Origin of the sequence: Streptomyces sp. SID5643 (assembly GCF_009872555.1) — a bacterium.
Classification (GTDB): Bacteria; Actinomycetota; Actinomycetes; order Streptomycetales; family Streptomycetaceae; genus Streptomyces; species Streptomyces iakyrus.
Map to the genome: position 1 here is coordinate 57,672 of NZ_WWIC01000106.1, position 53,941 is coordinate 111,612.

Annotated in this window: 43 protein-coding genes and 1 pseudogene (1 of these 44 running past the window's edge); 19 read left to right on the forward strand and 25 right to left on the reverse strand. The window is 70.3% G+C overall.

Annotated features, from left to right (window positions below; translation table 11 throughout):
- The 3 genes in view from GTY56_RS13495 to GTY56_RS13505 are tightly spaced (at most 15 nt apart) and all read right to left on the reverse strand, a layout consistent with a single transcriptional unit that may run on beyond the window.
- Window positions 1-862, reverse strand: the 5' portion of a protein-coding gene (locus tag GTY56_RS13495) for a multicopper oxidase domain-containing protein (protein ID WP_161365533.1). It extends 635 nt beyond the left edge of the window; 862 of the gene's 1,497 nt are visible here — the first part of the coding sequence; the start codon lies at window positions 860-862; the stop codon falls past the left edge of the window.
- Window positions 859-1,623 carry a flavodoxin domain-containing protein gene (locus GTY56_RS41310; protein WP_161365535.1) on the reverse strand — a complete coding sequence of 255 codons (765 nt, stop codon included), beginning with the start codon at window positions 1,621-1,623 and terminating at the stop codon, window positions 859-861. Before GTY56_RS41310 ends, GTY56_RS13495 begins: the two co-directional genes overlap by 4 nt.
- A gap of 15 nt (window positions 1,624-1,638) precedes the next feature.
- Window positions 1,639-2,370 (reverse strand): CBS domain-containing protein, encoded by a 732-nt coding sequence (locus GTY56_RS13505; RefSeq protein WP_161365537.1) that lies wholly within the window; start codon window positions 2,368-2,370, stop codon window positions 1,639-1,641.
- A 1,166-nt stretch (window positions 2,371-3,536) separates the two neighbouring features.
- On the opposite strand from GTY56_RS13505, the gene GTY56_RS13510 reads away from it, so the two are divergent.
- Entirely contained in the window at window positions 3,537-4,562 is a 1,026-nt protein-coding gene (locus tag GTY56_RS13510) for a 6-phosphofructokinase (RefSeq protein WP_161365539.1), read from the forward strand.
- A gap of 4 nt (window positions 4,563-4,566) precedes the next feature.
- On the opposite strand, the gene GTY56_RS13515 is transcribed toward GTY56_RS13510, so the two are convergent.
- The 5 genes and pseudogenes from GTY56_RS13515 to GTY56_RS41575 all read right to left on the reverse strand — a co-directional run.
- A complete protein-coding gene (locus GTY56_RS13515; protein WP_161365541.1) occupies window positions 4,567-5,451 on the reverse strand; it encodes a universal stress protein in 885 nt (294 codons plus the stop codon).
- Window positions 5,452-6,208: 757 nt separating this feature from the next.
- Complete coding sequence (locus GTY56_RS13520; protein ID WP_161365543.1) at window positions 6,209-7,789, reverse strand: oleate hydratase; 1,581 nt, start codon at window positions 7,787-7,789, stop codon at window positions 6,209-6,211.
- A gap of 42 nt (window positions 7,790-7,831) precedes the next feature.
- Complete coding sequence (locus GTY56_RS13525; protein WP_161365544.1) at window positions 7,832-8,419, reverse strand: hypothetical protein; 588 nt, start codon at window positions 8,417-8,419, stop codon at window positions 7,832-7,834.
- Between the two features lie 43 nt (window positions 8,420-8,462).
- Window positions 8,463-9,677 carry a globin domain-containing protein gene (locus tag GTY56_RS13530; RefSeq protein ID WP_161365546.1) on the reverse strand — a complete coding sequence of 405 codons (1,215 nt, stop codon included), beginning with the start codon at window positions 9,675-9,677 and terminating at the stop codon, window positions 8,463-8,465.
- Window positions 9,678-9,976: 299 nt separating this feature from the next.
- Window positions 9,977-10,210, reverse strand: a pseudogene (locus GTY56_RS41575) (STAS domain-containing protein); the annotation flags it as partial.
- Window positions 10,211-10,494: 284 nt separating this feature from the next.
- Between GTY56_RS41575 and GTY56_RS13540 the strand changes: the two are divergent.
- Complete coding sequence (locus GTY56_RS13540) at window positions 10,495-10,800, forward strand: barstar family protein (RefSeq protein WP_161365550.1); 306 nt, start codon at window positions 10,495-10,497, stop codon at window positions 10,798-10,800.
- Window positions 10,801-10,971: 171 nt separating this feature from the next.
- Here the strand turns inward: GTY56_RS13540 and GTY56_RS13545 are convergent, their stop codons facing one another.
- Together GTY56_RS13545 and GTY56_RS13550 are read right to left on the reverse strand one after the other, a co-directional pair.
- Entirely contained in the window at window positions 10,972-11,622 is a 651-nt protein-coding gene (locus GTY56_RS13545; RefSeq protein WP_161365552.1) for a TetR/AcrR family transcriptional regulator, read from the reverse strand.
- Window positions 11,623-11,781: 159 nt separating this feature from the next.
- Window positions 11,782-12,138, reverse strand: a complete 357-nt coding sequence (locus tag GTY56_RS13550) for an EthD domain-containing protein (protein ID WP_346345479.1) — start codon at window positions 12,136-12,138, stop codon at window positions 11,782-11,784.
- Between the two features lie 971 nt (window positions 12,139-13,109).
- Here GTY56_RS13550 and GTY56_RS13555 point away from each other — a divergent pair.
- Complete coding sequence (locus GTY56_RS13555) at window positions 13,110-15,407, forward strand: ricin-type beta-trefoil lectin domain protein (protein WP_202510115.1); 2,298 nt, start codon at window positions 13,110-13,112, stop codon at window positions 15,405-15,407.
- 219 nt (window positions 15,408-15,626) lie between these two features.
- Complete coding sequence (locus tag GTY56_RS13560) at window positions 15,627-17,258, forward strand: RICIN domain-containing protein (RefSeq protein WP_161365554.1); 1,632 nt, start codon at window positions 15,627-15,629, stop codon at window positions 17,256-17,258.
- Window positions 17,259-17,381: 123 nt separating this feature from the next.
- Here GTY56_RS13560 and GTY56_RS13565 read toward each other — a convergent pair whose 3' ends face one another.
- Both GTY56_RS13565 and GTY56_RS13570 read right to left on the reverse strand, forming a co-directional pair.
- A complete protein-coding gene (locus GTY56_RS13565; RefSeq protein ID WP_161365556.1) occupies window positions 17,382-18,890 on the reverse strand; it encodes an MFS transporter in 1,509 nt (502 codons plus the stop codon).
- Window positions 18,891-18,999: 109 nt separating this feature from the next.
- Window positions 19,000-20,214, reverse strand: a complete 1,215-nt coding sequence (locus GTY56_RS13570; RefSeq protein WP_161365558.1) for an oxygenase MpaB family protein — start codon at window positions 20,212-20,214, stop codon at window positions 19,000-19,002.
- 287 nt (window positions 20,215-20,501) lie between these two features.
- On the opposite strand from GTY56_RS13570, the gene GTY56_RS13575 reads away from it, so the two are divergent.
- Window positions 20,502-21,167 (forward strand): TetR/AcrR family transcriptional regulator, encoded by a 666-nt coding sequence (locus GTY56_RS13575; RefSeq protein ID WP_346345480.1) that lies wholly within the window; start codon window positions 20,502-20,504, stop codon window positions 21,165-21,167.
- 427 nt (window positions 21,168-21,594) lie between these two features.
- Here the strand turns inward: GTY56_RS13575 and GTY56_RS13580 are convergent, their stop codons facing one another.
- The 4 genes from GTY56_RS13580 to GTY56_RS13595 are packed head-to-tail and all read right to left on the reverse strand — an operon-like array spanning window position 21,595 to window position 25,363.
- Complete coding sequence (locus GTY56_RS13580) at window positions 21,595-22,263, reverse strand: response regulator (protein ID WP_033307962.1); 669 nt, start codon at window positions 22,261-22,263, stop codon at window positions 21,595-21,597.
- Complete coding sequence (locus GTY56_RS13585) at window positions 22,260-23,576, reverse strand: sensor histidine kinase (protein WP_161365562.1); 1,317 nt, start codon at window positions 23,574-23,576, stop codon at window positions 22,260-22,262. Before GTY56_RS13585 ends, GTY56_RS13580 begins: the two co-directional genes overlap by 4 nt.
- A 24-nt stretch (window positions 23,577-23,600) precedes the next feature.
- Window positions 23,601-24,434, reverse strand: a complete 834-nt coding sequence (locus GTY56_RS13590) for a phosphatidylglycerol lysyltransferase domain-containing protein (RefSeq protein WP_161365564.1) — start codon at window positions 24,432-24,434, stop codon at window positions 23,601-23,603.
- Window positions 24,434-25,363 carry an ABC transporter ATP-binding protein gene (locus GTY56_RS13595; RefSeq protein ID WP_161365566.1) on the reverse strand — a complete coding sequence of 310 codons (930 nt, stop codon included), beginning with the start codon at window positions 25,361-25,363 and terminating at the stop codon, window positions 24,434-24,436. Before GTY56_RS13595 ends, GTY56_RS13590 begins: the two co-directional genes overlap by 1 nt.
- A 766-nt stretch (window positions 25,364-26,129) precedes the next feature.
- Between GTY56_RS13595 and GTY56_RS13600 the strand changes: the two genes are divergently transcribed.
- On the forward strand, window positions 26,130-28,355 hold the full coding sequence (locus GTY56_RS13600) for an MMPL family transporter (protein ID WP_161365568.1): 2,226 nt from the start codon (window positions 26,130-26,132) through the stop codon (window positions 28,353-28,355).
- A 175-nt stretch (window positions 28,356-28,530) separates the two neighbouring features.
- Here the strand turns inward: GTY56_RS13600 and GTY56_RS13605 are convergent, their stop codons facing one another.
- Complete coding sequence (locus GTY56_RS13605; RefSeq protein WP_161365570.1) at window positions 28,531-29,478, reverse strand: expansin EXLX1 family cellulose-binding protein; 948 nt, start codon at window positions 29,476-29,478, stop codon at window positions 28,531-28,533.
- A 483-nt stretch (window positions 29,479-29,961) separates the two neighbouring features.
- Here GTY56_RS13605 and GTY56_RS13610 point away from each other — a divergent pair, with 483 nt between their 5' ends.
- Complete coding sequence (locus GTY56_RS13610) at window positions 29,962-31,728, forward strand: alpha-L-fucosidase (RefSeq protein ID WP_161365572.1); 1,767 nt, start codon at window positions 29,962-29,964, stop codon at window positions 31,726-31,728.
- Window positions 31,729-32,023: 295 nt separating this feature from the next.
- Here the strand turns inward: GTY56_RS13610 and GTY56_RS13615 are convergent, their stop codons facing one another.
- From GTY56_RS13615 to GTY56_RS13630, 4 genes are all read right to left on the reverse strand, one after another.
- Entirely contained in the window at window positions 32,024-32,725 is a 702-nt protein-coding gene (locus GTY56_RS13615) for an FCD domain-containing protein (RefSeq protein WP_161365574.1), read from the reverse strand.
- Window positions 32,726-32,808: 83 nt separating this feature from the next.
- Entirely contained in the window at window positions 32,809-33,852 is a 1,044-nt protein-coding gene (locus GTY56_RS13620; protein ID WP_161365576.1) for an ABC transporter permease, read from the reverse strand.
- Window positions 33,853-33,854: 2 nt separating this feature from the next.
- A complete protein-coding gene (locus GTY56_RS13625) occupies window positions 33,855-35,447 on the reverse strand; it encodes a sugar ABC transporter ATP-binding protein (protein ID WP_161365578.1) in 1,593 nt (530 codons plus the stop codon).
- Window positions 35,448-35,591: 144 nt separating this feature from the next.
- Window positions 35,592-36,641, reverse strand: a complete 1,050-nt coding sequence (locus GTY56_RS13630) for a sugar ABC transporter substrate-binding protein (protein WP_161365580.1) — start codon at window positions 36,639-36,641, stop codon at window positions 35,592-35,594.
- Window positions 36,642-37,505: 864 nt separating this feature from the next.
- Here GTY56_RS13630 and GTY56_RS13635 point away from each other — a divergent pair.
- Genes GTY56_RS13635 through GTY56_RS13650 form a run of 4 tightly spaced genes read left to right on the forward strand, consistent with a single transcriptional unit; the run spans window position 37,506 to window position 41,468 of the window.
- A complete protein-coding gene (locus tag GTY56_RS13635; protein ID WP_161365582.1) occupies window positions 37,506-38,357 on the forward strand; it encodes a fumarylacetoacetate hydrolase family protein in 852 nt (283 codons plus the stop codon).
- A gap of 11 nt (window positions 38,358-38,368) precedes the next feature.
- Window positions 38,369-39,706: an L-fuconate dehydratase gene (locus GTY56_RS13640; protein ID WP_161365584.1), complete on the forward strand. Its 1,338-nt coding sequence runs from the start codon at window positions 38,369-38,371 to the stop codon at window positions 39,704-39,706.
- Window positions 39,703-40,461 carry an SDR family NAD(P)-dependent oxidoreductase gene (locus tag GTY56_RS13645; protein WP_161365586.1) on the forward strand — a complete coding sequence of 253 codons (759 nt, stop codon included), beginning with the start codon at window positions 39,703-39,705 and terminating at the stop codon, window positions 40,459-40,461. The genes GTY56_RS13640 and GTY56_RS13645 overlap by 4 nt, the downstream gene beginning before the upstream one ends.
- Entirely contained in the window at window positions 40,458-41,468 is a 1,011-nt protein-coding gene (locus GTY56_RS13650) for an aldo/keto reductase (RefSeq protein WP_161365588.1), read from the forward strand. Before GTY56_RS13645 ends, GTY56_RS13650 begins: the two co-directional genes overlap by 4 nt.
- Before the next feature lie 243 nt (window positions 41,469-41,711).
- Here GTY56_RS13650 and GTY56_RS13655 read toward each other — a convergent pair whose 3' ends face one another.
- Both GTY56_RS13655 and GTY56_RS13660 read right to left on the reverse strand, forming a co-directional pair.
- Window positions 41,712-42,623: a TIGR01777 family oxidoreductase gene (locus GTY56_RS13655; RefSeq protein WP_161365590.1), complete on the reverse strand. Its 912-nt coding sequence runs from the start codon at window positions 42,621-42,623 to the stop codon at window positions 41,712-41,714.
- 77 nt (window positions 42,624-42,700) lie between these two features.
- Window positions 42,701-43,204, reverse strand: a complete 504-nt coding sequence (locus GTY56_RS13660) for a MarR family winged helix-turn-helix transcriptional regulator (protein ID WP_161365593.1) — start codon at window positions 43,202-43,204, stop codon at window positions 42,701-42,703.
- Window positions 43,205-43,335: 131 nt separating this feature from the next.
- On the opposite strand from GTY56_RS13660, the gene GTY56_RS13665 reads away from it, so the two are divergent.
- Entirely contained in the window at window positions 43,336-43,785 is a 450-nt protein-coding gene (locus GTY56_RS13665; RefSeq protein WP_161365595.1) for a DUF6069 family protein, read from the forward strand.
- Window positions 43,786-44,120: 335 nt separating this feature from the next.
- Window positions 44,121-45,389 (forward strand): MFS transporter, encoded by a 1,269-nt coding sequence (locus GTY56_RS13670; RefSeq protein WP_161365597.1) that lies wholly within the window; start codon window positions 44,121-44,123, stop codon window positions 45,387-45,389.
- A 77-nt stretch (window positions 45,390-45,466) separates the two neighbouring features.
- Here GTY56_RS13670 and GTY56_RS13675 read toward each other — a convergent pair whose 3' ends face one another.
- Window positions 45,467-46,429: a LysR family transcriptional regulator gene (locus tag GTY56_RS13675; RefSeq protein ID WP_161365599.1), complete on the reverse strand. Its 963-nt coding sequence runs from the start codon at window positions 46,427-46,429 to the stop codon at window positions 45,467-45,469.
- A gap of 120 nt (window positions 46,430-46,549) precedes the next feature.
- Here GTY56_RS13675 and GTY56_RS13680 point away from each other — a divergent pair, with 120 nt between their 5' ends.
- The 6 genes from GTY56_RS13680 to GTY56_RS13705 all read left to right on the forward strand — a co-directional run bounded on the left by GTY56_RS13680 (window position 46,550) and on the right by GTY56_RS13705 (window position 52,889).
- On the forward strand, window positions 46,550-47,533 hold the full coding sequence (locus GTY56_RS13680) for a fumarylacetoacetate hydrolase family protein (protein ID WP_202510117.1): 984 nt from the start codon (window positions 46,550-46,552) through the stop codon (window positions 47,531-47,533).
- Window positions 47,530-48,495: a cyclase family protein gene (locus GTY56_RS13685; protein WP_161365600.1), complete on the forward strand. Its 966-nt coding sequence runs from the start codon at window positions 47,530-47,532 to the stop codon at window positions 48,493-48,495. Before GTY56_RS13680 ends, GTY56_RS13685 begins: the two co-directional genes overlap by 4 nt.
- Window positions 48,496-48,668: 173 nt before the next feature.
- On the forward strand, window positions 48,669-49,844 hold the full coding sequence (locus GTY56_RS13690; RefSeq protein WP_161365602.1) for an FAD-dependent oxidoreductase: 1,176 nt from the start codon (window positions 48,669-48,671) through the stop codon (window positions 49,842-49,844).
- Entirely contained in the window at window positions 49,841-50,851 is a 1,011-nt protein-coding gene (locus GTY56_RS13695) for an amidohydrolase family protein (protein WP_161365604.1), read from the forward strand. Before GTY56_RS13690 ends, GTY56_RS13695 begins: the two co-directional genes overlap by 4 nt.
- A 12-nt stretch (window positions 50,852-50,863) precedes the next feature.
- Window positions 50,864-51,802 (forward strand): VOC family protein, encoded by a 939-nt coding sequence (locus GTY56_RS13700; protein ID WP_161365606.1) that lies wholly within the window; start codon window positions 50,864-50,866, stop codon window positions 51,800-51,802.
- A gap of 115 nt (window positions 51,803-51,917) precedes the next feature.
- Window positions 51,918-52,889 (forward strand): fumarylacetoacetate hydrolase family protein, encoded by a 972-nt coding sequence (locus GTY56_RS13705; protein ID WP_161365607.1) that lies wholly within the window; start codon window positions 51,918-51,920, stop codon window positions 52,887-52,889.
- Between the two features lie 73 nt (window positions 52,890-52,962).
- Here the strand turns inward: GTY56_RS13705 and GTY56_RS13710 are convergent, their stop codons facing one another.
- Window positions 52,963-53,901, reverse strand: a complete 939-nt coding sequence (locus tag GTY56_RS13710; protein ID WP_161365609.1) for an NAD(P)H-dependent oxidoreductase — start codon at window positions 53,899-53,901, stop codon at window positions 52,963-52,965.
- Window positions 53,902-53,941: the final 40 nt, after the last annotated feature.

Consider the following 53,941-nt stretch of genomic DNA (forward strand, 5'->3'; position numbering starts at 1 on the left):
TCATCTTGTGGCCGCTGAGGGCGACCCGGTAGGCGGTGTCGCTGCCCGCGTTGATGATCCGCAGTCGCAGCCTGCGGCCGGGCTTGCCCGTGCAGACCTCCGGGTCGTCCGGCACACGGCCGTTGACCAGGTGGTAGGGATATGCCACATCGCCGGCGTCGCCGCCCAGCAGGTCGCTCTCCGCGCCCATGAGCATGAATGTGTTGCCGCCCATGTCCATGCCGCCCATGCCCCGCTCGAGTTCGGCGAAGACCTCGTCGGGGGTGCCGGTGACACCGTCGATCCAGTCGTCCAGGACGACCACCCATTCGTCGTCGTAGGCCAGAGGCTCGCGCGGGTCCTCGACGATCAGCGGGGCGTACAGGCCGCGGTCGAGTTGGACGCCGACGTGCGGGTGGAAGAAATAGGTGCCCGGGGCGTCGGCGACGAACCGGTAGGTGAAGGTGGAGCCGGCGCGGACGGCGGTCTGGGTGGTCGGTGGCGCGCCGTCCATGTCGTTGCGCAGGGCAACGCCGTGCCAGTGGATCGAAGTGGTGGTCTTGCCCGGCAGCTGGTTCGCGAGTTCGGCGACCAGGGTGTCCCCGGCGGAGAGCCGGACCTCCTTGCCCGGGGTGCGGCCGTCGAAGGCCCAGGTCCTCGCCTTGACGCCGCCGCCCAAGTCCACCCTGGCGGGCGCGGCGGTCAGTGTGATCTTGTGTTGCCTGCCGGTGCCGCCCCGCCCCTTCTCTGAGGCGGCCGCGGCAGAGTGGGAGGGGCTGACCAGAGCAGGGGAGCTGCCGGAGTTGGTGCAGGCGGAGAGTGCGCCTGCACCGGCTGCGCCGAGTCCGGCGAGCAGGATGGAGCGGCGGTTGACGCTGTTCACGATGTGGGTCCTATTCTTCGAACTGGCATGAGGCGCGGCGAGGACGGCACACGGGTGCCGTTGCCGCGGCCTGAATGCGCAGGTGGGAGAGGACCGACAGGTCGGGTGGCGCGCGGCCAACCGTGCCGGCGGGCCGAGGGCCGGGCTGGGCCTGGTATGGGTCGGCCGTCTGCGCCGGAGTGCTCTGCGGCAGCACGGGGAGCTTGAGTACCTCGACGTTTCCGCTGGTGCAGTGCTGCATGCCCCAGATGGCGCAGGCGCTGCCGCCGTCCACGCCGTGCGGGGGTGCCGGTGCACCGAGCATGTCCGCGTGAGTGGGGCCGGAGACTTGCCGTACAACAGCAGCGGACGAGGACGTCATGCCAGGCATGGTGTGCCCGATGTGCGTGGCGTGTGGCGCCGGAGCGTTCGATGCAGCGGCCGTCTCGTGGTGCATTCACCCGCCGTACCCCGGGTGCCGGGGGGATGTCCCGCTCGGACGCCGAGGGGTCGAGGGGCCCGCTGCTGAACAGCCACACCGGCCGCTCGGCCAGGGTCTTGCGGTGCCGCCGTGCGAAACGTCGCGTGTCGCGATGCCAGCGGCCCCCGTAGAGTCCGCCGCCGAGGACGACCGCGCCGTACGACGCGGGGTCGGTGACGTCCGAGGCGGGCCGCACGTCCACGGCCAGCCCTTCCTCGGCCAGGACCTCACCGACGTGGTCGGCGATCTCGGCCGTCGATCCGTTGGTGGAACCGTAGACCACCAGAACCTTCTCTTTCATGATCGTCAGGCCTCCTCACGGCTTGCGCTGCCAGTAGTAGGGGAGCCCGTGCAGGGTCGGCTCCTCTGGCGACAGCCGGGAGTCGTCGAAACGGTAGGTGAGGTGGTCGACGACCGCGACCACACCGTCCACCCGGCGGCACATCTCCACCGCCGAGGTGGTTTCCACACGCCGCTCCAGCTGTCCGGTGAGCGTGACGACGCCCTCGCGGACGTCCACGTCGACGGCATCGGGCGGCAGCCACAAGGCCCGCCCCAGTACCTCGTTCCTGATCGCCTCCCGGATCTCCGCGTCGGGGCGCAGGAAGACCTCGAGCAGATCGCGGCGGGTGACGATGCCGACGAGCCGCTCCTCGTCGTCGACGACCGGCAGCCGTTCGACGCGGTGCTGCGCCATGACTCGGGCCGCCTCGGCGACGGTCGCGTCGCTGTGGACCGTGATGGCCGGACGGGACATGAGCTGTCCGGCCGTCCGGGCTTGCGCCTTGGTCCGGCGAGCGCGCGATCCCGGCGTCCAGCGCGGCCGGCGGAGCAGCCAGCGCGGCTCGGACGGATCGCGGGTCTCCGCCTGCCTGGCCATCACGTCCGTCTCGGAGATCACCCCGAGGACCTTTTCGTCGTCGTCCACCACCGGCAGACCGCTGATCCGGTGCTCGGCGAGCAGCCGGGCCACCTCCTTGAACGGCGTGCCGTACTCGGCGCGCACGACGTCGGCCGTCATCAGTGCGCCGACCTTGCTGTGCTTCATCGTGTTCCGCCTCCTTCGGCGGTGCGCGGACCCGCGGTTCAGCGGAGCCGGCCCGGACGGGGGGCCTGGCGCGGCGCGGCAGCAGACGGATCCGCGGGTCGAGAGCGGTGATGTGCTCGGGCCGGGTGAGGACCGGATCGAAGTCCGCCTCCGCCGGCTGCGGCAGATCGGTCGCCCTTCGGGACAGCCGCAGCAGCAACTGTCCAAGACCGGGGAGAACGACCGGACCGGTGGCGCCCAGTGGGATCACGCAGTGCACCGCAGGTGCGCATCCGGCCACCACGCTCGGCCACCAGCGCCCGATTGCCGGAGTCCTCCGGCGGGGCAACCCTCACGGCGGCCTGCTCGCCGGGGCGCCGGCTCACGGAGAAGAAGCGCAGCCGCAGGTTCGCGTCCGACATCTCCGAGTACAACCGGAAGACGGCCTTCTGGTCGTCCGGCCCCGCGGGCCGTACGCACACCGTCGTGCCGTCGGTGAGCAGGGCGTGCACCCGTTCGCCGGACGCCGGGGTGACGCTCATGGCACGCCTTTCGTCGCCGGGCCCCGCTTACAGTCTCGCTCTCGGAAGGCCGCGAGCCGATGGGCCGGACGGGCACGTGAAGCGTCCGACGGTCCCAGGCGGGTCGCGCACGGCAGCGGCTCGCCCGGTCTTCTCTCGACTGCGCCCCCCCATGGGTGGCAGAACGTCGACGGGGCGCAGCGCCGGCGCAGCGTCCACCACCACGGTCAGACGGGCGCCCTCCCACACACGGTCGCCTCCGACGTCCGTCTCACCCAAGCGGGTGCCCGCCTTGCCGGATGCGGGGGGGTGCCGTGGTGCTCGACTCGGACGCGGCCGTGCGCCGAGGCGGCATGACCACTCGGGCCACCAGTCGCCCGCAGCATGGGCAAGGTCGGCCCCTGCGGCATCGAAGCGTCTGCCATCGACTCCGGTGACCGGCGTCCCACGATGCCCGTGTGGGCGCAGTACGCGAGGGCGACCCCGTCAGAGGTGAGCGGGTGCCTGGAGACGGGCTGCGCGGCCCGGCATCCGTCGAGTGGCCACCCTGGACGGAACCGAGGGAGGCTGTAGGGAGACGGCGGTCCACAGGCCGCGGCGGCAGCGGTAGCCGGTCGCGTGCGAAGGCCGCGACCGAACGGGTGTGCAGCGGATGGGAGAAGACCCATGAAGGTCGGAGTGCTGACCGGAGGTGGTGACTGTCCGGGCCTCAACGCCGTGATCCGCAGCGTCGTCCGCAAAGGCGTCCAGGATTACTCGCTCGACTTCGTCGGTGTGCGGGACGGCTGGCTCGGTCTGCTCCGGAACGACGTCGTCCCACTGGACATCTCCAGCGTGCGGGGAATCCTCCCCCGCGGCGGCACCATCCTGGGGTCCTCCCGCACGAACCCGTTCAAGCACGACGACGGGCTGCGACGGGTACGGGACACGCTCGTCGCGCACGATGTGGACGCGCTCGTCGTGATCGGCGGAGAGGACACGCTGGGGGTGGCCACAGAACTCAGCCGCCAGGGGATCAACCTCGTCGGTGTGCCGAAGACCATCGACAACGACGTCTCGGGCACCGACTACACCTTCGGCTTCGACACCGCCGTCGGTATCGCAACGGAGGCCATCGACCGCCTCCACACCACCGCCGAGTCACATATGCGAGCCCTTGTGGTGGAGGTGATGGGAAGGCATTCCGGGTGGATCGCCCTGCACGCCGGCATCGCGGGCGGCGCCAACGTGATCCTCATCCCGGAGCGGTCGTTCGACATCGAGCAGGTCTGCGAGCAGGTGATGCGCCGGTTCGAGATCAATTACGCGCCGATCGTCGTCGTGGCCGAGGGGGCCGTCCCCAAGGAGGGACAGATGGTCGTCAAGGACCGGTCGCTGGACGAGTTCGGCCATGTGCGGTTGTCCGGCATCGGCGAATGGCTGGCCCAGGAGATCACGGCACGCACCGGGAAGGATGCCCGCACCACGGTCCTTGGTCACATCCAGCGCGGCGGTAGCCCCAGTGCCTTCGACCGGTGGCTGGCCACCCGTTTCGGGCTGCACGCCATCGACGCGGTCAAGGAGAGGGACTTCGGCTGCATGGTCGCCCTGCGGGGCACGCGGATCATCCGCCTGCCCCTTGCGGAGGCCACAGCGGAGAACAAGGTGGTGGAGCCCACGCTGTACGACGAGTTCGAGGTGTTCTTCGGCTGAGCCGTCATCCGCCGTGCGGTACGACCGCGACCGGGCAGCGGGCGTGGTGCAGGACGGCGTGGGTGACCGGTCCGAGTCGGCCTTCGGGCGCCAGGTGCTCGGTGCGGCGTCCCACGACGAGCAGGTCGGCACCCCGGGACGCGTTGAGAAGCGCTTCCGCAGGGTGGAGCAGCATGACATCGGTGCGGACCACCACCCGGGGGTACTTCTCCTGCAACGGTCGCAAGGCGTCGGACAGCCACAGCACCTCCTGGTCCTCCCAGGTGGCGCGGTCCTCCTCGGTCACCACCAGGGTCCGGGGAGAGACCGACTCGGCGGGAAGGGCCCAGGCCTGTACCACTCTCAGACGTGCCTTGCGAGCCTCGGCGGCCGCGAACGCGAAATCCGCCACTGCACCGACCGGCCGGTGCGCGTCGAACCCGAGCACGACCTGGCCTCCGCGGCCTGCAGCGGGTGCCCCTTCCGTGAAGGTACCGGCACGGTGAGGGACGATGACGACAGGGCAGGGGGCCGCTGCCGCCGTCCGCAGGGCCACCGAACCGACCGCCAGCCCCTCGAAACCGCCCGTTCCGCGGGTGCCGACGACGAGGAGCCCGGCATCGCGTGCCGCGGTGAGGAGAGCCGCGACCGGGGCGTCATCGGCCTGCGCCGTCTCCACCTGGAGGTCCGGGCAGCGGTCGGTGAGCTCCGCGACCGTCCGCCGGAGCAACCGGGCGCCCATGTGCTGCAGCCGGTCCACGGCCGGGCCCGGAACGGCGGCTCCGGGGAGCGGCGGAGATGCGTGCAGCAACCGCAGCGGAACGCCGCGCAGCGAGGCCTCCCCCGCTGCCCAGTCTGCCGCCGCCGCGGCGCGCTCGGACCCGTCGATGCCCGCCAGCACGGGACGCATCCTGGCCTCCTCCGTCCGGCCCGCGCATCGCGGGCGCCAAGCCCCCCTGTCTTCTCTCCTCCACTGTTCCACGGCGGTACCACTCCGGCGCCCGGACCGGGACCGATGCCACACCGGCTCGGCTGCCATGGCCGAGGCAGAGCCCGGTGCTCAGCTGGAACGGGGCACGCTGTCACATGAGCCCGGCGGCTGCGGGAAGCCGGATCCCACCTCGGATCACGCGACCGACCGGAGAAGCGAGCCGACGACCGACATACCAGGCTTGCTGGGCGACGAGGCCGAGTCCTTGCTGACCCGTACCCCCCACGGGATCCCAACGAAGACCTGATGCTTCCGGGCCCTGACTCCGTGGACCGTGCCGTGGCCGCGACCGACCGGACCGTGCCGTGGCGACGTGAGCACCTCCATCCTGCGATGGCTGCTCTCGCCGCGGACGAGTTGGCATGCGTGGCGGCTGGCGCGGGCCAGTCGGGGCAACCTCTCCTTCGACACGGCCTGGCGGCGTGCCCGACCCGAGCGGCACCCTGACGAGATGCCCTACCAGCAGCACGGCCACCTCCCAGCAAGCGGCGGGGTCGGGGACCCGACTGTGCGCCGGAGGTGAGTCCCGGGAAAACGGGTTGCCCCCAGGATCGCAGCCTGGTCGACAAGGGGGCAGGCCCTTGCACTTGTCCGATGCCAAGCCGCCGCTCCAACGGCGTCACCGCACAGGTCCCCGGAGTTCGCCCCCGAGCCAGGTCGGTCGTACGTGGACTGATCAAGCCCCGGGGCATCGGCGGTGCATCGTTTCCAGTGCGGCGGCCAGGACATGGGGATCGTGATGGCCCTTGTGGACCGCCGGCGGCTGCGTGTCGAGCTTGAGGAGTTGGGCCACGGCCCTCCAGGCGGTGCGGACGGAGTACTCGACGGTGAAGACGACGTCGTCGGGCACCTCGGCGAACTGGCCGATGAAGGCGAGGTTGACCGAGCCGTCGGGTACGACCTTGGGGCGGTCGTCGCGGCGGCGGGCCATGAACTGGCTCGTGACGTACGGCATGAGGCAGGGCACGACGGTGGAGGTCTCCAGGACCCGGGCTGTCGTCGGCTCGTCGAAGGGAAGATGATGCAGGATCTCTTCGAGGACCTCCCGGCCGGAGCACATCGTCATCGGCTTGGGGGTGTGGTTGCCGGCGCGGCCCGGGTGCAGGGCGTAGCCCCACCAGACCGATACGCCCTCGGGCTGGTCGCGGTAGACGGGCTGGCGGGGCGCGACGACAGTGAGCAGCCAATGGGAGTCGGTGAAGGTCATCAGTCCGCCCCGGCCGGTCTCGCGGCCGCTGAACTTCGCCAGTGCGTCGAGGAAGGCGGGGTCCTTGGCCGTGACCGTGAACGACTCCCCACGGGACTCCTTGACGTGCTTGTCGAAGGCGTCCGGGTTGCCGAAGTCGTCTCGGCCCCTGGACAGCCGGTGCCAGAGCAGCCAGGCGTCCGAACTCCGGCGAGGGGGCGGCGGAGCGGTGAAGTGGGAGCCGACGCTGGCGGAGTCGGTCATGGAGCCGTTGGTGACCAGGACCAGGTCGTCGGGGGCCACGTCGATTTGTTCGTCACGGCCGTTCCGGGCCAAGTAGATGCGCTTGACCGTCGTCGACCGGTGCCCCGCCGCGAAGGCGAGGTCGGTGACATGGCAGCGGGTGTGGACGGTGACGCCCCGTTCGCGCAGCCAGGCGGTCAGGGGACGCACGATGGAATCGTACGGGTCGTGGCGGGTGCCGTAGGCGCTCGTCATGGAGGCGAACTCGGGAGCCAGATGGATGAAGCGCCTGAGGTAGCGGCGGAACTCGATCGCGCTGTGCCAAGGCTGGAAGGCGAAGGTGGTGCACCACAGGAACCAGAAGGTCGTGGAGAAGAAGTGCTCGGTGAAGCAGTCGGTGATCCGCTTGCCGTCCAGGTGCCCCTCGGGAGTCGCGAGACAGCGGACCAGATCCAGGCGATCGCGCTCGGAGAACCCCATCGAGCACACGTCGACGACCTTTCCGTCGCCGTCCACGAGACGTGCGATGTCGTCCCGGGCGAACTCCTTTTGCCCGGCGAGGACCTGTGTCACGGACAACGCGGGGTCGTCGATGGAAGGGATGCCGGACAGCAGGTCGAACGTGCAGCGGTTCTCGGCCTCGAACATCCGCCCGCCGCGCATGAGGTAGCCGGCACCAGCCGTGCCGCCCGCGTCCATGCTGCCGCCGATGTTCCGCTGCTCCTCGAAGAGGTGGATGTCCGCACCCTCGAAACCGCCGTCGCGGATCAGGAACGTGGCCGCGGCGAGCGCCGCGATCCCGCTGCCCACCACATACGCCTTCGCCATCACAACTCCTCGTTCGTGCCAGCCGACTGGGAAACCGTCACCTCACGGTTTCCTGCGCAGGCAGGTTCCGTCAGTGGGCCGTTGGTCACCGGTTTGGTCCGCATGGCCCGTGCGCGTCGGCTTCCGCGGTGTCCGTGTGCGGACGTGGGGTGGTGCAGAGGACCCCGTCGGCGACCTGCCACCGACCGGGCCCGCACTCACCGCGGGCTCACGTCGGGCGAGCGTCCGCAGCCCTGCCGCTGCCTTCTGTCGCACCTGAGGTGAGGCTGCCGCCACGCCACGGCGGTGCCGGTGCGTGGTGGCCGTGGTGTCCCGGGCGGGCGGCCTTCTCGGTCTGGCGGCGCAGCCGGTCTGGAGCTGGTCGACCAGCTCGCGGCCGGTGGCCGCTTCGGCGAGGACGACCACTTCGCGCCTGCCGACGTGGAGGGCCGCTGCGGCCGCCCAGGGGCGGTCCGCGTGGTGGGCGGCCGCTCGCGTGATGCGTACCTCGCCGGTGGTGGCGGGCAGTCCCGGCCGGCCGACGACGGCGTCGATCTTCGTACGCGCGTAGGCCGGCGTCTCCTCGTCCACCTCGCCCACCGAACGCAGCAGTACGGTGGGGATGGCGCTTTGGGCGTCCTTGCTGGTCATTCCATCTCCCTTCCTGGAAGAGCGGTGGGATGTCCGACGCCGGTCAGGCCGTCGGCTCGGGCAGCCACAGGTCGGGGCCGAAGACCTCGTAGCGGATGCGCCGCGGCGGAATCCCCGCGCGTAGCAGCTGCGCGCGGACGTCTCGCATGAACGGCAGCGGGCCGCACAGAAACACCGTTGCGTCGCCGGGTAGTTGGATTCCGTCGAGGTTCATCAGGCCGGCGCGGGCGTCGGGTTCCTCCGCGCCCGGCCGCTCGTACCAGAACACGGCGCGGGCCTGAGGCAGTTGCTCGACGAGCCGACGGGTTTCGGCACGCAGGGCGTGGTCCGCGGGAGAGCGGTCGGCGTGCAGGACCAGCACCGGCCGGGCCGATGCGAGAGTGCCGAGGTGGGCCAGCATGCCCGTCATGGGGGTGCAGCCGATGCCTGCCGAGACAAGGGCGACCGGGGTGGTGGCGTCGGCCGGGTCGTCGAGGACGACGTCTCCGAAGGGCGCGGAGAGCGTCAGCTCGTCACCCTCGCGCACGTCGTGGTGCAGCAGGTCGGAGACCTCGCCGTCCGGAGCGCCGTCCGTGCCGGCGACCCGTTTGACGGTGATGCGCCGCAGATCCCCACCCGGGTCGGAGGACAGGCTGTACTGGCGCAGCTGATGCACTCCGTCGGGCATGCGCAGGCGCACGCTGACGTACTGGCCCGCCTGCGCGCGCGGTGCAGCTTCGCCGTCGGCGGGACGGAGCAGGAAGGACACCACGTCCGGTGTCTCGGGGCGGCGTTCGACGACCGTCCACTGCCGCCAGATCCGGCCGGGCTGGAGGCCGGCGTCCTGGTAGAGGCGGGCCTCCTGGGCGATCAAGGCACCGGCCATCAGCCAGTACACCTCGTCCCAGGCGGCCGCCACCTCCGGGGTGATCGCATCGCCGAGGACCTCGGCTATCGCGCCGAACAGGTACTTGTGGACGAGCGTGTACTGGTCCTCGGTGACCCCGACAGCGACATGTTTGTGCGCGATACGGCTCAGCAGGGCGTCGGGGCGAACGTCCGGCTGATCGAGCAGTGCGGTCGCGAAGCCGGCGATCGAGCCGGCGAGGGCGCGGCGCTGTGCTCCGCTGGCCTGGTTGCCGCGGTTGAACATCCCGTCGAGCAGTTCCGGCCGGTCGCGGAACATCGCGCCGTAGAAGCGGGTGGTGATCTCGTCGAGTGCGACGGCCACGGCGGGCAGGGTGGCACGGACGACGGCGGCGGATTCTGCGGACAGCATGAGGACTCCCAGACTGGTGGGGTGGGGGTGAGGTGGGCGCCGCGACCCAAGGGGCGACCGTCTTCTGTGTAGCAGGCACCGGACCACGTTTCGGCGGCGCTGGGCGAAGAGGGGCCGAACGGCCCCATCGATTCGGGCACAGCGGCCCCACGGGCCCACCCGGGCCGGGCCGGATGGTGCGGGCACGGTCTCCTCTCGGCCCTGTCCGGCGCTGCGGTGGACAGGGCCGAGCGACGACGGCGTCCGCGGGCACTCCGCAAGCAGATGTGTCGCCGAGCGCGCGTCCTGGGAGTGGCCTGCTGGTCGCGGCGCCACTCCCGGTGCGCGGCCACAGCCGTTGGCAAGGTGGGGAAGATCCGCTCGGTGCCGACGGCGTCCGCGAGGCCGTACGCGGTCAGGTCGTCCAGCAGCAGGTCCTGTTTGACTCGGGCGAGGGTGAAGACGATGCCGCGCTCGGTGAGTTCGCGACGGAGCGCGTCGACGGCGTCCAGGGCGATGATGTCGACCTCGGCATCGCCCTCGGAGTTGAGGAGTGAGGATGCCTGGCTGCGGCGCCCGCGGAGCAGGCCGGCGCGGTGCGGCCGGCGCTGCTGCTGACCGGGAAGCCGTGCAGCACGCCCGCGCCGAAGCCGGCCGCGCCAGTGCGAAGAACTCCTGATCGGCGTCGAGCGCGTTCCTGTCCGGGTCCGTGTCCCCGCGGCGGTCGGCGAAGGCTCGTGCGGTGAGGATGAAGTCGGTGTAGCCGACGAGCAGGACGCCTGGAACCTGTCTCTTTGGACCGCTGCCCTGCTGGATGAGGATTGGTTACTCTGCTGCGATGGCCAAGAAGACAGAGTCGGAGCTGGTGGTTGACCTACGGGGGCAGACGATCGAGACGCTCGATGACTTCTGGGACGCCGTTACCCAGCCCTGCGGACTGCCAGAGTGGTTCGGCCGGAATACGGATGCCTGGCGGGACACGATCCAGACACGGGGCATATCCGAGGTCATCGACAACTACGACGTTCTGGTCGTTCACGTGGACAAACAGGGAGTCTTCGCAACACGGAACCGTGAGGCACGGGCGCTGCGCAGCTCGTTTGCGGGGCGGCAGTCGCGACTGGTCGTGCACGACCTGTCCTGACCACCACGCGGGTGGGCCGGCTACCCCGGCTCAGCGGCAGCCCGGATCGCCGCCAGGTGGAGGGCCGCCCGGGACGGAGGGAATCAGGCCCGCCCCCGGCTGCGGAGCCCATGCAGGGCCGCATTGCCCCGCATGACACCCCACGCTGCCCAGCGAGCCCGCAGGGGCGGATCAACCGCTCGACAGATCTCCTTCGACGAGATCACGAGGTACGGCGACCATCTCCATGCGACCGCCGGCGAGGGCCAGCGTGGAGGAGATCAAAGCCTGCAGACAGGAGAGTTCCGCCTCGTCGTCGGGGTGTGTCAGGTGCTGCAACACGAGTCCGTCGAATCCGGCGAGGAAGAACCGCGCAATCGTCCTCGCCGGCTGCGCGAGCTGCTGGCCTGCGCGGTCGGCCGCGTCCGTCACGAGCTCCGATGTCACGCTGAGGACACCGAGGTTGTGCGTTTCGAGCGCCTCGCGGAGATGGGGCGACCGGAGCGCGAACATGGTCAGTTCGGTGAGCAGTTGATAGCTCTTCGGCTGGTTGCGCACCGTGCGCCACAGGGCGGAAGCGAGCACTCCCACGGTTTCCTCGAAGCCGGCGCCGTCAGGTGCGGCCTGCCGCACCTGATTCTCCATCTCCTGGGTCAGGTGCTGGATGACCGCACGGTACAAGTCCTCCTTGGTGCCGAACGTGTAGTGCACCGTGGCCTGCGCGACGCCGAGCTCGGCGGCGATCGCACGGGTACTGCCGGCAGCGACTCCCTCTCTCGCCATGAGGTCGATGGCCGCTTTGATCAACTGAGGGCGGCGTTCGGCCGCTGAGACGTGAGCCATGCGCCCACCCTACCGACTTAATTGCTCGAAGGAGTCACTCGAACAACTCGCATCGACGCAGGTCGAAGGGTGGCGATCGGCTTCGACATCGACCGGTGACTCTTCCAGGCCGCCGCCCAGCTACCCAAGCCCTGCGAGCCCCCGGAAGTGCGGGACCGATCAGAAGATGGTCACCTCGCGGCTGTAGAGGGCGAGCGAGCGGGACGGGTCGTAGAAGTCGCCGGTCTCGGCGGAGAGCTCCCGCAGTGAACGCTCGTACGAGGGGAAGTGGGTCAGCGCTTCCTCCGGGGAGTCGTAGTACACGGCGGCGACTCCTGTGTACGCGGGTTCGCCGCCGGCACCGAAATGGCGCAGCGCCCTCTCGGCCCCGGGCACCTGCCGGTGCCGGATGTATCCCCGCAGTACCTTTTCCCGGGACTCCGCCTTGAGCACCGCTGCGTGGGCGGCCTGCCACCGCTCGCTGACGTCGTCCCGGCCCGGTCCTTCGGGTTTGTGCACGAAGTGGAGTACTTTCACGGGGGTTTCGCCTGCGTCGGATGCCGGCGGGGCGATGAGTACCGCGGGACGGGTCAGCAGGGCCTGCTTGCGGCGGCACCCGCGGATCGTCCGTGATGGGCAGTTGCCTCGGCGAGAAGGGCTTCGCCCGTGGGCAACAGTCAGGCGAGTTGGAGAGGGCGCACCCCCGGTGGGTGCGGACGGGGCACCCGGACAGCCGCCGACGTTCTGCCGTTGAAGCGCGCCACGAACGGCTCGGTCGGCGTGGCCTCCCTGCGGGGGAGACCCAGGACTTCCACGGCCTGTGGCATGTCCGGGAGTACGGCTCCTCCCTCACACCGGTCGCCCTTGTCCGGGTCCGGCGCAGCGACCGACACGGCAACCTGGCCCATCGGTCCTGCGTCGGCGCCTCAGGCTGGCCGGCGAGCATTCGTCTCCTCCTCTCCTCCCGGCTCCTACACCCGCCAGTAGTGGCCAAGGACGGCCTGGATCGGCTGGTGCAGGGCATGTCCCGACGGCTTCGCTGCTGCGTCCTCCACCTCCGTCCTACGAACTGTGAACCCATCGTGGCTCTCTTCCGTGCTCATGATAGATCGGATCTTTTGATGCGGGTTCATGGAGTGGGAGGAGGGCTTCTGTCCGACCGTCTCACGTGGGCTGCCATGCGGGGCGCGTCGGCCGCCACCTGCTCTGTCGGAAGCGTCGACCCGAACAAGATCACCCACACCTTCGGCGTCCGAGGCTTTGACGGGTGCGTGGGCGGTGGGCAACAACCCCAGTCAGGCGGGCAGTTCCGCCCTTCAGGCGCTGGTTGCGCCAAGGTGGCGCTCATTCACCCACCTCTCTCTTCAATGAAATCCGTCATGAACAAACAATCGGAGGAGAAACGGATGCTGATCCACGGACACCCGCCCACTTGGCGCGGCCTGCACCGCCGCCTACCGCGGACACTCGCCATGGTGTGCGCGCTCGTTCTCGCAATGATCGGATCAATGCTCGCCGCCGCCCCGGCCCAGGCCGCGACGTCAATCACCCTCGACGGCGCCTCGGGCGGGCGTACCTTCGACGGCATCGGTGCCATCAGCGGTGGCGGGGGAAACAGCAGACTGCTGATCGACTACCCGGAGCCGCAGCGAAGCCAGATCCTGGACTACCTCTTCAAGCCCAACCACGGCGCCAATCTGCAGATCCTCAAGACGGAGATCGGCGGCGACACCAACTCGACCAGTGGCGCCGAGCCGAGCATCCAGCACACCAGAGGCACGATCAACTGCAACGTCGGCTATGAGTTCTGGCTGATGGAGCAGGCGGTCGCCCGCAACCCCGACATCAAGCTGGCCGGCCTCGCCTGGGGTGCGCCGGGGTGGATCGGCGGCGGCAACTTCTGGACCGCCGACATGATCGACTATCTGATCTCCTGGCTGGGCTGTGCCAAGTCGCACGGCCTGAACATCAGCTACCTGGGCGGCTGGAACGAGCGCGGCTACAACATCGGCTGGTACAAGAACCTGCGGTCGGCGCTCAACGCGAAGGGCTACTCCTCGGTCAAGATCGTGGGCTCGGACGACCACAGCTGGGACATCGCCAACGACATACTGGCGGACCCCACGTTCGCCTCCGCCGTGGACATCATCGGCGCCCACTACCCGTGCGGCTGGCTCACCCCCCAGACCTCCTGCCCGAGCTCCGCCAACGCCAAGGCAACCGGCAAACAGCTGTGGGCCAGTGAGAACGGCTCGCACGACCACAACAGCGGCGCCGCACCCATGGCTCGCGCGAACAACCGGGACTACATCGACGGCAGGATGACCGCGACCATCAACTGGCCGCTCATCGGCGCCATGACGCCCAACCTGCCCTATGCGACGACGGGTCTGATGGTCGCCAACCAGCCCTGGTCCGGCTGGTACTCCACGGGCCAGAGCCTGTGGGTCACCGCTCAGACCACCCAGTTCACCTCGCCGGGCTGGAAGTACCTCGACAGCTCCACCGGCTACATCGGAGGCAGCGCCTCCAACGGCAGCTACGTCACCCTCAAGTCGACCAACAACCGCGACTACAGCACCATCATCGAGACCACCCAGGCCTCCACGGCGCAGACACTCGACTTCACAGTGGCCGGCGGCCTGTCCACCGGGACCGTCCACGTCTGGTCGACCAACGTCAACTCCACCGACTCCTCGACCGCGATGGTGCGCCGCAGCGACATCACTCCCTCCGGGGGTACCTACTCGCTCACCGTCCAGCCGGGGTACGTCTACACCATCACCACCACGACAGGGCAGGGCAAGGGCACCGCCGTCAGTCCGGCGAAGGGCTCTCTGGCACTGCCGTACGCCGACTCCTACGACAGCTACGCGACCGGCACCCAGGCGAAGTACGTCCAGGACCAGCAGGGCGCCTACGAGGTCGTCGGCTGCGGGGGCGGACGTTCCGGAAAGTGCGTCCGCCAGATGTCGGCCCAGGCGCCGATCACCTGGGCGCCCCTGTCACACCCCTACGCACTCTTCGGCGACCTGGGCTGGAAGGACTACCAGGTCGCCAGCGACGTGCTGCTGGAGAGTGCGGGCTTCACCGAGTTGATCGGCCGCGCCACCTGGCAGCACTCCTTCGGCCCGGAGGGCCTGAACGGCTACTACCTGCGGGTCAGCAACACGGGTTCCTGGTCCATCCTGCGCAACGACACCGACAACAACTTCACCACGCTGGCCAGCGGTACGGTCACCGCGCTGGGCACCAACTCCTGGCACAACCTGAGGCTGGGCTTCCACGGCAACAAGATCACCGCCTGGATCGACGGCGTGAAGGTGGGGTCGGTCAACGACAGCACCTACACCGAGGGGCAGGCCGGCTACGGCAACAGCCAGGGACAGACGGGCCAGTTCGACAACCTGTCGATCGGGTCGACCACGAAGGTCGTCGGCGTCGCGTCCGGCCGCTGCCTGGATGTGCCGGGCTACAACGAGACCAACGGCACCCTGACGCACCTGTGGGACTGCCACGCCGGTGACAACCAGCAGTGGACCTTGACCTCGGCCAAGGAGCTGCGGGTCTTCGGCGACAAGTGCCTGGACGCGAAGGACCACGGCACCCACAACGGCACACCCGTGGAAATCTGGTCCTGCAACGGCGGCGGCAACCAGCAGTGGACCGTCCATGCGAACGGCACCGTGGTGGGAGTCGAGTCCGGGCTATGCCTCGATGCCGTCGAGGGGCGCACCGCGAACGGCACCGGGACCCAGCTCTGGTCGTGCCACGGCGATACCAACCAGCGGTGGACGCGGAGCTGATCCCAGCCGCACACCGGCTGCTGCCGGCGCGACCGCGGCTTCGGCGCCTTGCGGGGAAGGTCGCCTTCGGCCGGGAGCCCGAGGCCCGACGCCCACCCCGGTGACACGGCAGTCGCCACATCGGGCAAGACCGGGGTTCCGCCCGAGCCGGCCCTTCCGGCGGCTCGGGCGGTTCCCGCGGCGTGCCCACTAGGAGAAACACAACATGAAAGCAGGCTCATGAGAGCGTTTCGGAACAGGACGGCCTCCATCGGGGCCGCGGCACTCGGCGTCGTAGGGCTGGTGCTCGTCCCGGCCGACGCGGCCACGGCCGCCACCGGACCGCAGGACGGCCATGTGTACGCGCTGACCGCAGCGCACAGCGGCAAGAACGCACAGGTCCAGTCGGCTTCGCCGTCCGACGCGGCAGCCGTGGTGCAGAACACCCCCTCCGGCGGTCCGAGCCAGCTGTGGCAGGCCGTTGCCCACGGCGGAGACGGGTCGTTCTCGCTGGTGAACATCAACAGTGGTAAGTGCCTGGATGTGAGCGGAGCGTCCACCACGGCGGAAGCGCGAGTCATCCAGTGGACGTGCACCGGAAACAGCAACCAGCGCTGGACCTTCAGCGGCTCCTCGATCGTTTCCGTCAACAGCGGGATGTGCCTCGACGTCCCCGGCCACTCCACGGCCGACGGCACGGCGCTCATCCAGTGGCCGTGCACCGGCAACCCCAACCAGCAGTGGACCCTCACCGAACGCCCCCGGGTCGTGGCCTTCGGCCCCAGCATGACCGCCGGCGGTGAGACCTTCTCCGAGCAGACACTGCGGATGGTCGTCCGCACAAGCGTCGCCGGTTCCGGAGTGCGGATCCGTCTGTCCAACCTGCGCAGCACCACGCCGCTGTCCGTCGGCGCCGTCGATGTGGCCGTGCGCTCCAGCGGCGCGGCCGCGGTACCCGGCACCCACCGCACCGTGACCTTCGGCAGGTCCGGCAACCCGACCATCCCCGCCGGGGCGGAACTCACCAGCGACGTCATCGCGATGACGGTCACCGCGGGGCAGGACCTCCTGGTGAGCGTGTACCTGCGGGGCGACACCGGCGCCTCCACCTTCCACCGGGACGCCTACCAGACCTCGTACCGGTCGGCGGCCGGCACGGGCAACCACGCCGGCGAGGACGCCGCGACCGACTTCAGCACCTCCATGTGGAGCTGGCACTACCTGTCGGGCGTGGACGTCGTGCCGGCCGCCGTGACCACCGGAACCGTGGTGGCCTTCGGCGACTCCATCACCGACGGCGCCAGCACCACCTCCGACGCCAACCGGCGCTGGCCGGACCGCCTGGCCGCCCGGCTGCAGGCGGAGAGCGGCGGCCAGCGGTTCGCTGTCGCCAACGCCGGCATCGGCGGCAACATGGTCCGCGCCGACGCCGGTTGGGCTCCCCAAGGCCTGGCCGCCAGGGTCCGGTTCGCCCACGACGCCCTCGGCCAGCCGGGCGTACGCAACGTGATCTTCATGGAGGGCATCAACGACATCAACAACAACCCCTCCCTCACCGCCGACCAGCTGATCGCCGGTTATCAGGACATCATCGCGCAGGCACACGCCGCCGACGTGAGGATCATCGGCGGCACCATGCTGCCCCACTCCTCGCAGAACAGTGCACAGGCCGGCATCCGGACAACTGTGAACAACTGGATCCGCACCAGTGGCGCGTTCGACGCCGTCGTCGACTTCGACGCCGTCATCCGGGACCCGAACAACCACGCCCGGATGCTGCCCGCTTACGACAGCGGGGATCATCTGCACCCCAACGACGCCGGAATGGCGGCCATGGCGAACGCCGTCGATCTGTCCATGCTGCGCCAGTGACCTGAGTCGGAGATCGTCCGGGTGGGCCTTACTCGGCGCTGCCGCAGAAGACCGGCGACACAGGGGCGCCGGAAGGGCCGGACCGACCCGGGCTACCAGGTCGGTCCGGCCCCTGTCCGGATGTCACATGTGTACGACGGGGGCGGCATCCGGGTCCTGCTCCGGTACGCCGCGTCGGTAGAGGATGACGCTGATGACCAGGCCGACGCCGAAGAAGACAGCTGACCACCAGTAGGCGGTGGAGTAGGCCTCCAGGCCCGCCTGGGCCTGCACGGCGGTATTCCTGGGGTCCTTGCCGGCCAGGTAGTCGGTGGCGGCACTGGTGGCGAGAGTGTTGAGCAGGGCGGTGCCGATCGAGCCGCCGACCTGCATCATGGCGTTGACGGTGGCGGAGGCGACTCCGGAGTGCTCGGCGTCCACGCCGTCGACGGCCAGGCTCATGGCAGGGGGCATCACCAGGCCGAGGCCGAGACCCACCACGACCAGAGTCGGCAGGATGTCCCCGACGTAGGAGCTGTGCAGGTCGAGGGCGGTCATCCAGACCATGCCCGCGGCGGCCAGGCCCATGCCGAGCGGCACCACCGGCTTGGGGCCGATGCGGGGGATCAGTACGCTGGTGGCGAGGGCGGAGGTGACCATGAGCGCGCCGGTCATGGGCAGGAAGGCCAGCCCGGTCTCGATGGGCGTGTAGCCGAGGCTCTGCTGAAGGTAGTAGGTGAGGAAGAGGAACACGCCGAACATACCGGCGCCGCTGATCAGCACGGAGACGAAGGAGGCGCCGCGGTTGCGGTCGAGCAGCACGCGCAGGGGCAGCAGGGGGTGGGAGGACCTGGTCTGCCACACGGTGAACGCGGTGAGCAGGACGGCTCCGGCGACCAGCCAGCCCCAGGTGTGCGGGGAACTCCAGTCGTGGCTCTCGGCGTCGGCGAAGCCGTAGACCAGGCTGAACAGGCCGCCACCGACGAGGACGGCGCCGGGGATGTCGAGGCTGGTGGTCTTGTCGCGGGCCGTACGGCTCAGAAGGAGGGCACCTCCGACAAACGCCACGCCGGCGAAGACGAGGTTGACGTAGAGGGTCCACCGCCAGTCGAGGTGCTCGGTGAGCACACCACCGAGCAGCAGACCTATGGCACCGCCGGCGCCGGCGATGGCGCCGTAGACACCGAAGGCCCTGGCGCGCTCCCTGGGGTCGGTGAACGTCGTGGTCAGCAGCGACAGCGCGGCCGGGGCGAGGAGGGCGCCGAACAGGCCCTGGCCGGCGCGTGCGGTGACCAGCATCTCGAAGCTGTTCGCGGCGCCGCCCAGAGCGGAGGCACCGGCGAAGCCGACCAGCCCGACCAAGAAGGTGATCTTGCGGCCGAAGAGGTCGGCCATGCGTCCGCCGAGCAGCAGCAGGCTGCCGAAGGCGAGGGCGTAGGCGGTGACGACCCACTGCCGGTCGCCGTCGGAGAAGCCCAGGTCCTTCTGGGCCGAGGGCAGGGCGATGTTCACGATCGTCGCGTCGAGCACCACCATGAGCTGGGCCACGGCGATGACGGTGAGAATCCACCACCGATGGCGAGGTGGGGCGCCGGAGGACGGGAGCGGGGACACAGGGGCCGTGGCCGGTGTGCCGAGGGAGGTTTGTGCCATGACGAAGTCTCCAGAAAACGTGGGCAAGGAGGAGGAACGTGCGGGGGTGTGATGCGGACGGCTGCTTCGTTGGAGCTCGTCATTGATGCGGTCGGTGATCGCGCAGCCCTCAGGCCGCCGGCGTACCTGAGCGCTGGACTCCCGCGTGCTGGAGAGCGACGCCGAGAGGAAGAACAGCCGCGATCGGTTCGGATGCGGTCCCGGGCTCTTCGGCGGCCTGTCGGCGGGCCGCCCGGGCCGATGCGGGGGAGAAGGTCTGCCAGTACCGGGCCTGGCGGTTCAGGGTGCTGATCAGCGGCATGAGGTCGGTCGCGGCGGGGACGTCGCGGATGCCCAGCCGGTCCGCTGCGGTGATCCCGAGGGACTGGCGGAGCACGCAGCGGATGAGGTCTTCCAGTTGCTCCTCGGACAGGACCGCGCCCGGCGCGTGAGCCGTGGCACGGGCCTGTGCGCCGATCATGGCGGCTGCCGCAGCGCGTGAGGCGTCATCGGGTGCTGCCGTCATGGTGCTCAGCAGGTCGTGCAGACGGCGGGCGCCGGCGTGGTCGGCGACGTCCTTGTACAGGCTCTCGTCGAGCCCCAGGAGATGGGCGACGTAAGACCAGTACTGATAGAGGCGGCTCTCCTCCTCGGCGGTGATCTCGATACCGACGGCCGTCAGGGCCTGGAAGCCGGTGAGGGTGAAGCCGAGCCAGGTGCGTGCCAAGTCGAGCTGACCGACCGGCAGGCCCGGGATGCCCGTCTCCCGGTCGCTGAGGGACGCGGCCCGCATGCGGGCGTGTCGCAGCCGGGCGTCGACGGTGGCCACATACCCGGGCCCTCCGCGCAGCAGCCCGCCCGGCCGGATGGCCTGCCGCGCCCACACCCCGGTCTCCGTGAGCCGGCGCGAAACGGTGGGCATCGGCCTGTCGGTCGGTATCAGCAGCCGTGCCGTGGCGGGGGAGGTGCAGGTGTGGGCCAGCGCACCGGTGATCACGCAGAGACCGAACCACAGGGGCGGCACGGACAGACTCACGGCGTCGCCGCGATGGAGCATCAGGGGGTCGACCCGGGAAGGGGTCGTCTCCACGTGCTTCAGCAGCGCCGCGACTGCTTCCGGGGGCCGCTCGTCGAGGCCTGCCAGCCCCTTCCTCAGACCGCTGTCGAGAGCCTGCCGTGCCTTGGCGCCGTAGAGGTCCAGCTCGGCGATGACGGCATCGGCGAGCGGATCCCCGGCGGTGAGCAGCGGCGCCCTGCGGTCTGCCTCCATGGAGGGCCGGCGGCCCACGGCTTCCAGGTCGATCACTCGTTCGGACGGAGGGTGGGGAGTGTGGTTCGCGGTCATGTGGCTCTCACTTCCGAGAGGGTGCGACCGGGGCGTCGGACGCACTCGGTTCCCCGAGCCGGTCGGGGCGGCGGGGTGTCCGCGCGAACACCCTCTGACACCTGTCAGATTAGTAGCAATCTGACGGGTGTCAAGTAAGCTCTTCTCGTGAGCCCGGAGCCGGGCTGCGGGCAAACCTGGCAGGCAGTCGAGAAAGGTCACTTCGGGACGAGAACGAGGACTCACCGACGCATGACCCTGTGAGGTGCACGCCGCGCAGGCACGAACCAGCAGTCTTGGAGGCAGTGGTGGGAGCACGAACCGAGTCCGTCCGGCGGCCGGGGCGCCCCGGTGCCGGCACTCCGGCGGTGCCCGGGGAGGAGAACATCCTCCAGCGGGGCCTCGAAGCCTTCGCGGAGCTGGGCTACGACCGTGCCTCCGCACGTGAACTGGCCCGCCGCCTGGGCGTCAGCCACAATTTCATCAACGACCGGTACGGGTCGAAGGCGGCCTTCTGGCGGGCGGTCATGGACCATGCGCTGGAGCTGCAACTGGAGCGCCTGCCACAGATGGATTCCGGGATCGACGACGCCGAGCGGCTGCGCCAGATCATCACCGGCTTCTACCGCACCGCGGCGGACACGCCGTTGATCGGACGCGTCTTCGTCGACGAGTCGTCACGGGACACCGAACGGTTGGACTATCTGTACGAGCGTTTCGTCGCTCCGGTCCTGCAGCTCATGACGCCCAGCATCGAACGGCTCGTCGCCTCTGGGCGCATGGCCCCCATTCCGATGGACGTGCTGTTCTTCGCCGTCGTCCCGCCCGTCGCGGGAATGGTGGAGGGTCCTCTGGCGCGGCGCCTCGGCCGACCCGAACCCGCTTCGTCGCAGCAGCTCACGGACACGGCGGAGGTGATGGCGACGCTCGTGGTCAACGGACTCCTCGCGACGGGTGCACCGAGGGACCGGTGAGCTCGGCCGGCGGCCTGTCCGGCGCATTGCGGGAGCTCTCGCAGGACCGCTGCACAGTTCGGCCGGGTCGATCTGCCGCAGCTGGACCCGACGGCCGTTTCGCCCCCCAGAGGGCGACACCGTCCCCGCTCGGCACGGACGGCGTCGGCCACCGTCCGGATCCGCCGTCGGTGGCGGTCACCGCGTGCCGATCTCCGACACCTGCAACGCGGCGGTCACCGGCGTCAGGTACTTCGGTGCGACAGCCGTCCCCCTCCGCAGGCCACTGGCACCGGTGACCAGCGGTTCGGGTATCCGTGCAGGAACCGTTCGCCGAGTGGGACATCGAGCGGGTGCCACGCGAGCAGTTGCGCCGCTCACCGGATGCCGACGTCCGCTCCGGCCCGCGGCTGACGGCTCCGAGCGGCCCGTGGCAGGTCTCGGCCGGCTACGACTTGGCTCTGACCAGACCGGAGTCGTACGCCGTGATGACCGCCTGGATGCGGTCGCGGGCGCCGATCTTGGCGAGAACGCGGCCTACGTGCTTCTTGACGGTGGATTCGGTCAGGACGAGACGCTCGGCGATCTCGGTATTGTTCCAGCCCTTGCCGATGGCGACGAGGACTTCCCGTTCGCGATCGGTGAGGGTCTTCAGGCGGGGGTCCTCGGCGGGTGGGCTGTCCGCGGGGGCCAGGACCCGGTGGGCGTAGGCGTCCAGGAGGCGACGGGTGAGGCGGGGGGAGACGACGGCGTCGCCCGTGGCAACCGCGTGGATACCGGCGACGAGTTCCTCGGGGCGTGCGTCCTTGAGCAGGAAGCCGCCGGCGCCTGCGCGCAGGCCTTCGTAGGCGTACTCGTCGAGGTCGAAGGTGGTGACGATGAGGACACGGGTGCGGCCGCCGGCGGCGATGATGCGACGGGTGGCCTCGATGCCGTCCATGCCGGGCATGCGGATGTCCATGAGGACGACGTCGGGGCGCAGTTCGGCGGCCATGCGGACGGCCTCGGCGCCGTGTGCCGCCTCGCCGACCGGGGTCAGGCCGGGAGTGCCCTCCAAAAGCATGCGCACTCCCATGCGTTGCAGGGGCTGGTCGTCGGCGATGAGGACGGTGGTCATGGCTGATGATCTCCCGGGGGGACGTCCAGGACGACGTCCACGAGCCAGCCGTGGCCGGTGGCAGGCGGGCCGAGGGTGACGGTGCCGCCATACATGGCGGCCCGCTGGCGGATGCCGACGAGACCGTGCCCGGCGTCACCGGACCGTGCCCCGGCGGCTGCGCCGGTGTCGGCCACCTTGATGTGCACGGTGTCGGTCTCCTTGGTGACGGTGACGTCGGCCGTGGCACCCGGGCCGGCGTGTTTGAGGGTGTTGGTGAGGGCTTCCTGCACGATGCGGTACACGGTGAGCTGAACGCCGCTGCCGAGGGCGTCGAGGTCGCCCATGGTCCGGTAGGTTACGGGCAGCCCCGCCGCTCGCACGCGTGTCAGCAGCGCGTCCAGGTCCCGGATGCCGGGCTGCGGGCCGAGCAGCTGTTCGTCCTGTTCATGTCCCCGCTCCTCACGCAGCACACCGAGGACCCGCCGGAGCTCGCTCATCGCCTGGCGGCCGGTGTCGGCGAGGATGCGCAGGGCGTCGGCGGACGTCTCGCCGCGGTTGGCGGCGAGAGTGGAGGCGCCGTCGGCGACGCTGACCATGACGGAGAGGTTGTGACCGACGATGTCGTGCATCTCGCGGGCGATGCGGGTGCGTTCGGCGGCGGTGGTGAGCCGGATGCGCTGGTCCTGCTCGATCTCCAGCCGGGTGGCCCGGTCCTCCAGTGCCGCGAGGTAGAGGCGGCGGATCCGTAGCGTCAGACCGATGGCGATGGCCGCCGTAGCCGTGCCCAGCAGGAAGAAGAGACCGAGGAACGGATGCTCGACAGGGGCCAGCACCCCGACCGCCAGGGACAGATCGGCCGCGGTGAAGGCGGCGGCCCAACCGAGCACGCGCAGTGATCCGTGCAGGGCAAGACTGTAGAGGGCGACGAGCGCGGCCATGCCGGTCTGCGGCCACACCCCCAGCGACCACTGGGCCAGCAACACGCCGGAGATCACCCAGTACGTGATCGCCGGGGTCCTGCGGCGCCACCACAGCGGTACGACGAGTGCGACGGCGAAGGCGACCAGCACCGGTGTGGGCAAGTGGCTGCGGTCCGTCGTGTCCCCGAAAGGGCCGTGGCGACTGTGGGACAGCAGATCGGGGAGGCTGAGCAGGGCGACGACGAGGACGACCGCGGTGTCGAGCACCCACGGATGCCGCTGGTCCAGTCGGCGTCGGGCGCTCCGACCGCGCAGTATCCGGCCCAGGAGAGGGTGTGCCCAGGCGTCGGCGAGCCCGGGGGACGGCGTGGTGGCCGCCCCCCGGGCGATGGTCGCGGGGGCCTGTCTCATGATCCCACTGTCTCGCACCGCCGCTCAGGCGTCGCTCTTGAGGAGCCGCCATGCGGCGGCGGCGAGGGTGAGGGCCACCCACCCTGCGAAGATGGCGAGTCCCGCTCCCGGGGAGAGGGCGTCGGAGGACTCGTGCAGGGCGTACATCGCCGAGCCCGCGTTGCTGGGGAAGTAGGGGTTGACGTTGTCGTAGAGGGAGTCGGGCAGCAGGGAGGCCAGGCCAGGGAGGATGAGCAGGACGCCTACCAGGACCGCGATCGCCCCGGCGCTGGAACGCAGCAGCACGCCCAGGGCCACACCCGCGACGGCGACCAGGGCGAGGTACAGGCCGGCACCGGCCAGGCTGCGCAGCACACCGTCGTCGCCCAGGGACAGGGCGATCTTCTCGTCGTCCAGGCCCAGGGTGCCCAGTTGGAATGCGGCCAGGGCGCCGAGGGTGGTCAGGACCAGGATGACGGCGCCGAGCACTGCGGCCTTGGTCCACAGGACGGGCAGGCGGCGGGGAACCGCGGTGAGGGTGGAGCGGATCATGCCGGTGGTGTACTCACCGGCCGACAGCAGGACGCCGAGCACGCCGACGGCCAGCGACGCGAAGGTCACCCCGAGCAGGGCGAGGCTGACCGCGTCCTGCTCGCCGGAGCCGGGTCCGGGCGGTCCGTCCTGGGAGGCCGCGTCGGGGCTGAAGGTGGCGGAGGCGATCGAGCCGAGGGCGATCAGCAGGACCACGGCGACGGCGAGGGTGATCCAACTGGAGCGCAGGGACCAGAACTTGGCCCACTCCGCGCGCAGCACCCGCGGACCGGTGACCTTGTACACCCGGGTACCCGCCCGAGTGGGGGAAAGTTCGGTGACAGTCATCAGGCTGCCTTTCGCTCGGTCTCGACGGGATGGCTCTGGTACTCGACGACGTCCCTGGTGAGGTCCATGAACGCCGCCTCCAACGAGACGGCCTGCGGGGTGAGTTCGTACAGTGCCACCCCGTGCTCGGCCGCGATCCGCCCGATCTCCCGGGCGTCGCGTCCGGAGACCAGGAGTTCCTCGGCGGACGAGGAGGAGATCGTCACGTCCGGGTCCGCCAGCAGCGAGCGCAGCCTGCCGGCCTCGGCGGTGACGACCTTCACGCCGCCTCCGCTCGCCTCCCGGGTGAAGTCGTCGACGGTCGTGTCCGCGAGCAGCCGCCCACGGCCGATGATCACCAGGTGGTCGGCGATCATCGCCGTCTCGCTCATCAGGTGCGAGGAGAGCATGACCGCCCGGCCCTCGTCGGCCAGCGAGCGCAGCAGATTGCGTACCCACAGCACGCCCTCGGGGTCAAGGCCGTTGACCGGCTCGTCGAGCATGACGATCGCGGGGTCGCCGAGCAGGGCCGCCGCGATGCCGAGCCGCTGGCCCATGCCGAGTGAGAAGGCTCCCACCCGCTTGTCGGCCACGCTGGACAGCCCGGCCAGTTCGATGACCTCGTCGACCCGGCGGCGCGGAATGCCGTGCGTGTACGCAAGCGCCATCAGATGGTTGAACGCGCTGCGACCGGGGTGGACGGACTTGGCCTCCAGCAGGGTGCCGATCTCATGCAGCGGTGCCGTGTGCTTCGCGTACGACGTGCCGTTGACGGTGACCGAGCCCTTGGTGGGGGCGTCCAGACCGACGATCATGCGCATGGTGGTGGACTTGCCGGCACCGTTGGGGCCGAGGAAGCCGGTCACCTCACCGGGCTTGACGGTGAAACTCAACGCGTCGACGACGGTCTTGTCGCCGTACCGTTTGGTCAGCTCACGCGCTTCGATCATGGGAGTGGGCCTTTCCCTCGGACTGGGCCGGGCGAGCGCCGCGACCTGCGCAGTCGACGTTAGGAGCGCGGCCCGCCCGAACCCTGGGACCAGGGGGGACACTTGATCGACCGAGTGGTACCGCGGGTCCACTCGGCGCCGATCACCGGTACGCCTCAGGTATGACGCGCCGGCGGATGGGCGCTGGTCTGCGGCCGCCCACCGATCAGCCGCAGGACGCGCACCCCGCGCGCGCTTCATCCGGGTCCCGCCACGGCCGCACTCCGGCGCAGGGATCGTAGCCGCGACGCAGTCGACGGCTACCGCTGTCGTCGCCCTGCCGGCCGAACGGGCCGCCTGGCCGGGGCGCGTCAGGATGACCCGCTTCGGTCTGGCCGTCGCGGCGGTCGGCTTTCCGGGAGCGAAAGCGGCGCTCGAACCGGTGGCCCTGATCCTGGATCCGTAACGCCCGCCGCTCACCCTCCAAGTGACGTTCTCGTACGACAAGGTCGGTGGCCCATGTCGATCGACGTGGGCCACCGACCCGGAAGGAGTAGCTGTTCAGGTGGCCAAGCAGGGGGAGCTGAGTCGGATCACACAAAGGACTTGTGCGTTCGACTTGAGCGAGTGATAAAGTCGGTTGCACAGGCGGCTCCGAGTCGACATGCGGCACTGGACCGCCCTTCCATGCCCACAACCGCTCGGCAGTGTGAGCCGACCCGCCCACTGCTCGACCGGCGTCCCTGTCGAGGCGTCCGGGAGCCCCTACCGACCTTGGGAGTTCGTCATGGCTGTCCTGCTCCACCGGCTGGGCCGAAGTGCCTACCACCACCGCAAACTGGTGCTCGGCATCTGGCTCGCGGTCCTGGCCGCGCTCATCACCTGCGTCGGCGTCTTCGGCGGCAAGCTCGACGACCGCTTCACTGTGCCGGGGACCGAGTCCCAGCGGGCCCTGGACACGCTCGGCAGGACGCTGCCCGAGGCATCAGGAGCCGCCGCCCAGATCGTCTTCACCGCTCCCGAGGGCCATCGCGTCACCGACGCTCCCTATACGGCGGCCATCGCCGGAGCCGAGGCAGCAGCCTCCAAAGCGCCCCAGGTCAGCGCCGTCATAGGCCCCACCACCTCCGGCGCCGTCTCGGCCGACCGGACCACCGCGATCGTGCAGGTGCAGTACTCCGTGCAGCAGCCCGAGGTGCGCGCCTCCTCCCTGGACGCGGTCGAACAGGCGGCCAAGGCGGCCGAGAGGAAGGGCCTCAAAGCCTTTGTGGGCGGCAGCGTCTACGGCAGCAAGGGTGTCCACATCGGCCCGTCGGAAATCATCGGCGTCGGCGTCGCCCTCCTCGTCCTCGTCGTCACGTTCGGTTCCCTGCTCGCCGCGGGCATGTCGCTGCTGCCCGCGCTGCTGGGGGTGGCGGTGGGACTGACCGGGCTGCTCGCGCTCACCCCGGCGTTCAGCATCTCCTCCACGGCCGTCACGCTCGCGCTGATGCTCGGTCTGGCCGTGGGCATCGACTACGTCCTGTTCATCCTCTCCCGCCACCGCCAGCAACTCGCCCGCGGAACCGACCCGCAGGAGTCCATCGCGCTGGCCAACGGCACCGCCGGCAGCGCGGTCGTCTTTGCCGGCAGCACGGTGATCATCGCCCTCGCCGCCCTCAGTGTCATCGGCATCCCGTTCCTGACCACGATGGGCCTCGGCGCCGCCGGAGCCGTCCTCGTCGCCGTCCTGGCCGCGATCACCCTGCTTCCGGCTCTCACCGGATTCCTCGGCGCCCGGCTGGCGCCCAAGCCGGGCAGCAAGGCGGCCCGGCGGGCCGTCGACCCCGGCGCATCCGAGGGAAGGGCGACCCTGGGCGCCCGCTGGGTGAGGGCGGTCGTCGCCAAGCCCCTGCTGACCGTCCTGGCCGTCGCGGGCATCCTGGTAGCGCTCGCGCTCCCGGCGGCGGACCTGCGTCTCGCCCTGCCGGACAACGGATCGGCCCCGGTGAGTTCCACCGAACGCAAGGCGTACGACGTGGTCGGCGACAAGTTCGGCCCCGGCTTCAACGGCCCGCTCCTGGTGCTGACCGAGACCGACAAGGGGCCGGGTGCGCAGGCGGGTGCCCAGGCCGCGCGGAAGCTGCGGGACCTCAAGGGCGTCAAGGCAGTACTGCCCCCCGTGCCCACACGTGACCCCGCGCAGACCGTCATCCAGGTCATCCCCGAGACCGGCCCCGACAGCGCCCGCACCGGCCGCCTCGTCGGCGACATACGGACCGTGGCTCCGGACATCCGCGAGACGACCGGAGCGAGGATCGCGGTCACCGGAACGACCGCCGTCAACATCGATGTCTCCAACCGGCTCAGTGACTCCCTGCTGCCGTTCATGGCGATCGTCGTCGGCCTGAGCCTGATCCTGCTGACCATGGTCTTCCGCTCGCTGCTGATCCCGCTCAAGGCCGCCGTCGGATTCCTGCTGTCGGTCGGCGCCGCGCTCGGCATGGTCGTCGCCCTGTTCCAGTGGGGCTGGCTGGCGGACGCCTTCGGCCTGGACCACACCGGTCCGGTCGTCAGCTTCCTGCCGATCATCCTGATCGGCGTGCTGTTCGGACTCGCCATGGACTACGAGGTGTTCCTCGTCTCCGGGATGCGGGAGGAGTGGGTCCACACCGGCGCGGCCAGCGGGTCGGTGATCCACGGCGCGCGGCACAGCGTACGGGTCGTCACCGCGGCCGCCCTGATCATGTTCACCGTCTTCGCCGGCTTCTTCCCCCTCGACGACGCCCTGATCAAGCCCATCGCCTTCGCGCTGGCCGTCGGCGTGGCCGTCGACGCCTTCGCCGTCCGCATGACCCTGGTCCCGGCCGTCCTCGCCCTCGCCGGACGACACGCCTGGTGGCTGCCCGCTTGGCTGAACCGCATCCTGCCCGACCTCGACGTCGAGGGCACACGGCTGCACAAAGCCGTATCGCAGCACAGCGAGGCCGCCTCTGCGCCCGAGCCCGCGTCGGTGCCCGAGCCGGTGTCCTGAGCCGGGTAGCGTCCCGGCCCCGGGCGGCTGCACAGCGACGCTGTGCAGCCGCCCGGTTCGTCGCGCGGCGCGTTGCGTCGTCACGGTCCGGAACACTCGGCCGCCCGGTGCCGGCCGTCGCCCATGCCATCAGCACGTCGAGGGAACCCTTGGTGGCTTTGGGCGGGCGGTCGGTTCAGTGCCGGGCGAACTGGACCTGGGTGGGCTGGACGACGTTCGGCCGCACCGTGAGTCCCGAGACGGTGAGCTGTTCGCCGTAGATGTCGGTGATTCTGATCGCTCCGCCGCACCCGCTGCCGTCGGCGGAGACGAAGTAGTTGTAGGCGGTGCGGGGCAGTTGCCGCCAGCCGCCTGCGCCGCGGACCTCCAGCCCCCTGACCGGATTTCTGTGGTCGATCGCCTGGATGGCACACCAGTGCCGGCTGGACCCGGTCTTGTACCTGATGGAGATCGTGCCGACCGTGCTCGGGCTGACCAGGCTCCAGGTGATGGGGAGCCGGCCGAGCTTGAGGTCGGCGAGTTTCGCGAAGGCCTCTTCGCTGAGGTCGATCTGTCCGGGTGCGCAGGGCAGGGGGCATTCGTTGGTGATCCGCACCGTGACGGACCTGCCGTTGGCGGCGCGGACGAGAACATACGCGCCGCATGCCTTGGACGTCTCGTAGTCGGTGGTGTTCATGGCCGCGACCATGAGGTCGGGGCTCGGACCGAAGAGACAGGCGCCGTCCCCGACTCCGGCCTTGTAGGCGGTGGCGACGCCCTGGTAGGTCGTGCCGGGTTTGATCCGTCCTGCTGACGGAGGCGTGGTGGATGTCTCCCGCGGGGGCCGCGGGGTGTCCTTGGGTGAGGGCTTGGCTGTCGTGGTGGCCGGGGAGGCCTTCGGGCTGGGGGAGCCGCTCGGGCTCGCCGTGGGGCTCGGAACACCCGACTCGGTGGCGGTGGCCGCCTTCTTCTGTGCGGTGGCGCGGGGGGAGGCCGCGGCAGGTCCTGCATCCGCGGTGTGGTCGGGTGACGATCCCATGAGCAGGTAGGCGAGAACGCTCACGGCGGTCAACGCCACCGTGGCGCCCATGAAGAGCGTGCGTCTGCGTCTGCGCTGCCGCGCGGCCTGCCTTGGTGTGTTCATCGCCTGTCCGTTCCGGAAGATCGAGCTGGTGTCCACTGCTCGGTGACCGCGGGAAGCGAAAAGGTTGCCGACGATTTCTCGCTGAACGCATGAACCATGACCTGGGCGACACCTGGGCGATCCCGGGGGTCCCGAGCAACCCATCGGTCGACGCATGTCGCATGCGGTCGATGACGCCCCTTACATCGGATGCTTTGCATGCTATCCGGTTGAGGGACGTGCGGATGAAGCCGCCTTCACTTGGTAATTTGCCCGTAACTCTGGACACGCTGCGGCTCCAGGCCTATTAATACATCCGATGTCAGTCGGGGGTGTCGGCAGCACGGCGACTGTGCTCCGCTCCTCGGGCCCGGCAGTCGAGTCCGTCCAACCTCTTCAGCCCCCGCCCCCGCAGCGGCCGAGCCGTTGCCCCACGAAGTCCTCCGGGCATCTGCCACGTTCGCCTTCCCCCGGTGCCCTGTCGACACCTCAAGGAGCCGCTTCATGTCCACCCCGCCGCTCAGCAGACGTTCGCTTCTCAAGGCCGCCACCCTCGCCGGAGGAGCTGTCGCCTTCGGGCTGCCGCAGGCCCTGTGGCCCTCCACCGCCTCGGCGTACTCGCTCCCCTCGAAGCTGGACTGGTGGTACCAGGCCAGGTTCGGAATGTTCATCCACTTCGGGTCCTACTCCTACCTCGGCGACGGCGAGTGGGCCTTCAGCGACAAGGGGTGGAGCAAGACCGACTGGCAGAACCAGGTGACCACGCCCTTCAACCCGGCCAACTTCAACGCCGCCCAGATCGCCGAGCTGGCCGAGAACGCCGGCATGAAGTACCTCGTGATCACCGCCAAGCACCACGAGGGCTACGCGATGTGGGACTCCAACGTTGCCGGCTTCAAGGACGTCACCGGCACCAAGCAGTACAACCTGCGCGACTACAACAACTTCCAGCCCGATCTGCTGGCAGCTCTGCGGACCGAGTGCCTGAACCGGGGCATCAAGTTCGGGCTCTACTACTCGATCATGGACTGGAACCACCCCTCCCAGACGTGCACCCCCAGCAACTGGTCCACGTCCATGGCCTCCGCGACGGCCCGCACCGGCTACATCAACGACATGAAGGGCCATCTGCAGGAACTGCTGGACCGCTACGACCCGTCCCTCCTGTGGTTCGACGGCGACTGGTGCGACTGGTGGTCCCCGTCCGACGGCCAGGATCTGTACAACTGGCTGATCGCCCGCAAGCCCGGCCTCGTCATCAACGAACGCATCAGGCGGGACCTCGGTCTCGGCGACTACGCGGTGGCGGAGTTCGGCATCCCCGAGACGCCGATGGAACGGGCTTGGGAAGCCTGCGCCACCATGAACTGGGCATGGGGCTACAACGACGAGAGGGTGCACTACCGCTCGGTCACGACCCACATCCAGGAGTTGGTCACGATCGTCTCCCGTGACGGAAACTACCTGCTCAACATCGGCCCCAAGGGCGACGGCAGCGTGACCCCGGAGTCCGTGAACGTCCTCAACGGCATGGCGTCCTGGATGAGCGTCCACGCCGACAGCATCCACGGCACCAGTGGCAGCCCCTTCGCCACCGAACCGTCCTGGGGCAGAATCACCAAGAAGAACGGCAAGCTCTTCGCCCACGTCTTCAACTGGCCCACGGGCGGCACGCTCCAGATCCCGGCCGTTCACAACACCATCAACCGTGTCTACCTGCTGAACAACCCCTCGGCGTCGCTCTCCTACACCGTCAGCGGCGGCACCATCAACGTCAGTGTGCCGACCACCGCGCCCAACGCCAGCGACTCGGTGGTCTGCGTCGAGGTCACCGGCATGCCGGCCGTCCTCGCGAACGGCGTCTACCGCCTGATCAGCGCCCACAGCGGCAAGGCGCTCGACAACTCCAACACCACCGCCGAGGGCAACCAGGTCGTCCAGTGGACCCAGAACACCGGCACCACACAGCGGTGGACGGTGACGAACATGGAGCACGGCTACTACAAGCTGGTCAGCGTCCACAGCGGAAAGGCACTCGACGACAACAACAGCACCGCCCCGGGAACGACGGTCGTACAGCGCACCGACAGTGGCGGTCACCGGCAGCAGTGGGCCGTCACCGCACTGGGCAACGGTGAGTTCCGGCTCGTCAACCGGCACAGCGGGCTGGCACTGGACAACGCCAACACCACCAACGAGGGGAATCCGGTCGTCCAGTGGACTCCGGGCACCGGGGCGACGCAGAGGTGGGCCGTGAACCGCGTCAGCTGACCACCTCTTCGCCCGTCCGCCCCCCGGGTATCCGCTCGGGGGCGGACGCATGCCGTCCTGACGGCGGCTCTGGAACAGGCAGGTGTCCCCGGCCGGCAGACTGAACCACGCCGCCACGGCACTCGGCGAAGTCCCGGTCCGCGTCCCCATGTCACGGCGGGACACCTGGCCGTCGCGCCTTGCGCCGAGGCACTCCCGTTCTGCCGCCCGGGTCCGGGCATGACTGACCCGCCGCCGCCCGACCGGCAGGGGAAGGGGCGTCGGGCGGCGGCGGGAGAACGGGGGGCGGGAGCGGTCAGTCGCCGGGAGACTCCTCGTGCGTCTCGCTCAGGCTGGCCGCGAGCCACTGCTCGACGGCGGTGATGTGCACCGTCGCGGCCGAGGCGGCCAGCAGGGCGTCGCGTGCCCGCAGCGCATCGAGGATCTGGTCGTGTTCCCGACGCGCGTTGTCCACGGTGCGCCGGCCCTGGCTGCCCCGGACGATGCGTACTCGCTGGGTGCGGGTGGACAGCACGCGCAGCAGCATGGACAGCACCGGATTGCCGACGGCTTCGACGATTCTCGCGTGGAAGGCGATGTCGTGCGCGATGAACTCCTCGACCGTGGCGGCCGACTTCGACCGCTCCAGGATGTCGCCGAGTTCCCGCAGGTCCTCGGGTGTCAGCAAGGCGGCGGCCAGCCCGGTCGCCTGCGGTTCCAGGAGCCTGCGCACCTGGAGCAGTTGCAGGGCGGTCCGCCCCTGGGAGACGTCCGAGGCGAAGGAGAGCGACTCAAGGAGGAGATGGGGCTCCAGACTGGAGACGTAGGTGCCGTCCCCCTGCCGCACCATGAGGATGCGCATCGCGGTCAGCGCGCGGACCGCCTCGCGCAGCGAGTTGCGGGACAGGCCCAGCTGCGCGGCGAGGATCTCCTCCTTGGGCAGGCGGGAGCCGGGCACCAGTTCGCCGGCGACGATCATCGCCTTGATCTTGTCCATCGCCTCGTCGGTGAGTGCCACGGGCGTGCCTTCCTGTACAGGGATGTACGAGGGCGGCTCCGCCTCTCGGCGCCCGGGCCGGGGTGGAGCCGCGCGGGCGACCGCTACTCCTGCTTCTCGCCGGAGGCGAAGCGGGAGATGATCAGGGCGACGATGATGATGGCGCCGTTCAGGAACTGGTTCCACAGCGCCGGTACGCCCGCCAGGGTCATGACGTTGACGACGAGCTGGAGTGTCAGGACGCCCGTGAGGGCGCCGAAGACGGAGCCCCGGCCGCCGTTGAGGCTGACCCCGCCGATGACGGTGGCGGCGAAGACCTGGAAGATCCAGCCGCTGCCCTGGGTGGCGGAGATCGAGCCGTAGTGGCCGCTGTAGAGGATGCCGGCGAACGCGGCCAGCAGGCTGCCGAGGATGAGGACGGCCCACACGATCCGGTCGACGCGGACACCGGCGGTGCGTGCCGCCTCCGCGTTGCCGCCGATGGCGTACAGCGCCCGTCCGTGCCGCAGCCAGGCCAGCGCGCTGCCCCCCGCGGCGAACAGCACCGCGCAGATCCAGATGGCGGCCGGTACGCCGAGCCAGGACGCCTTGCCCAGGTAGGTGAAGGAGGACGGCAGCTCCACGATGGACTGGCCCTCCGAGAGGGCGACCTGGAGACCGCGGAGCATGGTCAGTCCACCGAGGGTGACGATGAAACCGTTGAGGCGCAGCTTGAGGATGAGGAAGCCGTTCAGAACGCCGATGGCCACGCCCACCAGGAGGCACAGCGGTAGGGCCGTCCACTCGGGGAAGAGCCCGAGCCCGGTGAACCGCCCACCGGTCGTCGGCAGGACGAGCCACACGGCGATGACCGGGGCCACGCCGATGGTCGACTCCAGGGACAGGTCCATGCGCCCGCAGATGAGGATGAGCGCGGTGGCGAGGACGAGCAGGCTCAGTTCGGTGGACTGCTGGGCCACGCCGATGAGGTTGTCGGCGGTCAGGAAGGCCGGCGAGACGATGAACCCGATCAGGCCGAGGACGAGGATGGCGGGGACCAGGGACAGCTCACGGAAGCGGCCGAGGTCGAGCCGGCGCCGGGCGGTGTCCACCGCGGCCGGCGCCGTCGTGCCCGGTGCGGGCTCCGTGACATCTGTGGTGGCGGACATGTCTACCTTCCGTGCTGGTGGGTGCCGGACGCCGCGGACGCGGCGGATGGGGTGGTGTCGGCGACGCCCTCGATGGCGGCGACGACGTGCTCGTCCTTCCAACCACGGTCGAACTCGGCGACCACCCGTCCGTGGAACATGACCACGAGCCGGTCGCACGCCCGGAGGTCGTCCAGTTCGTCGGAGACGATCAGGGCGGCCTTGCCCTCGTCGGCTGCCCGCCGGATCCTGCCGAGCAGGAATTCCTTGGACTTGACGTCGACGCCGTTGGTGGGGCGGATGGCCACCAGCACGTGCGGATCGGTGGCCAGGGCGCGGGCGACGACGACCTTCTGCTGGTTGCCGCCGGAGAGCGCGGAGACCGGGGTGGCGGCCGCCGGGGTCTTGATGTCGAGGTCCTGGATCATGCGCTGGGCGAAGGTCCTGGTGCGGGCGGGCAGGACGGTGCCGTACGGGCCGAGCTGGTCGGTGACGGTGAGCGTCGCGTTCTCCGCCACGCTGCGGTGGCTGACCAGCCCTTGCAGATGGCGGTCCTCGGGGACGAAACCCACTCCGGCGGCCAGGGCGGACGGCACACTGCCGGTGCGCACGACTCTGCCGCCGACCGTGATCCGGCCGGCGCCGGCGCGGTGCAGTCCGGCTACTGTCTCGCCCACCTGGACGTTGCCGCTGGCCGTCGCGCCGGCGAGTCCGATCACCTCGCCGGCGCGCACCGAGAGGGAGAGGTCCTCGCAGGCGCCGGGCACGGTCAGGTCCTCGATGCGCAGCAGCTCCGCCCCGACGGCCGGTGCGGTCATGGGCGCGCTCGCGGGGCCGGCGGCCGCGGAGGCGGCCTCGCCGGTCATGGCCTCCACGAGGGAGCGATGACCGAGTTCGGCGACGGGTGCGGTGAGGATGTGGGCGGCGTCGCGGTAGACCGTGACGGTGGTGCAGAGGTCGTACACCTCTTGCAGGTGGTGCGAGATGAAGAGGAAGGCGACGCCCTGCTCCTGGAGGTCGCGCAGCTTGTCGAAGAGGCGGCCGATGCCGCGGGCGTCGAGCTTCGCGGTGGGCTCGTCCAGGATGATGAAACGGGCGCCGAAGGACAGCGCGCGGGCGATCTCCACGAACTGCCTCTGTTCGACGGTCAGGTCCCTGGCCCGCGCTGCGGCGTCGACGGCCACGCCGTACTCGCCGAGAAGTTCCTCCGCACGCTGCCGGAGCTGCTTCCAGCGGATGGGGCGCAGCGGGCCGTCGCTCTGCCGGTTCAGGAAGAGGTTCTCGGCGACGGTCAGGTCACCGATGACGGTGGACCGCTGATAGACGCAGGCGACCTTCGAGCGCCAGACGTCGATGTCGCCGAAGGCGGGCGCAGGCCCGCCGGAAAAGCGCAGTGAACCCGTGTCGGGCTGCTGGAGACCGGTGAGGATCGACACGAGCGTCGACTTGCCGGCGCCGTTGCGCCCCACCAGGGCGTGCGCTTCGCCCTCGGCGATGCTGATGCGGGCGTCGCGCAGCGCGACGGTGGCGCCGAACCGCTTGCTGACGCCGGTCGCCTCGGCAACCGGGGCCCTGGTTCCAGGGCCGCTCGCCGCGGTGATGGCGGTGTCCGCCATGGTGGATACCGTCCTTCGGTACGGATGGTGGGGACAGGGGATCGGGGACCGCGGAGGAAGGAACCGACCCGGAACCCGGGTCGGGGGCCACGGCCGGGGGAGGGGAGACGAGGTCCCCCGGCCGTGGTCGGCGGCTGCCGGTCGTCAGCCGACGGTGTTGCCCCACAGGGTCTTGTCGTCCACGTTGTCCTTGGTCACCAGGGGCGCGGGGAGCTGGTCCTCCAGGCCGCCCGGGATCTCGATGATCGTGGAATCGTGATCGGTCGGGCCGGGCTTGAACGTCTTGCCCTCGGCCGCCGCCTCGGCGTAGTACAGCGCGTACTTGGCGTACAGGTCGGCGGGCTGGGAGACGGTCGCGTCGATCTGGCCCTTGCGGATCGCCTCGAACTCCTGCGGAATGCCGTCGTTGGAGACGATCGAGATGTGACCCTTCTCGCCGGCCGGCTTCAGCAGACCCTTCTGCTCCAGCAGGGCCAGGGTGGGCTGCAGGAAGACGCCGCCGGCCTGCATGTAGATGCCGCCCAGGTCGGGGTGCTGGGCGAGCAGGCTCTGCAGCTTGGCGGAGGCGACGTCGCCCTTCCAGTCGGTGGGCAGCTCGAAGACCTTGATCTTCGGGAACTTGGTCTTCATGCACTGTGCGAACGCCTCGGAGCGGTCCCGGCCGTTGATCGAGTCCAGCGCGCCCTGCAACTCGGCGACCTTGCCCTTGCCGCCCAGCTGCTCGCCGAGGAACTCGCACGCCTTGGTGCCGTACGCCCGGTTGTCGGCGCGCACCACCATGTAGACGTCGCCCTTGTCGGGTCTGGTGTCGACGCTGACCACCGGGATCTTCTTCGACGCGAGGGTGTCGAGGGTGGAGGCGATGGCCCCCGTGTCCTGGGGGGCCATCACGACGGCCTTGGCGCCCGTGTTCTGGAACACCTGCACATTGGCGACCAGCTTGGTGACGTCGTTCTGCGAGTTGCTGAGCGGCAGGGCGTTGATGTCCTCGGACTTGATGTCCTTCTTCAGGTACTCGGCGTAGGAGTTCCAGAAGTCGGAGTCGGAGCGGGGCAGGTCGATCCCGATGGCGGGCTTGTCACCGGCCGAGGCGGCGGACCCGGAGGAGCTGTCGCGGTTGCACGCGGTGAGGAGGGTGAGGGCGGCGAGTACGCAGGCCGCTGTGGCGGTGGAGCGGGTGCGAGCGAGCTTCATGGCCGTGTTGTCTCCTTTGACGGGGCGGAGGACCGCGAGGCAGCGATGAGAGGGAGGCGTACTCGCCTGCCGAAGGGGGGCGAGACCGCGGGCCGGGCACAGGCGACCCGGCACAGGCAGTGCGGGACCGCGCCCGAAGAGGAGGGGAGTCGAGGGGCAGACACGTCCGAGACGGAGGCCCGGCGGCGGTCCTGGCCGACCTGAACGACACAGGGCCAACGCCGGGGATATTCCTCCGATGTATCTCGGACGTCGAGGACGTTACGACGGCGTTGCCGACGTTGACAAGAGGTCGTTGCCGCAGATTGGCGCCGCAGGACGGAAAGGGGACCCGGCAGCCAGGCCTGAAGACGTCGTCGGTTCGGTGCGTTCCCTTGTGAACTGGGGTTTCGTCCAGTTGCTCGATCAGGTGGGAGAGCAGGACCGAGACTCACGATTCGGCAACGGACCATCGCGTCGCCGAGTCGGCGCCTCGCGGGAAGTGGTGTGCCCGGCCGCCGCCACACCGCTCCGGCCGTCCCTGAGTGCCTGCGGCCCAGGTTTCCAGCAGCGGGGTCCGCCGATGCGACCACCCCCTGATTCATCGGAGGAAAACCACGCACGCCACCCCGACGGCCGAGGGTAGTGCCACATGAAGCCACTTCGCGCGGGAGGAAGGCCGATGGCAGGGAAAATACATCCGAGGAATTGGTTGCCCTTCGCGATTCCGTGCGCTTACAGTCTCGCTGCTGCCATACATCGGATGATTCAGGGGCTCGTGTTGAAACTCTCCGCACGGCCTGCTCGGGCGGCAGTCGGCGGCAGCGGCCCGTACGACCGACTGTCACCCCCTCCGTGAACTCGCCTATGGCAAGGGAAGTACCAGTGAAACTGCTGCGAGTCGGCCTCCCCGGCGAAGAGCGGCCTGCTGTCCGTACGGACGATGGCAGGCTGCTGGATCTGTCGTCCGTGGCCTCCGACGTCGATGGCGCGTTCCTCGCCTCGGACGGTCTCGACCGGGCCCGTGCGGCGGTCGAGGCGGGACGGCTGCCTGAACTCGCCCCCCACGGGCTGCGGATCGGCGCCCCGCTCGCCCGCCCCGGCAAGGTGATCTGCGTCGGACTCAACTACCGCGACCACGCCGCCGAGACCGGCGCCGCGATCCCGCCCCGCCCCGTGGTCTTCATGAAGGATCCGAGCACGGTCGTGGGCCCGTACGACGAGGTGCTGATCCCGCGCGGCTCGGTCAAGACCGACTGGGAGGTCGAGCTGGGGGTCGTCATCGGCCGGCGGGCCCGTTACCTGGAGGGCCCCGAGGAGGCGGCCGAGGTGATCGCCGGATACGTGGTCAGCCATGACGTCTCCGAGCGCGAGTTCCAGCTGGAGTACTCCTCGCAGTGGGACCTCGGCAAGTCCTGCGAGACCTTCAACCCGATGGGGCCGTGGCTGGTCACCGCCGACGAGGTCGGCGACCCGCAGGAACTCGGGCTGCGACTGACCGTCAACGGCGTCGAGCGCCAGCACGGGCACACCCGCGACATGATCTTCCCGGTCCACGAGATCGTCGCCTACCTCAGCCGGTACATGGTCCTTCAGCCCGGCGATGTGATCAACACCGGTACGCCCGCCGGCGTCGCCCTCGGCCTGCCCGGCACCCCCTATCTCCGCCCGGGTGACACCGTCGAGTTGGAGATCGACGGGCTCGGGAGCCAGCGCCAGACCTTCGGCCAAGCGTGAAAGGCACCCCCTTGACTGCAACCCACGCCCGGATCACCGCGGTCGACACCTACGACGTCCGGTTCCCCACCTCACGGGAGCTGGACGGGTCGGACGCCATGAACCCGGACCCCGACTACTCCGCCGCCTACGTCGTGCTGCGCACGGACGCCTGCGACGGTCTGGAAGGCCACGGCTTCACCTTCACCATCGGCCGCGGCAACGACGTCCAGGTCGCTGCCATCGGCGCTCTGCGGCCCCACCTCGTCGGTCGCTCGGTCGAGGAGCTGTGCGCGGACCCCGGCTCCGTCAACCGCGACCTGATCGGCGACAGCCAGCTGCGCTGGCTCGGCCCCGAGAAGGGCGTGATGCACATGGCGATCGGCGCCGTCGTCAACGCCGTCTGGGACCTGGCGGCCAAGCGCGCCGGGCAGCCGTTGTGGCGGCTGCTGGCCCACGCGGAGCCGGAGTGGCTGGTCTCCCAGGTCGACTTCCGCTACATCGCCGACGTCCTCACCCCCGGGGAAGCCCTCCGGCTGCTGCGCGAGGGCCGCGCCGGGCTCGCGGAGCGCGAGGCCGTGCTGCTGGAGCGTGGCTACCCCGGCTACACCACCTCACCCGGCTGGCTCGGCTACCCCGACGAGAAGCTCACCCGGCTGGCCAAGCAGGCCGTCGCCGACGGCTTCACCCAGATCAAGCTGAAGGTCGGCGCCGACCTCGCCGACGACGTCCGCCGGATGCGCACCGCCCGCGCCGCCGTCGGCGACGGCATCCGCATCGCCATCGACGCCAACCAGCGCTGGAACGTCGGCGAGGCGATCGAATGGACCCGTGCCCTCGCCGACTTCGACCCCTACTGGATCGAGGAGCCGACCAGCCCCGACGACATCCTCGGCCACGCCGCCGTGCGCCGTGGCGTCGCCCCGGTGAAGGTCGCCACCGGCGAACACGTCCAGAACCGCATCGTCTTCAAACAGCTCCTCCAGGCCGAGGCCATCGACGTCCTCCAGATCGACGCCTCCCGCGTCGGCGGCGTCAACGAGAACCTGGCGATCCTGCTGCTCGCCGCCAAGTTCGGCATCCCGGTCTGCCCGCACGCCGGCGGCGTGGGCCTGTGCGAACTCGTCCAGCACCTGTCCATGTTCGACTACCTCACGCTCTCCGGCACCACCGAGAACCGGGTCATCGAGTACGTCGACCACCTCCACGAGCACTTCACCGCCCCCGTGGTGATGCGCGAGGGCCACTACGCCGCCCCCCTGACCCCGGGTTTCTCCGCGACCATGCGCGAGGAGTCCATCGCCGCGTACGACTTCCCCGACGGAGCCTTCTGGACCGCAGACCGCACGCAGCGGGAAGGTGCCTCATGACCGGTCTGTCAGGTCTCAGGGCCCTCGTCACCGGGGGCGCGTCCGGCATCGGGCTGGCCACCGCCCGAGCCCTGGCGGAGCGGGGCGCGGCGGTGGCCGTGCTCGACCTCGAACCGACCGGGGTGCCCGAGCCGCTGCGTGCCTTCAGGGCCGACGTCGGCGACGACACCTCGGTCCGCGGTGCCGTGGAGCAAGCGGCCGAGCGGCTCGGCGGGCTGGACATCGTCGTCAACAACGCCGGCGTCGGAGCTCTCGGCACCGTCGAGGACAACTCCGACGAACAGTGGCACCGCGTCCTGGACGTCAACGTCCTCGGCATGGTCCGCACGACCCGCGCGGCCCTGCCCCACCTGCGTGCCTCCTCCCACGCGAGCATCGTCAACACCTGCTCCGTCGCCGCCACCGCCGGCCTGCCCCAGCGCGCCCTGTACTCCGCCAGCAAGGGCGCCGTCCTCTCACTCACCCTGGCCATGGCCGCCGACCACGTCCGCGAGGGCATCCGCGTCAACTGCGTCAACCCGGGCACCGCCGACACCCCCTGGGTCGGCCGCCTCCTCGACGCCGCCGACGACCCCGAAGCGGAGCGCGCCGCCCTCAACGCCCGCCAGCCCATGGGCCGCCTGGTCACCGCCGACGAGATCGCCGCCGCCATCGTCTACCTGGCGTCTCCGGCCGCCGCCTCCGTCACCGGCACCGCCCTCGCCGTCGACGGCGGAATGCAGGGCCTCAGGCTCCGCCCGGCGGCCGGTTCATGAGGACGGCCACACTGGGAGGCACCGATGTCCGGGTCACCGAGCTGTCGTTCGGGGCCGCGGGCATCGGCAACCTCTTCCGCCCGGTCTCCGCCGAATCGGCCTTCGCCGCCGTGGACGCCGCCTGGGACGCCGGGATCCGCACCTTCGACACGGCCCCCCACTACGGTCTCGGCCTCTCCGAGCGCCGCCTGGGCACCGCACTGTGCGACCGCCCCCGGGACGCGTACACCGTGTCCACCAAGGTCGGGCGGCTCCTGGAACCGAACCCGCAGGGCGGCCGGGGGGACGACCTCGCGCACGGCTTCGCAGTCAGCGACACCCAACGCCGGGTCTGGGACTTCAGCGCCGAAGGAGTGCTGCGCTCCCTGGAGGCGAGCCTGAACCGCCTCGCCCTTGACCGCGTCGACATCGTGCTGCTGCACGACCCCGACGACCACGCCCGCCAAGCCCTCACCGAGGCGTATCCGGCGCTGGAGCGGCTGCGCGCCGAAGGCGTCGTGGGTGCCATCGGCATCGGAACGAACCAGTGCGCACTGCCTGCCCGCTTCCTGCGCGAGACCGACATCGACGTGGTGCTGCTGGCCGGCCGCTACACCCTCCTCGAACAGGAGGGCCTCGACGAACTGCTTCCCGAGGCCGCCGCCCGGGGCCGGAGCGTGATCATCGGCGGGGTGTTCAACTCCGGGCTGCTGACCGACCCCAGGCCCGGGGCGACGTACGACTACGCGCCCGCCCCGCGGTCCGTCCTGGACCGCGCCCTGCGGCTGAAGAAGATCGCCGGACACCACGGTGTGCCGCTGCGCGCCGCGGCCCTGCACTTCCCGTTCGGCCACCGGGCGGTGGCGAGCGTCCTGACCGGGGCACGCTCCGCCGAGGAGGTCCGCGACACCGTGGACCAGCTGCGGCGCACGGTCCCCGCCACGGTGTGGGACGAGTTGCGAGCCGAGGGAGTACTGGCCCCGGACACCCCGACCCCCACCGCCCTCCCGTCGAAGGAGCCGTCGTGAGTCAGGAGCTGTGACCAGAGCCACCTGACCACGCCGCCGAAGACGCGGACCCCTCACTGCCGCTGGTGCCCGCTTCACCGAGGCCCCTCGCGGGCTACGACGGCGGGCTCCGCGGCCGGCCCTTGCTCACCGGATCCGCCCCTCGCACCGCAACGCGGGGATCACCTTGCCGAACGGCGCAGGCTCAGCCCGGTGAACGGGGCCGCCCAACCCAAGACGACAGGGCACGGGTGTCCCTGCCTGTCAGCTCGTGTGGAGAGCGGAGCGGAGTGCCTCGTCGATCGTGGGGTGGCCGAAGGTGAAGCCCGCCTTGTTCAGGGCCGCAGGCACGGCGCGGCAACTGCCTGTGATGCCCGTCGTGAACTCGCCGAGCGCCGCTCTGAGGGCGAAGGCAGGGACGGAGGCGATCGTCGGGCGATGAAGGGCGCGGCCCATCGCTCGCGTGATCTCGCGGTTCGTCAGTGGTTCGGGGGCTGTGAAGTTGACGGGGCCTGTGAGCGTGTCGTCGTCGATCGCGAAGCGCAGTGCCCTGATGTGGTCGGTCAACGAGACGAACGGCCAGTACTGGTCGCCGGAGCCGAGCCGGCCGCCCAGGCCGAAGCGGAAGAGCGGGAAGAGCCTGCCGAAGGCGCCGCCTGCGGCGGAGACCACCAGGCCGGTGCGGGGGTGCACCACCCGGATGCCCGCCTCTCGGGCAGCGTCTGCGGCGTCCTCCCAGTCGACGCAGACGGCAGCCAGGAAGTCGTCCCCGGGTGGCGCGCTCTCCTCGATGGTCCGGTCACCGGTGTCGCCGTAGTAACCAGTCGCGGACGCGGAGACAAGGACGCGGGGCGGTGTGGACGATGCGGCGCACGCCCGCGCGATGGTCCGGGTTCCCCGTACGCGGCTGCGGCGGATCTCCTCCTTGTACGCGGCGCTCCAGCGCTTGTCTCCGACCCCGGCGCCGGCCAGGTGCACGACGGCGTCCACAGTGTCCAGCGCACCGGGCTGGATGTGGCCTCCGACCGGATCCCAGTGCGCCGCCTCGGTTCCGTCTCCCGCAGGGCTCGCCGACCGGTCGCGGACGAGGCGGACGACCTGGTGGCCGTCGGTGAGGAGCGAGTGGGTGAGGGCGGATCCGATGAGTCCGGTGGACCCGGTGATCGCGACGCGCATGGCGTCCTCCCGAACGGGCATGGGCAGGTGGCCTCGTGGCCGCCTGGGATGGTTGTCGGACTTAGAGGTTCTCGGAGTCAGCGGCGATGCCACGGCAGGGCCGCCGGGTAGGCGTCCTCCTCGCCGGCCTGCTTGAGGGAGGCGACCACGGTGGCGGTGATGGCGGCGAGTTGCTCCACCTGTTCGGGACTGAGGGCGTCGAACACCACGCGGCGTACGGCAGCAACATGGCCGGGGGCGGCCTTGGTCATCAACTCCATTCCGGCATCGGTGAGTTCGGCCAGCTGTCCGCGTCCGTCGGCCGGGTCCTCCCGGCGCCGCACGTAGCCCGACTCCTCCAGGCGGATCACCGCGCGCGTGAGGCGGCTGCGGGTGAACTTCAACTGCTCGGCGAGCAAGGACATCCCCAGGGCGTGGCCGGGTGCCACGGACAGGCGGGCCAGGAGGCTGTAGTCCGCGTGTGTCATGGCCGCGTCGCGCCGCAACTGCTGATCGAGGTAGTCGTTCAGCAGCGTCGAGCAGTCGAGGTAGTTGATCCAGGCTCGCAGCTCTTCGGGAGTGAGCCACCGGGGGGATGTCATGGTGGCCACCTTAACCCGAAGTGTTTGCCTGATCAAACACTTCGGAGTAGCCTGCCGCATGTTTGAGGAATCAAACGTCCGCCCTTCCGGTGCTGCACCTGTCGTTCTTGAGCTCTCCACAGGAGGTCCCCATGTCGGGTTCCGTTCCCGAAGCCGTGTCGTCCGCGCCACCCGCGCCGCGCTCCCGCGGCCTGATGGTGGTCGCGGGGCTTCTCGCGGCGGCTGTCGTGGCCGTCCTCGGAAACGTGGTGGTCGCGTTGCTCGCCCGCGCGGCGGGGGCGTCGGGCGAATTCGCTCCGCTGCACCTCTCCGCGTACGGGCCGCTGACGGTGTTCGGCGTCGTCCTCGGCGCCATGGGCTGGGCGGTCGTCCGTCGTGTCGCCAAGAACCCGGCGGGGCTGCTGCGGTGGCTGGTGCCCGCGCTCGTGGTCGTGTCCTTCGGGCCCGACCTGTCCCTGCTCGGTGGCGGTACGCCCGGCAGTGCGCCGTCGGCCGTCGCCGCGCTGATGGTGATGCATGTGGTGGTCGCGGTCGTGGCCGTCGCCGCCTGCCGGCGCGTCCTGCCGCTGCCTGTCCGCTGACGCAGCCCGGCGTGCGCGACGTGCCGGCTGCCGCCGGTCGGCGGTGTCCCGGAGCCAGGGACGACCGGGCTCCGGGGCACCGCTGTTCGCGCGCAGGGACGGTCGTGCACGTCTTCCGTCTGTGTGACGGTTGCCCGTCCCATCCACAGCGTGGATGACCCGGATACGGGATTCGGATCGCGCGGGGGATGGCACCGGCGCGTCGGCGCCCCCATAGTCGTCGCTACCGCACGCCGCTGTCCGGATGCCGCCGGCGTGCGAGCGTCCCCAGCATGCCGTGCGCGGTCGGCGCCCGTGAGGCATGCCCACTCCCTCTACCGTCCCCTGGAGTCGCCATGCCCGGTTCCGTGCCCCCGCCGCCTCGCACGGCGGTCGATGCCACCCCTGCGTCAGCCGTCGCCGTCTCGGGTCCGGCCCATCTGCTGCGGGTGACCCTTCTGATGGCGGGCAGCTGTCTGCCGATCCTGGGGGCGGTGCTGATCGCCCCGGTACTGCCGAAGATGCAGGACCACTTCGCGTCGGTCCCGGGGGCCAAGGCGCTGGTGCCCCTCGCGCTGACCGTCCCGGCGCTGGCGCTGGCGCTGCTGGCGCCGTTCGCCGGGGTGATCGTGGATCGGGTGGGCCGCAAGCGCCTGCTGGTCATGGCGACCGTCCTGTACGCGCTGTTCGGCACGGCACCGCTGTGGCTGGAGTCGCTGGGCGGCATCATCGCCAGCCGCGCCCTGGTCGGAGTCGCCGAGGCCGCGATCATGACCTGCTGCACGACTCTCATCGGCGACTACTACAGCGGTCACCGGCGGGTGAAGTACCTCGCCCTGCAGACCATGTGCGCCTCCGCGTCGGCCACCGTCTTCTTCGTGCTCGGCGGCGCCGCCGGATCGGCGGGCTGGCGCGTGCCCTTCTGGGTCTACGCCGTGAGCCTGGTGCTCGCCCCGCTGATGGCGATCGCCCTGCCCAGCCCGTCGGCCCGTGCGGACGGCGAGGAGACCGGGGCCGGGACGGAGGCCCGCCGCTCGTTCCCCTGGCGGCAGTTGGGCGGCATCTGTGCCCTCACCTTCTTCGGGGCGATGGTCTTCTACACCGTCCCGGTGGAGATGTCGTACCTGCTCGACGACCTCGGGGTGGAGAACACCGGCGTGATCGGACTGGCCACTGCGATCGCCAGTGCCGCGACCGTGGGCGGAGCGGTCACCTTCGCCCGGCTGAAGCGGTCTCCTGACCCGATGCTGCCCGCCGTCTTCGCGGTCTGCGCGGTCGGCTTCGGGGTGATGTTCCTCGCGGGCAATGCCCCGCTGCTGGTCATCGGAGCGGTCGTCAACTGTGTGGGCACCGGCATGCTGCTGCCCGCCCTTCTCACCAGTGCCATGTCCCGCCTGGCGTTCGAGGACCGCGGCCGTGGGACGGGGTTGTGGACGGCGGCCTTCTTCGGCGGTGAGTTCATCTGCCCGCTGGTGCTGCTCGCCGGGGAGTCCGCGGTCGGCACTCTCGCCGGTGCGGTGGGCGTGCTGGGGCTGGCCGCCGCTCTCGTCGCGGCGGGGCTGTGGGCGGCCCGCCGCCGGGTGGACGCCGTCGATCCCCGGCCGTTGCCGGAGCAGTTGGCCTGAGGGTGGGCGGGAAGGCCGCCGAGAGCGCGTCGATCACGAGCTGCCGCGGGGCCCGGTCGGAGCCGACCCGGCGGCAGTCACGCGCTCCGGTCGCCGGGCACGGCCTTCCCCGGGTCCTTGCCCTTGCCGTAGCCGTTGCCCGTCAGTGTCGCGCCCACTTCCGCGGCCTTCTGCCGCAGCCAGATGTGGCCCGCGTCCTGAGCGTGCACCGGGTGCCACCACATCGCCTCCCGCACCGGTACCGCCTCGAAGGGGCAGGGCAGGACGCGCACCGCGGCCGATCGGACCGCCTTGCGCGCCAGGCGCTCCTGGATCATCGCGATCCGGCGGGTGCCCTCGACCATGAGGGGCAGCAGCTGAAAGGTCTGCACGGACACTTCCACCTGGGGGCTGATCCCTATCATGCTGAGCTGGCGGGCGGCCGGGGCGTCGTAGGGACGCTGGTAGACGGCCCACGGCAGACGCCCCAGCTGGTCCAGGGAGAGTTCGTCACCGATCTCGGGGTGATCGTCGGCGACCAGGAACAGCCAGCGGTCCTGGTGGAGGTCGACGGCGGGCAAGCCGTCGATGACGCCGTGCGGCATCAGCAGTCCGTCGACGGTGCTCAGCACCGCTGCGGTGTTCTCCACCACGGACGGTGCCGGGTGCTGGAAGGTGAGCCGGATGCCGGGCGCCTCCTCGTGCAGGGTGCGGGCGAGTGCGGCACCGAACACGGCCGCCCCGTAGTCGGAGGCGAGCAGGGTGAACTCACGTGACTCCGACGCCGGGTCGAAGTCGGCCTGGCTGGAGAAGACCCGCTCCAGCAGGTCGCACGCGGTGGCGCTGCGGTCGCGCAGGGCGGCGCCGAGCGGAGTCAGCTCATAGGCGTTGCCGGTGCGGGCGAGCAATTCGTCGTCGAAATGGCGGCGCAGCCGGGACAGCGCGGCGCTCATGGCCGGCTGGCTGAGGCCGATGCGCTCGCCGGCCCGGGTGACATTGCGCTCCTCCAGCAGCGCGCGAAGGGCGAGGACCAGATTGAGGTCGAGTCGGGACAGGTTCACCGGCAGGCCACCTAGCAACGAGAGTCATCCATGACGTGGATTCGACACATCCACAGAATTAATTTCCGTGATTGGCCGATCGAGGTCACAGTAGACCCCAACCCCGCAGGAGGAAATCCGATGGCAATGCTCGCGCAATCAGCCGGCCCGTTCGCGCTCGGCACGTTCTCCGCTCAGGACGGGGAGTCCTTTCCCGGCCTCCTGGCCCATGACCGGGTACTCGATCTGCGCAGCGCCCTGGACTGGGCACCGTCGGATCTGCGCGCAGTCCTGGAGCGGTGGGAGGAGACCCTCCCCGTCCTGCGCACCCTGGCGGACGACGACGCCCTCGGCCGGCTGCCCCTGGAGGGCCTGCGCGTGCACGCCCCCGTCGAGCCGCGGCAGATCTTTCAGTCCGGCGCCAACTACCGGCAGCACGTGATCGACCTGGAGGTCGCCCACCGTTCCCCCGACGACCCTCGCACCGTCGAGGAGGCACGAGCGGAGATCGCCGCGGTCATGGACCGCCGGGCCGCCGAGGACCTGCCCTACGTGTTCATCGGCCTGCCCAGCGCGATCACGGGCCCCTACGACGATGTCGTCCTGCCCGCCTGGGCCGAACAGCCGGACTGGGAGTTGGAGTTGGCGGCCGTCATCGCCAAGCCGGCCTACCGGGTGACGGTCGAGGAGGCCCTGGAGTACGTCGCCGGGTACACCATCGCCAACGACCTCACCGACCGCGCCACCGTTTTCCGCAGGGACATGAAGGCCATCGGCACCGACTGGCTGCGCTGCAAGAACGCCCCCGGCTTCACCCCGCTCGGCCCCTGGCTCGTACCTGCGGAGTCGATCGCGGACACCGGTGACCTGCGGGTCACGCTCAAGCTGAACGGCGAGACCATGCAGGACGAGTCCACCAAGGACATGCTCTTCGGAGTCGCCCGGTTGGTGTCGTACGCCTCGCAGACGGCTCGACTCCTGCCCGGTGACCTGGTGTTGACCGGCAGTCCGGCCGGCAACGGCATCCACTGGGGACGCCTGCTGCAGGGCGGCGACGTCATGGAGGGTTCCATCACCGGTCTGGGCGTGCAGCGCACCCGCTGTGTCGCGGAGGGAACGGCATGAGCCTGGACCGCCGCGACCCGGAGGGCGCGATAGCCGAGGCCGCCAAGGCGTACTCCAACTGGGGCCGTTGGGGTGAGGACGATGTGCTCGGCACACTGAACTTCCTCGACGAGGCCAAGCGGCGCGAGGGCGCGGCGCTCGTGCGCCGCGGCGTGAGCTTCTCGCTGGCCCAGCGGTTCGACATGAACGGCCCGCAGAAGGGCTGGCGCCGGCGGACCAACCCGGTGCACACCATGCTCGACACGGGGACCGACGCGGCGCTGGGCAACCAGGGTTTCCCGCACGGCCTCGGCGGCGCGGACGACGTGATCGCGATGCCGTTGCAGTGCTCCACCCAGTGGGACGGCCTCGGGCACATCTTCGACCACGGCAAGGCGTGGAACGGACGGGCCGCCGAGCAGGTGGTCACCTCCGACGGAGACCTTGTCACCGGCATCGAGCACATGGCGCCGTACGTCGCGGGACGCGGCGTGCTGCTCGACGTGGGCCTGGTCGTCGGCACGGGCGGGGGAGAGCTGCCCGACGGGTTCGCCATCACCGAGGAGCACCTTGAGCAGACGGTTGAAGCCCATGGGGTGACCGTCGGCACCGGTGACATCGTCCTCGTCCGCACCGGACGTCTCGCCCGCGCCCGCCGCGACGGCTGGGGCGACTACGCGGGCGGCCCCGCGCCCGGCCTGTCGTTCACCACCGCCGGCTGGCTGCACGGCACCGAGATCGCCGCCATCGCCACCGACACCTGGGGTTTCGAGGTCCGCCCCAACGAGTTCGAGGGCGCCTTCCAGCCGCTGCACCAGGTCGTCATCCCCAACATGGGCCTGCTGATCGGCGAGATGTGGGACCTCGACGCACTCGCCGCCGACTGCGCCGACGACGGCGTGTACGAGTTCTGGCTCACCGCCGCTCCCCTCCCCATCACCGGAGCCGTCGGCTCCCCGGTCAACCCGGTCGCCGTCAAGTAGCCCGCACTGCCGCCGGATGCGCCGTTCCCGGACAGCAGCGGACCATCCGGCCCCCACCGCTCACCCGCTTCGCCGGGTGATCCGTCCCCACCTCTGGCCCGCACTCGCAGCGGGCGAGCCGCAGCCCCCGCCGCCCGAAGTCGCGCGGCCCCACCCCGGGAGGAATCCCCGACATGGCTGACACCCGCACTCTCTCCCAGCCTCCGGCCGGGGGCACACCCACCGTCCTGGTCATCGGCGGGGGCGCCTCAGGCAACGCCGTCACCATCCTGCTGCGCCGCGCCGGCATCGCCGTCGACCTGATCGAGGCCAAGCCGGACTGGAACGCCACCACCGGCTCCGGCATCACCCTCCAGGGCAACGCCCTGCGGGTCCTGCGCGAACTGGGCGTGTGGGAACAGGTGAAAGCCTCCGGATACGCCTTCGGCTCGCTGGGCGTGACCACCCCCGACGGCACCGTCCTGTTCGTCGCCGAAGACATCCAGACCGGCGGCGAGGACCTGCCCGCCACCCTCGGCATGCAGCGCCCCCAGTTGCAGCAGATCCTCATCGACACGGTCCGCGCCTCCGGCGCCGACGTTCGCCTCGGCACCACCGCCGAAGCGCTGGAGCAGGACGCCGACGGCGTGTCGGTGCGCTTCAGCGACGGCAGCGAGGGCCGCTACGACCTGGTGATCGGCGCCGACGGAGTCAACTCCGCCACCCGCGCCGTGATCGGCATCACGGACAAACCCGAGCCGACCGGCATGGCCATCTGGCGCATCGCCGCCCCGCGGCCCGAGCGCGTGACGCGCACCGACCTCGCCTACGGCGGCCCCGCCTACATCGCCGGCTACTGCCCCACCAGCGAGAACACCATCTACGCGTTCGTCGTCGAAGGGTGCCGCGACCGCGCCTCCATCGACCCGGCCACCTACGCCGACGAGATGCGCCGCCTGGCGCAGAGCTACGGCGGGGTCTGGCCGGAGATCACCGAGCACATCACCGACCCGAAGAAGGTCAACTACACCTGGTTCGACCGCCTGCTGGTCGAGGGCTCCTGGCACCGGGGCCGGGTCGTGCTCATCGGCGACGCCGCCCACTGCTGCCCGCCCACCATGGCCCAGGGCGCGGCCATGTCCCTGGAGGACGCCCTCGTCCTCGCCGAGCTGCTCAGCGGGGCCGTGGCCGACGGCCGGGACTGGGACGACAAGCTGCTCCAGGCCTACCACGACCGCCGCATTCCCCGGGTGCGCACCGTCGTCGAGGCGTCCCTGCAGATCGGCCAGTGGCAGCTGGACGGTGTGCGTGACGCCGACATGGCCGGGCTGGTCGGCCGCACCATGAACCTCCTCAAGGAGCGCCCGTGACCACCACCGCATCCTCCGCGCCGACCATCGACGTCCACGCACACGTCCTGCTCCCGGAGGTCGAGGAGGCCGTCGCCGGCCATCCCGGTCTCGCCGAGGCCCGCGCCCTCGACGCGCGCCGCAACGGCCCGGCGGCCCTGGCGGTGAACGGCCCGATGGTCGGCGCGCGCGTGCCGAAGCTGACGGACGCCACGGCGCGCCTGACGGCCATGGACGCGCAGGGCGTGGACATTCAGCTGGTCAGCCCCTCGCCGTCCCACTACCACTACTGGGCCGAGCCCCGACTGGCCGAGACGGTCTGCCGACTGGCCAACGAGGGCACCGCCGCACACTGTGCGAAGGCTCCCGACCGCCTGCACGGCCTGGGCCTGGTCCCGCTCCAGCATCCCGGCCTCGCGGTCGGCCTGCTCGACCACGCCCTGGACCAGGGGCTGAGGGGAGTGGAGATCTCCTCGCACGCGCCCGGCCACGAGCTGTCGGACACGGCGTACGAACCCCTCTGGTCCCGTGCGGAGGAGACAGGCGCCCTGGTCTTCCTGCACCCGTTCGGCTGCACGCTCGACGAGCGCCTGGACCGGTGGTACCTGTCCAACACCGTCGGCCAGCCCACCGAGAACGCCGTCGCCCTCTCCCACCTGATCTTCTCCGGCGTCCTGGACCGCCACCCGGGCCTGAAGCTGATCGCGGCGCACGGCGGCGGCTACCTGCCCACCCACCTCGGCCGCTCCGACCACGCCTGGCGGGCCCGTCCCGACGCCCGGGGCTGTGAGCGCGAACCGAGCAGCTATCTGAAGCAGCTGTACTTCGACTCCCTCGTCCACGACCCCCAGGTGCTGAAGGAGCTGCTGCGAGCGGTCGGCCCGGAACGGGTCCTGCTCGGCTCCGACTTCCCCTTCGACATGGGCACCGACGACCCGCTCGGCGCGCTGCGCGCCGCGGACCTGCCCGACACCGACTTCCACTCCCTCCGCGGCGCAAACGCCGCCGCTCTGCTCAACCTCGCGTGAGGAGCTCCCCCCATGAACAACCGCCTGCTCACCCACCTCCGCCACGTCGACCTCGCCGTGCCGGACTACCACAAGCAACTCGACTTCTACGCCGGAGTCTGGGGCCTGACCAAGGTCGCCGAGGACTCGGGCATCTCCTTCCTGGCCGCCGAGGGCAGCCCGGAGCAGTACGTCGTCCGGCTGCGCAAGGCCGAGGAGAAGCGCCTCGACCTCGTGTCCTACGGTGCCGCGAGCCCGGCCGACGTGGACACGCTCGCCGAGCAACTCCTCGCCGGGGGTGTCGAGCTGGTCACCCAGCCGGGCAAGGTGGAAACCCCCGGCGGCGGTTACGGCTTCCGCTTCTTCGATGTCGACGGCCGCACCATCGAGGTCTCGGCCGACGTCGAGGTGCGGCAGCACCGCAAGATCGAGGAGAAGGAGTCGATCCCGGTCAAGCTGTCGCACGTCGTGCTCAACTCGCCGGATCTGGACAAGACCAAGGCGTGGTACGAGGAGCACCTCGGCTTCCGGCTGTCCGACACGCTCGGCCATCCGCACATCGGCGACGTCATGCACTTCATGCGGATCAGCAACCAGCACCACTCCATGGCCATCGCCAGGGGACCGCACACCTCGCTGCACCACATCTCCTTCGAGATGCGCGGAATCGACGAGTACATGCGCGGCTCCGGCCGTGTCATCCGTTCCGGCGCCCGCAAGATCTGGGGGCCGGGCCGGCACATGGCGGGCGACAACACCTTCACGTACTTCCTCGACCCGCACGGCAACACCGTCGAGTACACGACGGAGTTGGAGCTGCTGGACGAGGACACCTGGCACCCGCACGTCTACGACTTCTCCCAGCCCGAGGTCACCGACCAGTGGGGCACCGCCAACCCCATGAACGAACTGGTCACCAAGGAATCCTTCAACGACGTCGACCGCGGCGTGTTCGTCGCCCCGCCGGTCTGATCGGCGAAGCCCTCCGGTCCCCGGGGGCGCGGTGGCCCTGTCATGCCCTGACTCCCACGCCGCGCCCCCGGCCTTCGCGCCCCCCTCGAACGTCGACAGCCGACAGGAAACCGCCATGCGTTTCGCCGCGTACGAGTACCGCAACCGACGCCACGTGGCCGTCGTCGAAGAGGACGGCACGCTCTTCCCTCTTCCCGGCGTCAGCTCACTGACCGGCCTGCTGGCCCAGGGCGGCGGCCTGCCCGAACTGCTCGACGCGAGCTCCGCGGCCCTCGATGTCCCGGCCGGCCCCCACATCTGCGAGGTACGGCTCCTGCCCCCGCTCCAGCCGCCCACCGTGCGGGACTTCGTCACCTTCGAGGAACACGTCGAGGGCGTACGGCGGTCCGTGGACGGGGCTGCCGGAGTACCGGAGCGGTGGTACGCGGCCCCGACGTTCTACTTCGGCAACCCCTACGCGATGTACGGGCCGCACGACGACATCCCCATGCCACCGGGGTCGAGCGTGCTCGACTTCGAGCTGGAGGTCGCCGCCGTGATCGGAAAGGAGGGCCGCGACCTCACGCCCGAGCAGGCCCACGACCACATCGTCGGCTACACCGTCTTCAACGACTGGTCGGCACGGGACCTGCAGTCCGCCGAGATGAAGGTGGGCCTCGGCCCCTGCAAGGGCAAGGACACGGCCACCACGCTGGGGCCGTACCTGGTCACCGCCGACGAGCTGGAGAAGTACCGCGACGCGGACGGCTTCCTGCGCCTGGCGCTCACCGCCGAGATCAACGGCGAGGTCGTGGGCGAGGATCTGCTGTCCAACATGAGCTGGACCTTCGAGGAGATGGCCGCCTACGCCTCGCGCGGCACAGTCGTCCGCCCCGGTGACGTCCTCGGTTCCGGGACCTGCGGAAACGGCGGCTGCCTCGCCGAGCTGTGGGGTGTACGGGGTGAGCAGTCCCCGCCTCCCCTGAAGCCCGGCGACACGGTCACCCTCACCGTCGAGGGCATCGGCTCCGTCTCCAACACCGTGGTGGCCGGCCCGGCCCCCCTGACCGTTCCGGTCGCCCGACGCCGCACGAGGCAACGGCCTTGACGGATCTCCGTACCTGGGGGCACCTCCCGGCCGAAGGCACGCCGGCGTCGGTGGAGAGCCCGCGAACGATGGTCTACGGCCGCGGTGGGCGCAGGACGGGGACGCTGTCGCGGAACGCGGCGGCGTGCTTGTCGATCTCCTGGGGGTCCGGCTCCAGTGCGGCGGTGCTCAGCAGTTCCCGGTAGTGCTCCTCCAGCTCCGTGAGGGTGTGGACGGAGGAAGCGGTGCCGGCGGGGGAGAAGTCGACCCGGACGCCGCCGTCCTCGACGACGAAACGGCCCGCGGCCCCACAGGTGCCGCATTCGACGCGGCCGTCGCGCAGCACGATCAGGTCGAGGTGGCACATCGGGCAGGTGCCGGGCTCCCCCAGGAACCGGACCTCGTCGTGGGGCAGGCCGAGCTGCCGGGCAACCGCGCCGCCCAGCCGCTCGGCGCGCAGCACAGCCGCCGGGTCGGTGGCTATGCCGCCCAGGCCGCCGGGGGTGGGGACTTCCATCTGGTCGGCGACGGCCATGTGCAGGGGGAAGGCCAGGGCGTGCAGAGTGGGCAGCGTCAGCGTGCGCCAGTGGGGTGACGGGCAGCCGCCCACGGCGATGAAGCCGGCCACGCGCGGCTTGAGGACCCGCGGATCGGGGGCCGTGTCGAGGCCCAGAAGACCGCGCGTCTCCTCGTGCTCGGCCGGGCCGTGTTCGCGGGAGGCGAGGGCCTCACGGACGAAGACCACGTCCGTGCGTGGACCGAAGGCGCGGTCGATGAGGAGCTTCAACGCGCCCGGTGCGCTGCGGGTGTAAGTGGGGGAGCTGACAATCACGCCGTCCGCGTCGAGCAGCCGGTCGCAGAACCAGGCCGCGTCGTCCCCGGCGTCCGCGGTGGCGGCGGTGACCAGGGACAGGTCGGTCAGCCGTACCATCTCGACGGCTGTACCTTCGCGCGCGGCCGCGGTGAGCGCGGCCTTCAGCAGTACCTCGGCACTGCCGTCCTCCTGCCCGCAGGCAAGTCCGAGCAGACGCATCGACGACACCTCTCTGTGTGGTCGGGGGACGGGGGACGGG

Bases quoted from the DNA above. Each gene is read 5' to 3' on its own strand.
- GTY56_RS41310 (WP_161365535.1), bottom strand. From the start codon at position 1,623: ATGAAAGAGAAGGTTCTGGTGGTCTACGGTTCCACCAACGGATCGACG.
- GTY56_RS13505 (WP_161365537.1), bottom strand. From the start codon at position 2,370: ATGAAGCACAGCAAGGTCGGCGCACTGATGACGGCCGACGTCGTGCGC.
- GTY56_RS13510 (WP_161365539.1), top strand. From the start codon at position 3,537: ATGAAGGTCGGAGTGCTGACCGGAGGTGGTGACTGTCCGGGCCTCAAC.
- GTY56_RS13515 (WP_161365541.1), bottom strand. From the start codon at position 5,451: ATGCGTCCCGTGCTGGCGGGCATCGACGGGTCCGAGCGCGCCGCGGCG.
- GTY56_RS13520 (WP_161365543.1), bottom strand. From the start codon at position 7,789: ATGGCGAAGGCGTATGTGGTGGGCAGCGGGATCGCGGCGCTCGCCGCG.
- GTY56_RS13525 (WP_161365544.1), bottom strand. From the start codon at position 8,419: ATGACCAGCAAGGACGCCCAAAGCGCCATCCCCACCGTACTGCTGCGT.
- GTY56_RS13530 (WP_161365546.1), bottom strand. From the start codon at position 9,677: ATGCTGTCCGCAGAATCCGCCGCCGTCGTCCGTGCCACCCTGCCCGCC.
- GTY56_RS13540 (WP_161365550.1), top strand. From the start codon at position 10,495: ATGGCCAAGAAGACAGAGTCGGAGCTGGTGGTTGACCTACGGGGGCAG.
- GTY56_RS13545 (WP_161365552.1), bottom strand. From the start codon at position 11,622: ATGGCTCACGTCTCAGCGGCCGAACGCCGCCCTCAGTTGATCAAAGCG.
- GTY56_RS13555 (WP_202510115.1), top strand. From the start codon at position 13,110: ATGCTCGCCGCCGCCCCGGCCCAGGCCGCGACGTCAATCACCCTCGAC.
- GTY56_RS13560 (WP_161365554.1), top strand. From the start codon at position 15,627: ATGAGAGCGTTTCGGAACAGGACGGCCTCCATCGGGGCCGCGGCACTC.
- GTY56_RS13565 (WP_161365556.1), bottom strand. From the start codon at position 18,890: ATGGCACAAACCTCCCTCGGCACACCGGCCACGGCCCCTGTGTCCCCG.
- GTY56_RS13570 (WP_161365558.1), bottom strand. From the start codon at position 20,214: ATGACCGCGAACCACACTCCCCACCCTCCGTCCGAACGAGTGATCGAC.
- GTY56_RS13580 (WP_033307962.1), bottom strand. From the start codon at position 22,263: ATGACCACCGTCCTCATCGCCGACGACCAGCCCCTGCAACGCATGGGA.
- GTY56_RS13585 (WP_161365562.1), bottom strand. From the start codon at position 23,576: ATGAGACAGGCCCCCGCGACCATCGCCCGGGGGGCGGCCACCACGCCG.
- GTY56_RS13590 (WP_161365564.1), bottom strand. From the start codon at position 24,434: ATGACTGTCACCGAACTTTCCCCCACTCGGGCGGGTACCCGGGTGTAC.
- GTY56_RS13595 (WP_161365566.1), bottom strand. From the start codon at position 25,363: ATGATCGAAGCGCGTGAGCTGACCAAACGGTACGGCGACAAGACCGTC.
- GTY56_RS13600 (WP_161365568.1), top strand. From the start codon at position 26,130: ATGGCTGTCCTGCTCCACCGGCTGGGCCGAAGTGCCTACCACCACCGC.
- GTY56_RS13605 (WP_161365570.1), bottom strand. From the start codon at position 29,478: ATGAACACACCAAGGCAGGCCGCGCGGCAGCGCAGACGCAGACGCACG.
- GTY56_RS13610 (WP_161365572.1), top strand. From the start codon at position 29,962: ATGTCCACCCCGCCGCTCAGCAGACGTTCGCTTCTCAAGGCCGCCACC.
- GTY56_RS13620 (WP_161365576.1), bottom strand. From the start codon at position 33,852: ATGTCCGCCACCACAGATGTCACGGAGCCCGCACCGGGCACGACGGCG.
- GTY56_RS13625 (WP_161365578.1), bottom strand. From the start codon at position 35,447: ATGGCGGACACCGCCATCACCGCGGCGAGCGGCCCTGGAACCAGGGCC.
- GTY56_RS13630 (WP_161365580.1), bottom strand. From the start codon at position 36,641: ATGAAGCTCGCTCGCACCCGCTCCACCGCCACAGCGGCCTGCGTACTC.
- GTY56_RS13645 (WP_161365586.1), top strand. From the start codon at position 39,703: ATGACCGGTCTGTCAGGTCTCAGGGCCCTCGTCACCGGGGGCGCGTCC.
- GTY56_RS13650 (WP_161365588.1), top strand. From the start codon at position 40,458: ATGAGGACGGCCACACTGGGAGGCACCGATGTCCGGGTCACCGAGCTG.
- GTY56_RS13655 (WP_161365590.1), bottom strand. From the start codon at position 42,623: ATGCGCGTCGCGATCACCGGGTCCACCGGACTCATCGGATCCGCCCTC.
- GTY56_RS13660 (WP_161365593.1), bottom strand. From the start codon at position 43,204: ATGACATCCCCCCGGTGGCTCACTCCCGAAGAGCTGCGAGCCTGGATC.
- GTY56_RS13665 (WP_161365595.1), top strand. From the start codon at position 43,336: ATGTCGGGTTCCGTTCCCGAAGCCGTGTCGTCCGCGCCACCCGCGCCG.
- GTY56_RS13670 (WP_161365597.1), top strand. From the start codon at position 44,121: ATGCCCGGTTCCGTGCCCCCGCCGCCTCGCACGGCGGTCGATGCCACC.
- GTY56_RS13680 (WP_202510117.1), top strand. From the start codon at position 46,550: ATGGCAATGCTCGCGCAATCAGCCGGCCCGTTCGCGCTCGGCACGTTC.
- GTY56_RS13685 (WP_161365600.1), top strand. From the start codon at position 47,530: ATGAGCCTGGACCGCCGCGACCCGGAGGGCGCGATAGCCGAGGCCGCC.
- GTY56_RS13690 (WP_161365602.1), top strand. From the start codon at position 48,669: ATGGCTGACACCCGCACTCTCTCCCAGCCTCCGGCCGGGGGCACACCC.
- GTY56_RS13700 (WP_161365606.1), top strand. From the start codon at position 50,864: ATGAACAACCGCCTGCTCACCCACCTCCGCCACGTCGACCTCGCCGTG.
- GTY56_RS13705 (WP_161365607.1), top strand. From the start codon at position 51,918: ATGCGTTTCGCCGCGTACGAGTACCGCAACCGACGCCACGTGGCCGTC.
- GTY56_RS13710 (WP_161365609.1), bottom strand. From the start codon at position 53,901: ATGCGTCTGCTCGGACTTGCCTGCGGGCAGGAGGACGGCAGTGCCGAG.